This window comes from Pseudoxanthomonas sp. YR558, from assembly GCF_900116385.1.
Taxonomy (GTDB): Bacteria; Pseudomonadota; Gammaproteobacteria; order Xanthomonadales; family Xanthomonadaceae; genus Pseudoxanthomonas_A.
The window spans coordinates 1,071,191-1,126,809 of sequence record NZ_FPCI01000001.1; the positions used below are offsets into that span (position 1 = coordinate 1,071,191).

54 protein-coding genes and 2 pseudogenes (2 of these 56 running past the window's edge) are annotated in these 55,619 nt (G+C 67.8%); 27 read left to right on the plus strand and 29 right to left on the minus strand.

The features are described from left to right. On the plus strand, window positions 1-568 hold the 3' portion of the coding sequence (locus tag BM365_RS05140) for a DUF1615 domain-containing protein (protein WP_093487189.1). 533 nt of this gene lie to the left of the window's left edge; the window shows 568 of its 1,101 coding nt (coding positions 534-1,101); its start codon lies off the left edge, out of view; the stop codon is at window positions 566-568. 7 nt (window positions 569-575) lie between these two features. On the opposite strand, the gene BM365_RS05145 is transcribed toward BM365_RS05140, so the two are convergent. Then, entirely contained in the window at window positions 576-1,307 is a 732-nt protein-coding gene (locus BM365_RS05145) for a hypothetical protein (protein WP_139227334.1), read from the minus strand. A gap of 139 nt (window positions 1,308-1,446) precedes the next feature. Here BM365_RS05145 and BM365_RS18125 point away from each other — a divergent pair. The 3 genes and pseudogenes from BM365_RS18125 to BM365_RS05155 all read left to right on the plus strand — a co-directional run. Next, window positions 1,447-1,800 (plus strand): annotated as a pseudogene (locus BM365_RS18125) (DUF1428 domain-containing protein); the annotation flags it as partial. Then, window positions 1,795-2,184 carry a DUF1428 domain-containing protein gene (locus BM365_RS18070; RefSeq protein WP_233210852.1) on the plus strand — a complete coding sequence of 130 codons (390 nt, stop codon included), beginning with the start codon at window positions 1,795-1,797 and terminating at the stop codon, window positions 2,182-2,184. The pseudogene BM365_RS18125 and the gene BM365_RS18070, both read left to right, overlap by 6 nt. Before the next feature lie 66 nt (window positions 2,185-2,250). Continuing rightward, window positions 2,251-2,652 (plus strand): GFA family protein, encoded by a 402-nt coding sequence (locus tag BM365_RS05155; RefSeq protein WP_093487195.1) that lies wholly within the window; start codon window positions 2,251-2,253, stop codon window positions 2,650-2,652. A gap of 28 nt (window positions 2,653-2,680) precedes the next feature. On the opposite strand, the pseudogene BM365_RS05160 reads toward BM365_RS05155, so the two are convergent. Next, window positions 2,681-3,478, minus strand: a pseudogene (locus tag BM365_RS05160) (TIGR03915 family putative DNA repair protein); the annotation flags it as partial. 8 nt (window positions 3,479-3,486) lie between these two features. Beyond that, on the minus strand, window positions 3,487-4,737 hold the full coding sequence (locus BM365_RS05165; RefSeq protein WP_093487199.1) for a putative DNA modification/repair radical SAM protein: 1,251 nt from the start codon (window positions 4,735-4,737) through the stop codon (window positions 3,487-3,489). 460 nt (window positions 4,738-5,197) lie between these two features. Between BM365_RS05165 and BM365_RS05170 the strand changes: the two genes are divergently transcribed. After that, the gene (locus tag BM365_RS05170; RefSeq protein ID WP_233210763.1) at window positions 5,198-7,768 is read left to right on the plus strand and encodes a TonB-dependent receptor plug domain-containing protein; all 2,571 of its coding nucleotides are present in this window, start codon (window positions 5,198-5,200) and stop codon (window positions 7,766-7,768) included. Between the two features lie 60 nt (window positions 7,769-7,828). On the opposite strand, the gene BM365_RS05175 is transcribed toward BM365_RS05170, so the two are convergent. Next, entirely contained in the window at window positions 7,829-8,746 is a 918-nt protein-coding gene (locus BM365_RS05175) for a LysR family transcriptional regulator (RefSeq protein ID WP_093487203.1), read from the minus strand. 141 nt (window positions 8,747-8,887) lie between these two features. On the opposite strand from BM365_RS05175, the gene BM365_RS05180 reads away from it, so the two are divergent. Both BM365_RS05180 and BM365_RS05185 read left to right on the plus strand, forming a co-directional pair. Beyond that, window positions 8,888-9,997 carry an alkene reductase gene (locus BM365_RS05180; RefSeq protein ID WP_093487205.1) on the plus strand — a complete coding sequence of 370 codons (1,110 nt, stop codon included), beginning with the start codon at window positions 8,888-8,890 and terminating at the stop codon, window positions 9,995-9,997. Between the two features lie 43 nt (window positions 9,998-10,040). Further along, a complete protein-coding gene (locus BM365_RS05185) occupies window positions 10,041-11,054 on the plus strand; it encodes an aldo/keto reductase (RefSeq protein WP_093487207.1) in 1,014 nt (337 codons plus the stop codon). Between the two features lie 96 nt (window positions 11,055-11,150). On the opposite strand, the gene BM365_RS05190 is transcribed toward BM365_RS05185, so the two are convergent. Next, the gene (locus tag BM365_RS05190; protein ID WP_093487209.1) at window positions 11,151-11,822 is read right to left on the minus strand and encodes a ChrR family anti-sigma-E factor; all 672 of its coding nucleotides are present in this window, start codon (window positions 11,820-11,822) and stop codon (window positions 11,151-11,153) included. Next, window positions 11,819-12,343: a sigma-70 family RNA polymerase sigma factor gene (locus BM365_RS05195; RefSeq protein WP_056878909.1), complete on the minus strand. Its 525-nt coding sequence runs from the start codon at window positions 12,341-12,343 to the stop codon at window positions 11,819-11,821. The genes BM365_RS05190 and BM365_RS05195 overlap by 4 nt, the downstream gene beginning before the upstream one ends. Window positions 12,344-12,577: 234 nt before the next feature. Between BM365_RS05195 and BM365_RS05200 the strand changes: the two genes are divergently transcribed. From BM365_RS05200 to BM365_RS05240, 9 genes are all read left to right on the plus strand, one after another. After that, entirely contained in the window at window positions 12,578-13,357 is a 780-nt protein-coding gene (locus tag BM365_RS05200; protein WP_093487214.1) for a hypothetical protein, read from the plus strand. Between the two features lie 64 nt (window positions 13,358-13,421). Beyond that, window positions 13,422-14,372, plus strand: a complete 951-nt coding sequence (locus BM365_RS05205; RefSeq protein ID WP_093489509.1) for an acyl-CoA desaturase — start codon at window positions 13,422-13,424, stop codon at window positions 14,370-14,372. Window positions 14,373-14,374: 2 nt separating this feature from the next. Next, on the plus strand, window positions 14,375-15,658 hold the full coding sequence (locus tag BM365_RS05210; RefSeq protein WP_093489507.1) for an NAD(P)/FAD-dependent oxidoreductase: 1,284 nt from the start codon (window positions 14,375-14,377) through the stop codon (window positions 15,656-15,658). Next, on the plus strand, window positions 15,655-16,431 hold the full coding sequence (locus tag BM365_RS05215) for a DUF1365 domain-containing protein (protein ID WP_093487216.1): 777 nt from the start codon (window positions 15,655-15,657) through the stop codon (window positions 16,429-16,431). The genes BM365_RS05210 and BM365_RS05215 overlap by 4 nt, the downstream gene beginning before the upstream one ends. After that, window positions 16,428-17,678, plus strand: coding sequence for an SAM-dependent methyltransferase (locus tag BM365_RS05220; RefSeq protein ID WP_093487218.1), 1,251 nt, complete (start codon window positions 16,428-16,430; stop codon window positions 17,676-17,678). The genes BM365_RS05215 and BM365_RS05220 overlap by 4 nt, the downstream gene beginning before the upstream one ends. Further along, window positions 17,675-18,472 (plus strand): DUF1295 domain-containing protein, encoded by a 798-nt coding sequence (locus BM365_RS05225; protein WP_093487220.1) that lies wholly within the window; start codon window positions 17,675-17,677, stop codon window positions 18,470-18,472. The genes BM365_RS05220 and BM365_RS05225 overlap by 4 nt, the downstream gene beginning before the upstream one ends. Beyond that, window positions 18,469-19,551, plus strand: a complete 1,083-nt coding sequence (locus BM365_RS05230) for a cyclopropane-fatty-acyl-phospholipid synthase family protein (RefSeq protein ID WP_093487222.1) — start codon at window positions 18,469-18,471, stop codon at window positions 19,549-19,551. Before BM365_RS05225 ends, BM365_RS05230 begins: the two co-directional genes overlap by 4 nt. 1 nt (window position 19,552) lies before the next feature. Further along, entirely contained in the window at window positions 19,553-20,122 is a 570-nt protein-coding gene (locus BM365_RS05235; protein WP_093487224.1) for a lipocalin family protein, read from the plus strand. A 344-nt stretch (window positions 20,123-20,466) separates the two neighbouring features. Further along, window positions 20,467-21,243 (plus strand): hypothetical protein, encoded by a 777-nt coding sequence (locus BM365_RS05240; protein ID WP_139227336.1) that lies wholly within the window; start codon window positions 20,467-20,469, stop codon window positions 21,241-21,243. Between the two features lie 45 nt (window positions 21,244-21,288). Here the strand turns inward: BM365_RS05240 and BM365_RS05245 are convergent, their stop codons facing one another. Further along, a complete protein-coding gene (locus BM365_RS05245) occupies window positions 21,289-22,005 on the minus strand; it encodes a TonB family protein (RefSeq protein ID WP_093487228.1) in 717 nt (238 codons plus the stop codon). A gap of 58 nt (window positions 22,006-22,063) precedes the next feature. Continuing rightward, window positions 22,064-23,731 carry a urocanate hydratase gene (gene hutU / locus BM365_RS05250; RefSeq protein ID WP_093489511.1) on the minus strand — a complete coding sequence of 556 codons (1,668 nt, stop codon included), beginning with the start codon at window positions 23,729-23,731 and terminating at the stop codon, window positions 22,064-22,066. Window positions 23,732-23,838: 107 nt separating this feature from the next. Here hutU and BM365_RS05255 point away from each other — a divergent pair, with 107 nt between their 5' ends. Beyond that, window positions 23,839-24,573 carry a ThuA domain-containing protein gene (locus tag BM365_RS05255; protein ID WP_093487230.1) on the plus strand — a complete coding sequence of 245 codons (735 nt, stop codon included), beginning with the start codon at window positions 23,839-23,841 and terminating at the stop codon, window positions 24,571-24,573. Between the two features lie 41 nt (window positions 24,574-24,614). On the opposite strand, the gene BM365_RS05260 is transcribed toward BM365_RS05255, so the two are convergent. From BM365_RS05260 to BM365_RS05270, 3 genes are all read right to left on the minus strand, one after another. Further along, window positions 24,615-24,953, minus strand: a complete 339-nt coding sequence (locus BM365_RS05260; RefSeq protein ID WP_093487232.1) for a hypothetical protein — start codon at window positions 24,951-24,953, stop codon at window positions 24,615-24,617. Window positions 24,954-25,014: 61 nt separating this feature from the next. After that, complete coding sequence (locus BM365_RS05265; RefSeq protein WP_233210762.1) at window positions 25,015-25,545, minus strand: YybH family protein; 531 nt, start codon at window positions 25,543-25,545, stop codon at window positions 25,015-25,017. 17 nt (window positions 25,546-25,562) lie between these two features. Further along, on the minus strand, window positions 25,563-25,898 hold the full coding sequence (locus BM365_RS05270; protein ID WP_093487236.1) for a hypothetical protein: 336 nt from the start codon (window positions 25,896-25,898) through the stop codon (window positions 25,563-25,565). A gap of 215 nt (window positions 25,899-26,113) precedes the next feature. Between BM365_RS05270 and BM365_RS05275 the strand changes: the two genes are divergently transcribed. The 3 genes from BM365_RS05275 to BM365_RS05285 all read left to right on the plus strand — a co-directional run bounded on the left by BM365_RS05275 (window position 26,114) and on the right by BM365_RS05285 (window position 29,399). Continuing rightward, window positions 26,114-27,268, plus strand: coding sequence for an alkaline phosphatase family protein (locus tag BM365_RS05275; protein ID WP_233210761.1), 1,155 nt, complete (start codon window positions 26,114-26,116; stop codon window positions 27,266-27,268). Between the two features lie 49 nt (window positions 27,269-27,317). Continuing rightward, window positions 27,318-28,817 carry a DNA-3-methyladenine glycosylase 2 gene (locus BM365_RS05280; RefSeq protein ID WP_093487240.1) on the plus strand — a complete coding sequence of 500 codons (1,500 nt, stop codon included), beginning with the start codon at window positions 27,318-27,320 and terminating at the stop codon, window positions 28,815-28,817. 84 nt (window positions 28,818-28,901) lie between these two features. After that, the gene (locus tag BM365_RS05285) at window positions 28,902-29,399 is read left to right on the plus strand and encodes a methylated-DNA--[protein]-cysteine S-methyltransferase (protein WP_093487242.1); all 498 of its coding nucleotides are present in this window, start codon (window positions 28,902-28,904) and stop codon (window positions 29,397-29,399) included. Between the two features lie 6 nt (window positions 29,400-29,405). Here the strand turns inward: BM365_RS05285 and BM365_RS05290 are convergent, their stop codons facing one another. From BM365_RS05290 to BM365_RS05305, 4 genes are all read right to left on the minus strand, one after another. Beyond that, window positions 29,406-30,167: a LytR/AlgR family response regulator transcription factor gene (locus BM365_RS05290; protein WP_093487244.1), complete on the minus strand. Its 762-nt coding sequence runs from the start codon at window positions 30,165-30,167 to the stop codon at window positions 29,406-29,408. Beyond that, a complete protein-coding gene (locus tag BM365_RS05295) occupies window positions 30,164-31,381 on the minus strand; it encodes a sensor histidine kinase (RefSeq protein ID WP_093487246.1) in 1,218 nt (405 codons plus the stop codon). Before BM365_RS05295 ends, BM365_RS05290 begins: the two co-directional genes overlap by 4 nt. 2 nt (window positions 31,382-31,383) lie before the next feature. Continuing rightward, window positions 31,384-33,027 (minus strand): serine hydrolase, encoded by a 1,644-nt coding sequence (locus BM365_RS05300; protein WP_093487248.1) that lies wholly within the window; start codon window positions 33,025-33,027, stop codon window positions 31,384-31,386. A 126-nt stretch (window positions 33,028-33,153) separates the two neighbouring features. Further along, window positions 33,154-34,410: a formimidoylglutamate deiminase gene (locus BM365_RS05305; RefSeq protein ID WP_093487250.1), complete on the minus strand. Its 1,257-nt coding sequence runs from the start codon at window positions 34,408-34,410 to the stop codon at window positions 33,154-33,156. A 72-nt stretch (window positions 34,411-34,482) separates the two neighbouring features. Here BM365_RS05305 and BM365_RS05310 point away from each other — a divergent pair, with 72 nt between their 5' ends. Both BM365_RS05310 and hutI read left to right on the plus strand, forming a co-directional pair. Beyond that, window positions 34,483-34,683 carry a hypothetical protein gene (locus tag BM365_RS05310; RefSeq protein WP_093487252.1) on the plus strand — a complete coding sequence of 67 codons (201 nt, stop codon included), beginning with the start codon at window positions 34,483-34,485 and terminating at the stop codon, window positions 34,681-34,683. Window positions 34,684-34,687: 4 nt separating this feature from the next. After that, window positions 34,688-35,914 carry an imidazolonepropionase gene (gene hutI / locus BM365_RS05315; protein ID WP_093489513.1) on the plus strand — a complete coding sequence of 409 codons (1,227 nt, stop codon included), beginning with the start codon at window positions 34,688-34,690 and terminating at the stop codon, window positions 35,912-35,914. A gap of 64 nt (window positions 35,915-35,978) precedes the next feature. On the opposite strand, the gene BM365_RS05320 is transcribed toward hutI, so the two are convergent. Both BM365_RS05320 and BM365_RS05325 read right to left on the minus strand, forming a co-directional pair. Next, a complete protein-coding gene (locus BM365_RS05320) occupies window positions 35,979-36,152 on the minus strand; it encodes a 30S ribosomal protein THX (RefSeq protein WP_093487254.1) in 174 nt (57 codons plus the stop codon). 143 nt (window positions 36,153-36,295) lie between these two features. Beyond that, window positions 36,296-36,703, minus strand: coding sequence for a MerC domain-containing protein (locus BM365_RS05325; protein ID WP_304485895.1), 408 nt, complete (start codon window positions 36,701-36,703; stop codon window positions 36,296-36,298). Window positions 36,704-36,793: 90 nt separating this feature from the next. Between BM365_RS05325 and BM365_RS05330 the strand changes: the two genes are divergently transcribed. From BM365_RS05330 to BM365_RS05340, 3 genes are all read left to right on the plus strand, one after another. Continuing rightward, the gene (locus BM365_RS05330) at window positions 36,794-38,968 is read left to right on the plus strand and encodes a TonB-dependent receptor (RefSeq protein ID WP_093487258.1); all 2,175 of its coding nucleotides are present in this window, start codon (window positions 36,794-36,796) and stop codon (window positions 38,966-38,968) included. A gap of 110 nt (window positions 38,969-39,078) precedes the next feature. After that, entirely contained in the window at window positions 39,079-39,522 is a 444-nt protein-coding gene (locus BM365_RS05335; protein ID WP_093487260.1) for a MarR family winged helix-turn-helix transcriptional regulator, read from the plus strand. Beyond that, a complete protein-coding gene (locus tag BM365_RS05340) occupies window positions 39,519-40,754 on the plus strand; it encodes an MFS transporter (RefSeq protein WP_093487262.1) in 1,236 nt (411 codons plus the stop codon). Before BM365_RS05335 ends, BM365_RS05340 begins: the two co-directional genes overlap by 4 nt. A gap of 89 nt (window positions 40,755-40,843) precedes the next feature. On the opposite strand, the gene BM365_RS05345 is transcribed toward BM365_RS05340, so the two are convergent. Together BM365_RS05345 and gltX are read right to left on the minus strand one after the other, a co-directional pair. Next, the gene (locus BM365_RS05345; protein WP_093487264.1) at window positions 40,844-41,332 is read right to left on the minus strand and encodes a Fur family transcriptional regulator; all 489 of its coding nucleotides are present in this window, start codon (window positions 41,330-41,332) and stop codon (window positions 40,844-40,846) included. A 13-nt stretch (window positions 41,333-41,345) separates the two neighbouring features. After that, window positions 41,346-42,752 (minus strand): glutamate--tRNA ligase, encoded by a 1,407-nt coding sequence (gene gltX / locus BM365_RS05350; RefSeq protein WP_093487266.1) that lies wholly within the window; start codon window positions 42,750-42,752, stop codon window positions 41,346-41,348. A 91-nt stretch (window positions 42,753-42,843) separates the two neighbouring features. Here gltX and lpxH point away from each other — a divergent pair, with 91 nt between their 5' ends. Further along, on the plus strand, window positions 42,844-43,581 hold the full coding sequence (gene lpxH / locus BM365_RS05355) for a UDP-2,3-diacylglucosamine diphosphatase (protein WP_093487268.1): 738 nt from the start codon (window positions 42,844-42,846) through the stop codon (window positions 43,579-43,581). A 110-nt stretch (window positions 43,582-43,691) separates the two neighbouring features. Here lpxH and BM365_RS05360 read toward each other — a convergent pair whose 3' ends face one another. The 7 genes from BM365_RS05360 to BM365_RS05390 all read right to left on the minus strand — a co-directional run bounded on the left by BM365_RS05360 (window position 43,692) and on the right by BM365_RS05390 (window position 51,903). Next, a complete protein-coding gene (locus BM365_RS05360; protein ID WP_093487270.1) occupies window positions 43,692-44,489 on the minus strand; it encodes a ferritin-like domain-containing protein in 798 nt (265 codons plus the stop codon). A gap of 15 nt (window positions 44,490-44,504) precedes the next feature. Then, complete coding sequence (gene purF, locus BM365_RS05365) at window positions 44,505-45,974, minus strand: amidophosphoribosyltransferase (protein ID WP_093487272.1); 1,470 nt, start codon at window positions 45,972-45,974, stop codon at window positions 44,505-44,507. Between the two features lie 6 nt (window positions 45,975-45,980). Next, window positions 45,981-46,589 carry a CvpA family protein gene (locus BM365_RS05370; RefSeq protein WP_093487274.1) on the minus strand — a complete coding sequence of 203 codons (609 nt, stop codon included), beginning with the start codon at window positions 46,587-46,589 and terminating at the stop codon, window positions 45,981-45,983. Window positions 46,590-46,626: 37 nt separating this feature from the next. Beyond that, a complete protein-coding gene (locus BM365_RS05375; protein ID WP_093487276.1) occupies window positions 46,627-47,628 on the minus strand; it encodes an SPOR domain-containing protein in 1,002 nt (333 codons plus the stop codon). Window positions 47,629-47,695: 67 nt separating this feature from the next. Continuing rightward, a complete protein-coding gene (gene folC, locus BM365_RS05380; RefSeq protein WP_093487278.1) occupies window positions 47,696-48,967 on the minus strand; it encodes a bifunctional tetrahydrofolate synthase/dihydrofolate synthase in 1,272 nt (423 codons plus the stop codon). Window positions 48,968-48,980: 13 nt separating this feature from the next. Beyond that, the gene (locus tag BM365_RS05385; RefSeq protein ID WP_093487280.1) at window positions 48,981-49,625 is read right to left on the minus strand and encodes a histidine phosphatase family protein; all 645 of its coding nucleotides are present in this window, start codon (window positions 49,623-49,625) and stop codon (window positions 48,981-48,983) included. A gap of 109 nt (window positions 49,626-49,734) precedes the next feature. Beyond that, window positions 49,735-51,903, minus strand: coding sequence for a S46 family peptidase (locus BM365_RS05390; protein WP_093487282.1), 2,169 nt, complete (start codon window positions 51,901-51,903; stop codon window positions 49,735-49,737). A 183-nt stretch (window positions 51,904-52,086) separates the two neighbouring features. On the opposite strand from BM365_RS05390, the gene tdh reads away from it, so the two are divergent. Beyond that, window positions 52,087-53,121 (plus strand): L-threonine 3-dehydrogenase, encoded by a 1,035-nt coding sequence (gene tdh, locus BM365_RS05395; protein WP_175502042.1) that lies wholly within the window; start codon window positions 52,087-52,089, stop codon window positions 53,119-53,121. Window positions 53,122-53,190: 69 nt separating this feature from the next. Here the strand turns inward: tdh and BM365_RS05400 are convergent, their stop codons facing one another. The 3 genes from BM365_RS05400 to cysW all read right to left on the minus strand — a co-directional run. Beyond that, on the minus strand, window positions 53,191-53,934 hold the full coding sequence (locus BM365_RS05400; protein WP_093487284.1) for a TorF family putative porin: 744 nt from the start codon (window positions 53,932-53,934) through the stop codon (window positions 53,191-53,193). A gap of 193 nt (window positions 53,935-54,127) precedes the next feature. Then, window positions 54,128-55,186, minus strand: a complete 1,059-nt coding sequence (locus BM365_RS05405) for a sulfate/molybdate ABC transporter ATP-binding protein (RefSeq protein ID WP_093487286.1) — start codon at window positions 55,184-55,186, stop codon at window positions 54,128-54,130. Between the two features lie 9 nt (window positions 55,187-55,195). Beyond that, on the minus strand, window positions 55,196-55,619 hold the 3' portion of the coding sequence (gene cysW, locus BM365_RS05410) for a sulfate ABC transporter permease subunit CysW (protein ID WP_093487288.1). It continues 539 nt past the right edge of the window; 424 of the gene's 963 nt are visible here — the last part of the coding sequence; the start codon falls outside the window, past its right edge — the gene reads right to left on this strand; the stop codon is at window positions 55,196-55,198.

Genomic DNA, 55,619 nt, shown 5'->3' on the forward strand with positions numbered 1-55,619 from the left:
GGTGGGCATTCCGTTCGCCGAAGCCAATGCCTCGCGCTACCCGTACCCGGTCGAAGGCAGCATTCGCGACGAAGTGTTCACGCGACGCGGCGGGATGTACTTCGGCATCGCTCATCTGCTGGGCTACCAGACGCCGTACACGCGCAAGGTGCACCGCTTCGCCGACTACAACGCCGGCTGGTACGCCAGCCGCAATGCGGCGTTCCAGAGTGCGGTAGGCATCGCCGCCGGCACGAAACTGGCGCTCGATGGCGATCTGCTGAACCCGGGCGCCCCGATGGACAAGCCCGGCCAGACCGAACGCGCCGTGCGCCGCCTGGCCGGCGAGCTACGCATGGACGAGCGCGAAATCCGCGAAGCGCTGCAGCGCGGCAGCCGCCTCGATTTCGATGACACCCCGCTGTATGCGCGGGTGTACGCGCTGGCGGAATCCCGCGCCGGCAAACCGCTACCGCGCGCGATGATCCCAGGCATCACGCTGGAGAGCCCGAAGATCACCCGTGAACTGACCACGGCGTGGTTCGCCACCCGCGTGGACGAACGCTACCGCCGTTGCATGCAGCGATAGGCAGGACTCAAGCGCCCAGCGCGGCCCACCAGTGCGCGAACGACTGCCACGCCGCCGTTCCCGGCACCACGTGCATCAGCACGAAGTTCAGCGCGAACACCGCGGCGACGAATCCGAACACGCCGCGTCCGCGCGGCGCCGCGCGATCGAACACGATCAGCACCGCCAGGATCGCGAACGTCAGCGCATAGCCGCCCCATGACGGATTGAAGCGCACACCTTCCGGCAACAACGCCAGCATCAGACGCGCGGCCGCGGGATCGATCATCACCAGCGCCGTGGCGACCATGTAGCGCGCGTGCAGCGCCGGTTCGCGCCGGTGGACGATGGCCAGGCCCCAGAACAGCGCCAGCATCAGCGACGCTGCGGTGCCCAGGTACAGCAGCATCGATTGCAGGCCGAACATCTCCGGCGGGGCGGCCGCGATCCGCAGGTGCGACAGCCACAATGCGGTCAGCAGCACGCCGGGCATCACGCCGTAGGAGAACTGGCCGATCTGCCGATGCAGCGCCGTGCGTCGCGTGCGGATCAGCCAGGGTTGCACCAGCAGCATCGCCACCCAGGCCAGCATCAGGCCGGCGTGCAGGTGGGTGACCACATCGGCCAGGCCGAGGCGGCTGAAATAGGTCTTCCAGAAGCCCATGCCCACCAGGGCCAGCAGGCCCCACATCCATACGCCGCTGCCGATGCCCCAGAGGCCCGGCCGGCGCGGTACCGCGCCCGTTGCAGAAACCGCCATCACGCCACCTTCGTCTTGATCGTGGCAGGTTGAACGCCCGCGTCAGCGGGCACCGGCCAGCCGCCTGTCGAATTCCGTCCCGCCCGCTCGTCGTGTTCAGGAAGGCGTCATCCCGGCGCCCTGTTTCCGGAGGTTTTCCATGCCTTACATCGATGGTTTCGTGGCCGCCGTGCCCACCGCCAACAAACAGAAGTTCATCGACCACGCCAATCTCGGCGACCCGGTGTTCATCGAACAGGGCGCGACACGCGTGGTCGAGTGCTGGGAGGACGACGTGCCGGACGGCAAGGTCACCGACTTCCGCAGGACCGTGCAGGCCAAGCCCGACGAAAGCGTGGTGTTCTCCTGGATCGAATGGCCGGACAAGGCCACGCGCGATGCGGGCATGAAGAAGATGATGGACGACCCGCGCATGTCGCCGGAGAACAACCCGATGCCGTTCGACGGCAAGCGCCTGATCTATGGCGGGTTCGTGCCGACGGTAACGCTGGGGCCCGAGGGCGCGCGGTCGTCGTACGTGGACGGCTTCATCCTGGCCGCGCCGTCGAACGGCAAAGAAGCCTTCACCGATTTCGCCAACACCTTCGACGCGATCTTCATGGAATACGGCGCCGCCCGCATCATCGAGGCGTGGGGCGATGACGTGCCGCACGGCAAGCAGACCGACTTCTTCCGCGCCGTGCAGGCCAAGGACGACGAGAACGTGGCGTTCTCGTGGGTCGAGTGGCCGGACAAGGCGGCGCGCGATGCCGGCACGAAGAAGGTGATGGAAGACCCGCGCATGGATCCGTCGAACAAGGACAATCCGCCGATGCCGTTCGATGGCCAGCGCATGGTCTATGGCGGCTTCACGCCTGTCGTCGAGCTGCGCGGCTGAGCGCGACACGTCCGGTGCGCTACTGTGGTGGCGCGCCGGATCGCGGCGACCCTAGCGGAGAAAAGCATGATCCGGACAGGCGGTTGCCGATGCGGCGCGGTGCGCTACACCCTCGACGCAGCGCCGTTCGCCGTACGGTTGTGTTGGTGCCGCGATTGCCAGTACTGGACCACGGGCAATGCGGCGGTGAACCTCCTCGTCCCGCGCGATGCCGTGCGGGTGGACGGTGAACTGGACGGTTGGGACAGCGTGGCGGACAGCGGCCACCACATGCGCCGCTCGTTCTGCCCGCGTTGCGGCACGCCGATGTTCAGCGAGGCGCGCGAGAACACCGAACGCATGGTGATCCGCGTCGGCACGCTCGACGATGCCAGCGGCATCGTGCCGACCACTGTCATCTGGACCGACTCGGCGCCGGCGTGGGCGACGATCGATCCCACACTGCAGGCGTTCCCGCGGCAACCGTAAGTCACTCGTCCTGCGGACGCGGGCGGCCGGGGATGCGTCGCCGCGGCGCCCGCGCTTCGCGCTCGTCCATCTCGCGCACGCGGCGCCCGGCTTCGCGCACGAGATCGGGTAGCAGGTGGGTTTCCGGCAGGTGCTTCCAGTATTTCTGCGGCATCTCCTGCCGCATCATCCGGGTGTTGAGTCGCGCCGGGTTGAAGATGTTGGCGTAGTACGTGCGCCACAACGCGTCTTCGGCATCGTCGGCCGGGGCATCCGAACGCCGGGCGCCCTCGCCCGCCCACAGCTGCTCGCCATCCCACTGCACGCTGCGATACGGCGTGAGGATGGCCCAGCGCATCCCGGCGAAGCGACGCATGAAGAACGGCGCCACGCGATCGACGATGTACTGGTCCGGCTCGAACCAGGCGATGTAGGCGTTGTCTTCGCCCTCGACTTGGCGGAAGCGCACGAACGCCTTCATCTTGTGGCTGTCCCGGCGCACGGCCTGGGACCAGCGCGTCGCCCGGTGCACGTCGGCATCGGTGGCGCGATCCAGCAGCGCGCGTTCGCCGTTGCCGATGCGCCACAGCAGGCGATACAACAACGCATGCCGGCCAGGATCGCGGTGGCATAGCACCGATGCCGCGAACGCCATGAAATCCGCCGGTACCGACAGACCCTGGCGGCGCACCGGTTGTTCGGTAACCGCAGCGCTGGCGAGCAGTTCGCCTTGCGCATCTGCCTGCCATTCCACGACATCTGGCGGAAGCTCGGCCTCCCATGCGTGGCGCGCCTGTGTTCGCCAGGCACCCAGGTCCCAGGCCGGCATGACGGTGGCGCGGAACATCGCGTGCGTCAGCCGAACAGATCGGCCTGGCGCGGCGCCGGTGCCAGCTCGCGGCGCAGGCGCGCAGGATCGTCCAGCCGCTGGCGCGGATGGTGATCCAGCAGCACGACGAAGGGCAGCAGCTTCTGCAGCGGCGCGCGCAGGCGTGCAAGGTCGGCCACGCGCAGCTTGCCCTGGCGACGCGAATCGACGATGCGCTGCACGTTGCGCGCACCGAGGCCCGGCACGCGCAACAGCATCTCGCGCGGCGCGGCGTTGAGGTCGACCGGGAATCGCTCGGGGTGCCGCAGCGCCCACGCGAGCTTGGGATCGATGTCGAGGTCGAGCATGCCGTCCTGCCCGGCCGTGTCGTCGACGATCTCCTTCACGTCGAACCCGTAGAAGCGCAGCAGCCAGTCGGCCTGGTAGAGGCGGTGCTCGCGCAGCAATGGCGGCGCGCGCAGCGGCAGCTGGGTGGAGGCGTCCGGGATGGGACTGAACGCCGAGTAGTACACCCGACGCATGCGGAACTGCCGGTACAGCGCATCGCTGCTGACCAGGATGGCGCGATCATCGGCAGCATCCGCACCGACGATCATCTGCGTGCTCTGGCCCGCCGGGGCGAATTTCGGTGGCCGACGGCGTTTCGGTTGGGCCTCCTGCTTGCTGGGCTTCGCCGCCAGGATGCGCGTGTGCAGTTCGCCCATGGCGTCGCGGATGCCCTGCGCCTGCTTCTGCGGCGCGAGCTGCTTCAGGCCGGCTTCTGTCGGCAGCTCCACGTTGATGCTCAGGCGGTCGGCGTAGCGACCGGCCGCGGCCAGCAGTTCCGGGGATGCCTCGGGGATGGTCTTGAGGTGGATGTAGCCGGCGAAACGATGGTCCTCGCGCAGGCTGCGTGCGACCTCCACCAACTGCTCCATCGTGTAATCGCCGTTGCGGATGATGCCGCTGGAGAGGAACAGCCCTTCGATGTAATTGCGCTTGTAGAACTCCAGCGTCAGCCGGACGACCTCGGCCGTGGCGAAGCGCGCCCGGGGCACGTTGCTGGACACACGGTTGACGCAGTACGCGCAGTCGTAGATGCAGAAGTTGGTCAGCAGGATCTTGAGCAGCGATACGCACCGCCCATCGGGCGTGTACGAATGGCAGATCCCCATGCCCTCGGTGCTGCCGATGCCGCCCTTGCCCAGCGAGTGCCGCTGGCCGGCGCCGCTGGACGCGCAGGACGCGTCGTACTTGGCCGCATCGGCCAGGATCGCCAGCTTGTCTTTCAATTGCATGCGGCCATTCTAGCCGCCGCCATCTCCACGCATGAGACAGCGCGCCGCCGATGGATATTCATCAACGTGATGGACGCGCTCACGCTGGCGTGAAGACGTCGCCCGCACCGTATGGATGCGCGCGGACAGTCTGGATCGACCATCCGACGGTCGACGCCCTCGTTTGCACGCAGAAGGTTCGCGACGCGCTTGCGGAAACGTAATTCGCACCACGCATGTGCGCTGCGCGCAAAGCGTATGGAAGAACGCAAATTACCTTCGTGTCACCGCGTGTCGTCGTGTGACATGAGCCACACTTCGGCCGGTTTGCCCGCGCCTAAGGTTCAAGGCGGCATCGCGTGCACGCATCCGCATGCCGAACAAGAGCCACCTTTTCCACCACACTTTGTTAGGGGCGCTACACATGGGCAAGAGAGCGGAACCGTACGCACGAATTACCAGGGCGCCGCTGGCGTCCGCCGTGACATGGGCCTTGGCTGCCGCGACGTTGGTCGGCAGCAGTACCGCCGCCGCGCAGACCGCGGAGACACCGCCCGAACCGACGCCTGCGTCCGCCACCGCCGAAGCCACCACGCTGGACACCGTGTCCGTCCTCGGCAGTCGCGGCCAACCGCGCACCGTGTCCTCGTCCGCCGTGCCGATCGACATCATCAGCGCCGAAGAATTCCGCAACCAGGGCTCGACCGACGCGCTCGATCAGCTGCGCGTGCTGGTGCCCTCGTTCAACGTCAGCACGATTCCGATCGATGACGCCGCCAGTCTTGTCCGCCCCGCCAACCTGCGCGGCCTGCCGCCCGACAACACGCTGGTGCTGGTGAACGGCAAGCGCTTCCATCGCTCCGCTGTCATCACCTTCCTTGGCCACGGCCTGTCCGATGGCTCGCAAGGCCCCGACCTTTCCGTCTTCCCGTCGCTCGCGCTGGAACAGGTGGAAGTGCTGCGCGATGGCGCGGCCGCGCAGTACGGCTCCGATGCGATCGCCGGCGTCGTCAATTTCGGCTTGAAGAAGATCAGCGAGGGCGGCGCATTCGAAGCCTTCGCCGGTCAGTACTACGAAGGCGACGGTTTCACCACGCAGTACTCCGCGCAGATCGGCCTGCCGCTGACCGCGCGCGGCTACGCGACGCTGACCGCCGAGTGGCGCCAGGCCGACGACACCTCGCGCAGCGTGCAGCGCAACGACGCCGCGGCGGCGATCGCCGCGGGCTATCCCGGCGTACCGGTGCCGGCGCAGATCTGGGGTTCGCCGAAGGTGGATGACGACCTGAAGTTCGTCGCCAACCTCGGCATCACCGGCGATAGCGTGGACGTGTACCTGTTCGGCAACTATGCGCAACGCGAAGTCGATGGCGGCTTCTACTTCCGCGACCCGACCGCGCGTTCCGGCGTGTACTCCAACGACGGCGGCGATACGCTGCTGATCGGCGACACCACCGGCGCCGGCGGCTGCCCGACCATCGCCCTGCGCGACGGCGCCGGCAACCTGATTCCGTACAGCACCGTCAGTGCCGCAGTCGCGGCGCTGCCGTCCAACTGCTTCACTTTCCTGTCGACACTGCCCGGTGGTTTCACGCCCCGCTTCGGCGGCAGCCTGGAAGACATGTCCGTGGTCGGCGGCGTCAAGGGCACGTGGGGCAACGCGTGGCACTGGGATGCCAGCGTGACCTACGGTCGCAACGACATCGACTTCACCATCTACAACACCGTCAACGCTTCGCTGGGCGCGGCGCAGCCCGAGGGCCTGCGCTTCCATCCGGGTGGCAATACGCAGACGGAGAAAGGCGTCAACTTCGATGTCGGCACCGATATCGAGACGTCGTTCACCGCCCAGCCGCTGCGCCTGTCGGCCGGTGCGGAATGGCGCGAGGAAAGCTTCGAGGTCAAGCAAGGCGACGGACCGTCCACCGCGATCGGGCCGCTGACGCAGCAGGGCTTCGCGCTGGGCTCGAACGGCTTCAATGGCTTCAACCCCCGCACCGCGGGCGAATGGGACCGTCGCAACTGGGCGGTCTACCTGGATCTGGAGGCGCAGTTCACCGAACAGTTCATGCTCGCAGCGGCCGTACGCCGCGAGGACTTCGACGACTTCGGCAGCACCACCAACGGCAAGCTGACCGGTCGTTTCGACGTCAGCGATACCTTCGCCCTGCGCGGTGCCATCAACACCGGCTTCCGCGCACCCACGCCGGGCCAGGCGAACATCAGCCAGATCACCACCGCCTTCGAAGGCAATGCGCTGATCGACATCGCCACGTTGCCGCCGACCAATCCCATCGCCCAGCTGAAGGGTTCGCGCGCACTGACGCCGGAAGAGTCCAAGAGCGCGTCGCTGGGCCTGGTATGGAACAGCGGCGACTGGCTGGTGACGGTGGACGGTTACCACATCGAAGTCCAGGACCGCATCGCCCTCAGCACCAGCTTCGAACTGACCGACGCCGAGCGTGCGGCGCTGGTGGCGTCGGGGAACCCCGAGGCGGCCTCGCTCAACTCGGTGACCTACTTCGGCAACGCGTTCGACACCACCACGACCGGTGTCGACCTGGTGACCAGCGTGGAGACGGACCACTTCGGCGGTACGACCACCTATTCGCTCGCGGTGAACTGGAACAAGACCAAGGTGGACCGCTACGACCCGAACTTCATCAACGAAGCCCGCGTCTACAAGATCGAGGAATCGCTGCCGAAGACCAAGGGCTACTTCAGCGTCAACCACAAGCGCGAGGTCTTCCACGCCAACCTCCGCCTGGGCTACTACGGCTCGTGGTACGAGGATCACCTGGACAGCGGCGTGATCCTCGCCGAGGACGGTGGCCTGCCGATCTACGAGGACAGCAAGGTGATCGTGGACGCCGAGGTGGGCTGGACGTTCGCCTCCGGCCTGTACGTCAACGTCGGCGCGCAGAACCTGTTCGACGAGACCCCGGACGACAATCCGTGGGGCGCGGCGGTCGCCGGTGCGGCCTATCCCGTGCATTCGCCGTACGGCTTCAACGGCGGGTTCTACTACGCCCGCGTGGGCTGGAAGTTCTGATCCACCCCGACCGGTCCGCCGGTCTCCAAGCCGGTGCCCATTGCGGGCACCGGCTTTTTTTCAGCGTGACGATGCACCGCGCACGACCTCGGCGGCTACATCGGCGACCAGGCCACGCAACCACTGGTGCGCCGGATCGTGGCGATACCGCACGTGCCATGCCATCTCCAGCGGGAACGTACCCAGGTCGACCGGCGCGGGTAGCACCTTCAGGCGCGGATCGCGCGCCAGGTGCGCACAGATCAGTTTCGGCAGCGTTGCGCAGTAGTCGGTGGCGGCCACCAATTCGGGGATCGACAGGAAGTGGGTCACCGACACGACCACGTCGCGGCGCAGCCCCTGCTTCTCCAACGCCTGGAACAGGCCCGCACGCAGTTTCCCGGGCGGCAGCACGTTGACGTGCTTGAGCTGTTCGTACTGCGACTTGGATAGCCGCTTGTTGACCACGGGATGGTCCGCGCGCACCACGCAGGCCAGTCCGTCGTCCATCAGGTGCTGCACCACCAGATTGTCGGGGGGCGCCACGATGCGCCCCAGCACCATCGCGGTCTCGCCGGAGATCGCACCGGTCTCGGCCAAGTCTGTGCCGTAGGGTGTCAGCCGCAGCCGGATGCCGGGGGCGCGTTCGCGCAGCCGCGCGACGATGGCGGGCACGAGTACGAACTCGACATAGCTGTTCGGCGCCAGCGTGAAGAGGCGCTCCGCCTTCGCCGGATCGAATTGCTGCTGCCCCAGCACCAGCGCATCCACCTGTGACAGCGCGGCGGCGATACCGGGTGCGAGTTCGACCGCCTTCTGCGTCGGCTGCATGCCGTACCGCTCGCGAATGAACAACGGGTCCTGCAGCGTGTCGCGCAGGCGTGCCAATGCATTCGACAGCGCCGGCTGGGTGATGCCCAGTCGCTCGGCCGCGCGGGTGACGTTGCGCTCTTCCATCAGCGCGAGGAACACCGGCAGGAGGTTGAGGTCGTAGCGCACCCAGTCATATTGAATTTTATATATCTGAAATTCAATTAATAAATTGGATGAATGCTTTGCAGACGCGCATCCTGCCTTCCAACCGGCGGGGCGCCGGCACGCGAAGGCGCCCCTCCCCGTCCTCTCCCCAGGAGTATCGCCATGTCATCCGCCGCCCCGCTTCCCGCCTTGTTCTCTCCCACCCGCCTCGGTGCCATCGAGGTCCGCAACCGCATTGCGATGGCGCCGCTCACCCGTTCGCGCGCCGGCATGGATGGTGTGCAGACGCCGCTGGCCATCGAGTACTACCGCCAGCGCGCATCGGCCGGCCTGATCGTCACCGAAGCCACCAACATCTCCCGCCAGGGCCGCGGCTATGCGTACACGCCGGGCCTCTACTCCGATGCGCATGTCGCCGCATGGAAGTCGGTGACCGACGCCGTGCATGCCGAAGGCGGGCGCATCGTCGTGCAGCTGTGGCACGTGGGCCGCATGTCGCACAGCAGCCTGCAGGAAGGCGGGGCGGCGCCGGTGGCGCCTTCCGCGATCCAGGCGGGCGGTAGCGTGTTCACCGAAGCCGGCCATCAGCCGCCGACGATGCCGCGCGCCCTCGCCACCGATGAGATCGCCGCCATCATCGAGGACTACCGGCAGGCGGCGATCCGCGCCAAGGCGGCCGGATTCGACGGCGTGGAAGTGCACGCCGCCAACGGCTACCTGCTGGAGCAGTTCCTGCGCGACAGCACCAACCATCGCGACGACCGCTACGGCGGCTCGCTGGAGAACCGTGCGCGCCTGCGGCTGGAAGTCACCGCTGCGGTGGCCGACGTGTGGGGTGCCGACCGTGTGGGCCTGCGGCTGTCGCCGCTGTCCACCGCCGTGGGCGACACGCCGCTGGACAGCCGCACGATGGAGACGCACCTGTATGTCGCCCGCCGCCTGGGCGAGATGGGACTGGCCTACCTGCATGTGGTCGAGGGCCAGCTGCACGCCGGCAACGGCGCCGACGCCTTCGACGTGCAGGCCTTGCGCGCCGCTTTCGGAGGCGCGTACATCGGCAACAACGGCTACGACCGGCAGCGCGCGCTCGACGCCACCGCCAACGGTCACGCCGACATGATCGCCTTCGGCAAGCCTTTCATCGGAAACCCCGATCTGGTCGAACGCCTGCGCACCGATGCGCCGCTGTTCGATGCACCCTTGTCCGCCTACTTCGGGGGTAGTGCCGAAGGCTATACGCACTTCACCCTGCCCGAGGCCGTCGCGGCCTGACCGCAAGCACCTTCATTCACGCTCACGCATCCAGGAGTCCACCATGTCCCTCCACGACCTGCTCCCCGGCAAGCTCGGCTTCGGTACCGCCCCGCTCGGCAACATGTTCCGCGACATCCCGGAGGCGGAAGCGCGCGCCACCGTCGACGCGGCCTGGAACGACGGCATCCGCTACTTCGACAACGCCCCGTTCTACGGCGCCGGCCTGGCCGAACTGCGCATGGGCGAAGCGCTGGCCGACAAGCCACGCGATGCCTACGTCATCAGCACCAAAGTCGGGCGCCTGATCCTGGACGAGGTGGAAGACGTCAGCGCGCGCGACCTCGGCGAGAAGGGCGACGTCTTCAAGTACGGCCGCCCCAACAAGATCGTCAACGACTACTCCTACGACGCCACCTTGCGCTCGATCGACGACAGCCTCGCCCGCCTGAAGACCGACCGCATCGAGATCGCCTGGGTCCACGATATCGCGCAGGACTTTTACGGCGACGACTGGCTGGCGATGTTCGAAAGCGCGCGTACCGGCGCCTTCCGCGCGTTGGACCGCCTGCGCGACGAGGGCGTCATCCAGGCGTGGGGCCTGGGCGTGAACCGGGTAGAGCCGATCGAACTGCTGCTGGACCTGGAAGGCCCGCGTCCGGATGGCTTCCTGTTGGCGGGCCGTTACACGCTGCTGGACCACGGCCGCGCCCTGCAGCGGGTGATGCCGAAGGTCGCCGAACGCGGTCTCGGCATCGTCGTCGGCGGACCCTACAGCTCGGGTGCGCTAGTCGGTGGACCGAACTTCGAATACGCGCCGGCCACGCCGCAGATCCTCGACAAGGTGGCGCGCATCAAGGCGCTGGCCGACCGCCACGGCATCAGCATGAAAGCGGCGGGTCTGCAGTTCGTGCTGGCCAATCCCGCCGTTGCCGCCGTCATCCCCGGTGCGAGCAAACCCGGTCGCATCGCCGAGGACCGCGCCGCGCTGCGGGAAGTCGTCCCCGTGCAGTTCTGGCGCGACTTGCGCAGCGCCGGCCTGGTTTCCGCGGACGCGCCGCTACCGGGTATCGGCTGATCGCACGCCCGCTCTGCCAGACAAGAAGTCGTTTGAGGCCGCACGACGCTGAGGCGATCCGCGACCGCCTCCGCGAGGTCCCGGACGAGGACGCCGCTACAACTTGAACAACGGCTGCAAGCGCCGCGCCAGCCAGCCGGGGAAGCGCAACGGCGCATCGAGGGCGGACACGCAGATGCACGCCGTACCGGGCACGGTGACCGGCTGGTGTTCGACATCGCTGTCGAGGTCGGCCACATCGCCGGGCGCGAAGTGGCCCAGCGCATCGTGGTACGCCCCGCGCAGGATCTGGGTCAGCTCGGTGCCGCCGTGGCTGTGCACCGGCATGCTGCGGCCAGGACCGATCTTCAGCATGAGCAGCGTGCCGGTCTTCGTGTCGGCCGCGCGTATGCAATGCACGCCGGGCGCCATCCAGCGCCACTTCAGCGCGCGATACGACGTGCCGAAGTACGGCTGCAACGGCGCAGGCAGTCGATCGTCGTCTTCGTACGGCGCCGCCTTCGGTGCGGGCGGGGCGGGCTCGGGCAGCGGTGCATCGAGCTGCTCCAGCATGGCGGCGCGCAGGCCGGCCAGGCGCGACGTGGACGCCGCGACCGGCTGCTGGTGCTCGACCAGCTGGCCACCGATGCGTTCTGCCTCCTGCACGCGCGCGCGACAGTGCGCGCAGGTTTCCAGGTGGGTGGCGGCGACGACCGCCACTTCCACCGCCAGCGCGCCGGCGGCGTAGCTGACCACGGTGGAAGGATCGAGATGGTGGTGCGGATTCACGGCTGCCCCCTTACCTGGCCCTGCAGGCGCAGGAACGCGCGCCGCAGGTGCGACTTCACCGTGCCCAGCGGCATGTCGAGTTCATCGGAAATTTCCTGGTGGCTCTTGGCTTCGAAATACGACATGCGCATCAGGCGCGCCTGGATCGCCGGCAATTCGTCGATGCGACGCCGCAGGTCCACGTGCTCGGCATAGTCCTCGGCGGTGGAGAACGGCCGCGCGAGATCCTCGTCGCTCACCGCGTCCCCTTCCTCCAGCACCTGCACCCAGCCGGGCTCGCGCCGCACGCGGTCGATATGCAGGTTGCGGCCGATGCGGAACAGCCAGGTCGACACCGCGCCCTGGTGCGGGTCGTACATCGCGGCGCGCTGCCACAACCGCAGCAACGCTTCCTGCGCGAGATCCTCGGCGACCGTCTCGGCGTTGCCCAGGCCGCGCAAGTACAGGCACAGCCGCGGCATGAAGTGATCGTACAGCCGCAGGAAGCTTGCACGGTCGCGCAGCCGCGCGACGGCGACCATGTCGCCGGCCCAGTCATGGGCATCCCGCGATGAAGGCGTGGGCGTGGACACCGGCCGGGTCGTCCCGGGGGACGACGGTCTCCTTGTGAAGTCGGACGGCATGGTAAGCCAGGGATCCCGATGTGGCATGTGATGGCGGCGTCTACGCGGGACGGGGCGACTTGGATGCACCCCGCCCTGCATCCGTCCCGACGCCCCGCACGTATAGCCGCCGTGCCCCTGGAAGGATGACCGATGCGTGCATGCCGTGCCCTGCTGGGTCTTGCCCTCGCCTGCCTGGCGATCCCTGCTGGCGCCAGCGCGGACATCCTGCGTCAGGAGGCCCGGGCTTATGCGCGCAAGAGCGATACGCTGCTGTACCGCGAATCGCACTGGCGCTACCGGCAGGACGGGCTCGCCCACCGGCTGGTGCTCTACCGCTGCCCCGACGGCCGCGCCTTCGCGCGCAAGACCGTGGTGGAGCGCGCGTCGGCGCAGGCGCCGGACTTCGATTTCGAGGATGCCCGCGACGGCTACCGCGAAGGCGTGCGCACCGGCCCGCGGGGTCGCACCGTCTATGTACGCCCCTCGGCCGACGCGACCGCGCGCGAACGCGCGATCACGCTGCCTGCCGGCGGCGTGATCGACGCCGGCTTCGACGCGAGCGTCCGCCTGCACTGGGATGCGCTGCGCGCCGGCCGCGAAGTCGACCAACCTTTCCTGCTGCCCAGCCGCATGGCCTTCGTCCCGATCAGCCTGCGCCCGGGCACGGCGCTGCGCTGGCAGGGCATCCCTGCGCAACGCCTGACGATGCGGCTGGACCGTTGGTACGGCTTCATCGCGCCGACGATGCAACTGACCTATGCCGATGCGGACCAACGCCTGCTCGAATTCGCCGGCATCGCGACCATTCGCGACGCCGCGGGCAATCACCAGGATGTGCGCATCGTCTTTCCCGATCCGGCCGCACCCGCCGACGCCGATGCGCTCGGCCGCGCGCGCGCGACACCGCTGGTGCGCACCTGCGGGCAATGAGCCCATCGCCTGCATCCGATTGCGTCTGTCCTGCGTAAGCCCCTCCAACGCAGCGGAGAACGTCATGCCGGCCAGTGCTTCCCCCACCCGCACGACGGCAACGCGCCTGTCCACGCTGTCGCGCTGGTTCGACACCGAGGCGCGCGCGGACGATGACGCCGCGCAGGCGGGGCGCATCGACTGGCTGCGCGCGATCCCCTTCCTCGGCATGCATCTGGCCTGCGTGGCGGTGCTGTGGGTCGGTGTGTCACCCATCGCCGTGATCGTGGCCGTGGCGCTGTACGCCGTGCGCATGTTCGCGATCACCGCGTTCTATCACCGCTACTTCTCGCACCGCACGTTCCGCACCTCGCGCGTGCTGCAGTTCGTGTTCGCGCTGATCGGCGCGTCCAGCGTGCAGCGTGGGCCGCTCTGGTGGGCGGCGCACCATCGCAATCACCACCGGCACGCCGATACCGCGGCCGATCCGCATTCGCCGAACCAGCACGGCTTCTGGTGGAGCCACGCGGGCTGGTTCCTGACCCGGGGCGGCTTCCGTACCGACTGGTCGCGCATCCCCGACCTGGCCGGCTATCCGGAACTGCGCTGGCTGGACCGCTACGACACCGTCGTGCCCGTAGTGTTGGCGGCCGCGCTGTTCGGCATCGGCATGTTGCTGGAGCGCCTGGCGCCGGGCCTCGGCACGAATGGCCCGCAGTTGCTGGTGTGGGGGTTCTTCATCTCCACGGTGGCGCTCTTCCATGCCACCGTCACCATCAACTCGCTGGCGCACCGCTTCGGCCGTCGCCGCTTCGACACCCGCGACGACAGCCGCAACAACCTCTGGCTGGCGCTGCTGACCTTCGGCGAAGGCTGGCACAACAACCACCACTTCTTCCCCGGCACCGCGCGCCAGGGCTTCCGCTGGTGGGAAATCGACCTGACCTGGTACGGCCTGCGCACGCTCGCGCTGCTGGGGCTGGTGCGCGATCTGAAGCCCGTGCCCGCGTGGGTGCTGGCCAAGGCGAGGCGCTGAGCATGCGCATCGCCGTCATCGGCTCCGGGATCGCCGGCCTGGCCTCGGCCTGGTGGCTGTCGCAACGGCACGAGGTCGTGCTGTTCGAAGCCAACGACTACCTGGGCGGCCACACCCACACGCACACCGTCGAACAGGCCGGGCGCGGGTACCGCATCGACAGCGGCTTCATCGTGTTCAACCCCGAGCACTATCCGCTGCTGTGCGGCCTGTTCGACGAACTCGGCGTGGCCTCGCAGCCGACCACGATGAGCTTCTCGGTGCACAGCGAACGCAGCGGCGTGGAGTACAACGCCACCTCGCTGGCCACGCTGTTCTGCCAGCGCCGCAACCTGGTGTCGCCGCGCTTCTGGGGCATGCTGCGCGACCTCGCGCGCTTCTATCGCGAAGCGCCTGCCTTGCTGGACGGCGACGAAGCGGGGCCGACCCTGGGCGAGTACCTGCAACGCGGCGGCTACGGCGCTGCGTTCCGCGACGAGCACCTGGTGCCGATGGCGTCGGCACTGTGGTCGTCGCCGCCGCAGGGCATCCTCGCGTTCCCGGCGCGCTACCTGGTCCAGTTCATGGCCAATCACCACATGCTGACGCTGGGCGAGCGTTCGCCCTGGCGCGTGGTGACCGGCGGCTCGGCGACGTATGTGGACGCGCTGCGGGCCCGCTGGCGCGTGCAGGAGCGCGTGTCCTGCCCCGTGCTCGCGGTGCGGCGCGACGCAGAGGGCGTGGATGTCGATACCCTTCAGGGCCGCGAACGCTTCGACCATGTCGTGATGGCCGGCCACAGCGACGACATGCTCGCGCTGCTGCACGATGCCGATGCGCGCGAACGCGACGTGCTGGGCGCCATCCGCTACCAGTCCAACGACACGGTGCTGCACACGGACGCACGCCTGCTGCCGCGCAACCGCAAGGCGTGGGCCGCCTGGAACGCGCATGTGCCGCGCGACCCGTCGGCGCCCTGCACCGTCAGCTACTGCATGAACCTGCTGCAGGACGTGCCCTCGCCGGCGCCGTTCGTGGTCACGCTCAACCGCAGCGAGGCCATCGATCCGGCCCGTATCCTGCGCCGCATGCACTACCGTCACCCGGTCTACGACCAGGCGATGGTCGCGGCGCAGGCCCGCAAGGCGGAGATCCAGGGGCATCGCCGTACCTGGTTCGCGGGCGCGTACTGGGGATGGGGCTTCCACGAAGACGGCATCCGCAGCGCGCGCGCGTTGGTGGATGCGTTCGAGGCGCAGCCGCCGACGACAACGGCGCTGCGGCACGCCGAGGCCGTGCCGGCATGAACGCGCCGCTCGCCAGTGCCGTTTACGAAGGCTGGGTGCGGCATCGCCGGCATGCGCCGCGGCCGCACGCCTTCCGCTATCGGATGGCGCAGCTCTACCTGGACCTGGACGAACTCGATCGCGTGTTCGACGGACGCTGGCTGTGGTCGGTCGAACGCCGCAACCTGGCCGCGTTCCATCGCAGCGACTACCTGGCACCGCACGACCAGCCACTCGCCGAGGCGGTGCGCGACCGCGTGGCACGGCAGCTGGGATACCGTCCGACGGGTCCGGTGCGGTTGCTCACCCACCTGCGCTATGCGGGCTACGTCTTCAATCCAGTGAGCTTCTACTACTGCTTCCAGCCCGATGGCACCACGCTGGATGCCGTGCTCGCGGAGATCACCAACACGCCCTGGCGCGAGCGGCACAGTTACGTGTTGCCGGTGCGCGACGGTGCGCCTTATGGCGATGGCTGGGAATGGGGGTTCGACAAGGCCTTCCATGTCTCGCCGTTCCTGCCGATGGAGTGCGACTACCGCTGGCGCTTCACCCTGCCGGACGACGCCTTGCGCGTGCACATGCAGGTGGACCGCGAGGGCCAGCGCGCTTTCGACGCCACCCTCACCCTGCTGCGCCGACCCTTGGACGGCGCCTCGCTGGCGCGCGTGCTGTGGCGCTACCCGCTGATGACCACCCAGGTGATGACCGGCATCCACTGGCAGGCCCTGCGCCTGTGGCTCAAGCGCACGCCGGTGCACGACCACCCTTCCCTCGCCCGCGAGACCCCATGAACGAGATCGCCGCTTCCTCCGCCACGCCGACCTACGGCGCACTCGACCGCCTGCTGCGTTCGCAGCTGCTGGCCCGCCTCGATGCGCTGGACCATGGGGTGCTGGTCGTGCGCGACGCGCTGGGCGAGCATCGCTTCGGCAACGCCGGGCCGGGTGCGCTGTCCACCGTGCACCTGTGGATCGATGATCCGGCGTTCTACCGCGCCGTCGCCGCACAGGGCAGCGTGGGCGCCGGCGAGGCGTACATCGCCGGCCAGTGGCGCTGCGACGATCTCGTCGGCCTGGTGCGGCTGCTGGTGCGCAACCGCGCCCTGCTCGACGGCATGGAAACCGGCATGGCGCGGCTGGGCGGCTGGGCGTTGCGCAGCTGGCATGCGCTCCGGCGCAACACGCGCGAAGGCAGCCGCCGCAACATCGCGGCGCACTACGACCTGGGCAACGATTTCTTCGCCCTGTTCCTGTCGCCGGACCTGATGTACTCGTCGGCGATGTTCGCCTCGCCCGACGATGATCTGGACACCGCGTCCTACCGCAAGCTCGATGCCGTGTGCCGCAAGCTGGCGCTGACGCCGCAGGACCGGGTGATCGAGATCGGCACCGGCTGGGGCGGCTTCGCCCTGCATGCGGCCCGCCACTATGGCGCCCACGTCACCACCACCACGATCTCGCGCGAGCAGCACGCGCTCGCCAGCCAGCGCGTGGCCGACGCCGGCCTGCAGGACCGGGTGACACTGCTGCTGCAGGACTACCGCGACCTGCAGGGCGAGTACGACAAGCTGGTCTCCATCGAAATGATCGAAGCGATCGGCGCGCCGTACCTGGAGACGTTCTTCGGCAAGCTGGGCGCGCTGCTGCGGCCGGGCGGCCAGGCGCTGTTGCAGGCCATCACCATCGAGGACCATCGTTACGTGCAGGCGCGCGATTCGGTGGATTACATCAAGCGCTTCGTCTTCCCCGGCAGCTTCATCCCGTCGCTCAGCGCGATGTATGTCGCGAAGACGCGCGCCAGCGACCTGCAGGTGGTGCACCAGGAAGACTTCGGCCTGTCGTACGCCTATACGCTGCGCGCGTGGCGCCGCCGCTTCATGACGCGGCTGCACGAGGTGCGCGCGCAGGGCTTCGACGAGCGCTTCATCCGCTTGTGGGAGTTCTACCTGGCCTACTGCGAAGGCGGCTTCCTGGAACGCTCCATCGGCGTGTCGCACCTGCTGATGGCGCGCCCCGGCCACGGGTCGGGGGCCGCATGAACCCGCTGCATGCCCTCGCGCTGGTCGCGCTGCTGGCCGCGGTCGTGATGACGCTGGGCTGGGGCTGGCAGCGGCGCCGCGAGAATGCCGGCATCGTCGACGTGCTGTGGTCGGCCTGCGTCGGTGGCAGTGCCGTAGTGCTCGCGGCCATCGGTGATGGCGCCTGGCAGGCCCGCGTCACCCTGGCCGTGCTTGGCGGAGTGTGGGGTGCGCGGCTGGCGCTGCACCTGTGGCATCGCGTGCGCCATGAACCCGAAGACGGCCGCTACCGCCACCTGCGCGCGCACTGGCAGGGACACCAGGGCAAGTTCTTCCTGTTCTTCATGGCGCAGGCCCTGCTGGTGGTGCTGTTCGCCCTGCCCTTCGTTGCAGCCGCGCGCAGCCCGCAGCACACCGCATGGCCGTGGCTCGTGCTCGCGGTGGCGATCTGGATCGCCAGCGTCGCCGGCGAGGCCATCGCCGATCGCCAGCTCGCCCGCTTCCGTGCCGATCCCGCGAACCGTGGCCGCACCTGCCGCGAGGGCCTGTGGCGCTACTCGCGCCATCCCAACTATTTCTTCGAATGGCTGCACTGGTTCGCCTACATCGCACTGGCGGTCGGCTCGCCGTGGGCGTGGCTGTCGTGGTGCGGACCGGTGGTGATGTACGTGTTCCTGCGCTTCATCAGCGGCATTCCCTACACCGAGGCGCAGGCCCTGCGCACGCGCGGCGAGGACTACCGCGACTACCAGCGCACCACGCCGATGCTGTTTCCGTGGTTCCCCAAACCCGCCGCCAAGGAGGCGACACGATGAACGCAATGGTGGATGAACTTGCCGCCGACCGCGCCGCCCCCGGCCTGCTGGGCCTGGCCGAACGTGGCCTGTTGCCGGATGCGCTGGTCCGCGCCGGCATCCGCCAGCTGTGCGCGCAACGGCTGCGCGATGAAGCCGGAGGCGGGCAGGAAGCACAGTCGGCGTTGCTCGCGCATCGGCTGCGCGCGTTGCGCCAGGGCGCGCTGGCGGTGCACACCGATGCCGCCAATCGCCAGCATTACGAACTGCCGGCGGACTTCTTCCGCCATTGCCTGGGCGATCGGCTGAAGTACAGCAGCTGCTACTACCCCACCGGCACCGAAACCCTGGAGCAGGCCGAGGACGCGATGCTCGCGCTGTACGGCGAACGCGCGGCGTTGGCCGATGGCCAGGACATCCTCGAACTCGGCTGCGGCTGGGGTTCGCTGACCCTGTGGATGGCGGCGCGCTACCCGAACGCGCGCATCACGGCCGTGTCCAATTCGCACTCGCAGCGCCGCTTCATCGAAGCGCGCTGCGTCGAGCGCGGGCTGGACAACGTGCGCGTCATCACCTGCGACGTGAACCAGCTGCAGCTCGACGCAGGGACCTTCGACCGCTGCGTCTCGGTGGAGATGTTCGAACACGTCAGCAACCACGCCGCGCTGATGCAGCGCATCCACGACGCCTTGCGGCCCGGCGGGCTGCTGTTCGTGCACATCTTCGTGCACCGCCACCTGATGTATCCGTTCGAGACGCAGGGCGAGGACAACTGGATGGGCCGGCACTTCTTCACCGGCGGCATGATGCCGTCGGCGGACCTGCTGCTGTTCTTCCAGCAGCATCTGAAGCTGCAGGAACGCTGGTTGCTGGACGGCACCCACTACCAGCGCACCGCCAACCACTGGCTCGCCCGGCACGATGCGCATCGCGACGAGGTGATGGCGGTGCTGCGCGAGGCCTATGGCGATGCCGCCGCCCTCTGGAACCAGCGCTGGCGCATGTTCTGGATGGCGTGCGCGGAACTGTTCGGCTATCGCGACGGCCAGGAATGGCTGGTCGCGCACTACCGCTTCCAACGGCCCTCGACGGAGCGCTGACATGCGCACCCTGCCCTTCGCCCTGCTCGCCCTGATGATCGCGACCTCGACCACCGCCTGCCGGTCCGGCACCGTCAAACCCACGGTCACCACCGCCGCGCCGGTCGATGTGGACCGCTTCATGGGCGACTGGTACGTGATCGCGCACATCCCTTCGTTTCCGGAGCGCGACGCCTACGCCGCGGTGGAGTCGTATGCGCGCCTGCCGGATGGCCGCATCCAGACCACCTTCCGCTTCCGCAAGGGCGCGCTCGACGGTCCCGAGAAGACGATGCACCCGATCGGCAAGGTCGAACCGGACAGCGGCGGTGCGGTGTGGGGCATGCAGTTCGTCTGGCCGATCCAGGCCGAGTACGTCATCTCGTTCGTCGATGCCGACTACCAGCAGACGATCGTCGCGCGCAGCAAGCGCGACTACGTCTGGCTGATGGCGCGCACGCCCACGATCTCTGACGCCGATTACCAGACCCGCCTGCGCCAGATCGAGGCGCTGGGCTACGACATGTCGAAGATCCGGCGTGTGCCGCAGCAGACGTCGGCCCCTCCAGGATCCAACGGCGGACCTAAGTGAGAGAAGAGACGCCCGAAAAGGTCAAACGTTGGGCCTTAGTGAGAGAAGAAACACCGAAATACATCCAACGTTCGACTTTGTTGTGAGAAGAAACACCGAAGTACATCCAACGTTCGATCTTAGTGAGAGAAGAAACACCGAAATACATCCAACGTTCGACCTTAGTGAGAGAAGAAACACCGGAAAGCATCCGACGATGGACCTTGGTGTGAGGAGAGATGGCCGCATCGCCAGGACGGGCGGCGGTCGAGTCGGCACCCATTCCCCCCTGTCACGGGGATCCCATGTCATGTCACTCTAGTGACAGGGACGGCGCCACCACGGCGACCGAGGAACAGGCCTCCATGCATCTCATATCGCGGGGCGCCCGTATCGGGCGCACGCTGGGCGTACTTCTGTGTGTGGCGTGGCTTGCCGGCTGTGGCGGCGGTGGCCCGGAGGGCAATGCGTACGTGGAGTACGACGGGACGACGCTGATCGTCGAAGGCACGCCCTACCCGCGGGAGGCGACGATGGACCCGCCGGGTACGTTCCTCGCCGCGCGCATCGTGGTACAGCCGGAGCAGGGCAAGCACGACGCCGCCGCCGCGCTCATCGAACGCTACGGGCTGACCCTGGAGGGTCGCAGCGCCGAAGGCTGGTTACTGGTGAAGGGGCCCGACGGTTTCGAGATGCAATGGGCGTCGGCGATCCAACGGCAACTGGGTGGACGGAGCTTCGCGACCAACGATCCCGCCGGCGCGCCCACGCCGATCGCGGTGGCGGCCGACGCCGCACCGGCCGCCGGGGTCCCGGCGCCAGAGCGCGAGCCCTCCGCCGAAGAGGTGCGTCGCGCGTTCTTCGACCTGTACGAAAAGCTCGACGACGCCGGCGGCCTGCCCGTCACCCTGACAGCCTCGGGTCAATCGACGGTGCTTCGGGCCAAGCTGTTCGACGCACGCAAGCAGTCCTGCCGCACGTTGCCCCACGCCAAACCGGGCGAATGGGAGTGCGAGGCCGAGCTGATGATGAGCCTGTGCTCCGGCGACTGCGATCCCGCCGACGAGGAACCTTCATCGAAGGGCGAGCGCATCTACCTGCGGTGGGATGCCGACGCGGAGCGCTACGCGCACGACGGTTGATGAGGTCCCGGGTGTCGCTTCGCGCTACCCGGGCCGCGGGGCTCGCTACTTCGCTTTCGCGAAAGGCAGGCCTTTCATCACCAGACGTCGATCCTGCGCGCATTGCCGCCGGGGACCTTCGCAGAGGAAGGCCACCCGCACCATCGGTTCGCCGTTCTCGGTCACCAGACGGTAGCGGGCCGCCACCCTCGCCTTGCCTTCCATGTACATGAAGAGCCAGTACTCGACCGGGTCGTCGCCCTGCTGCCGGAGCAGCATGTTGCGTACATACGGATACGGCGGCGTCAGTGCGGCCTGGGGCCGCAAGTCGTACCGTTCGAGCACCTGCTCGGGCGTCGTGTAGCCGTACAGGTTGTCGGGCAGATAGCGGACGCGGCGGTGGGTGGCGGGCCAGTCGTCGTTGCCCACGTGCGGATAGGACGCGAGCCGCGGCAGCCTGAAATCGAGCGGCACCCGCAAGTTTCCGCCACCCGCGGCGACGTCCTTCCCCAGCACCCACCCGCGCGATGCCGCCAACGCCGCTGCGTCGAAAGAAGCGTGGCCGCTGGTCTGCGCAATCCCGGCGTCCAGCACCCGCCCGCACCCGTCCACGCGCAGATCGAGGATGACGCTGGCCTCGAGATGGGCCTTGCGCATGTCGTCCGGATATTCGGGCGCGCCGCGGACCAGGTCAGGACACGCTGTGGAACTGGAACCACTGCCACCGTCGGCAGCCAGTACAGCCACCGGACACAACAACGCAACAAGCAGCATCCACCGCATCGATTCCCCCTGGTTTGAATGTCCTGATCCATCGCCGGCACCCCGCCGGCGATGAAGATCACACCATCGGCAATTTCAGGCCTTGTTCCTTCGCGCACTGCTGCGCGATCTCGTAGCCCGCATCCGCATGCCGCATCACGCCGGTGCCGGGATCATTCCACAGCACGCGCGCGATGCGCTTGTCGGCCTCTTCCGTGCCGTCGCAGACGATGACCACGCCCGAGTGCTGCGAGTAGCCCATGCCCACGCCGCCGCCATGGTGCAGCGACACCCAGGTGGCGCCACCGGCGACGTTGAGCATCGCGTTGAGCAGCGGCCAGTCGCTGACGGCATCGGAGCCGTCCTTCATCGCTTCGGTCTCGCGGTTCGGCGAGGCCACGCTGCCGGAGTCGAGGTGGTCGCGACCGATCACGACCGGCGCTTTCAGTTCGCCGTTGCGCACCATCTCGTTGAACGCCAGGCCCAACTTGTGGCGCAGGCCCAGGCCGACCCAGCAGATGCGCGCCGGCAGGCCCTGGAAGCTGATGCGCTCGCGCGCCATGTCCAGCCAGCGATGCAGGTGCGCATCGTCGGGAATCAGCTCCTTCACCTTGGCATCGGTCTTGTAGATGTCTTCCGGATCGCCGCTGAGCGCGACCCAGCGGAACGGGCCCACGCCGCGGCAGAACAGGGGACGCACGTAGGCCGGCACGAAGCCCGGGAAGTCGAACGCGTTCTTCAATCCCTGGTCGAACGCCATCTGCCGGATGTTGTTGCCGTAGTCGAACGTGGGCACGCCCATCTGCTGGAATGCGAGCATCGCCTCGACGTGCACGCGCATGGCCTGCTTGGCGGCATCGCGCACGCGTTCGGGTTCGGCCTTCTGTTCGGCCAGCCACTGCTCCACAGTCCAGCCGATCGGCAGGTAGCCGTGCACGGGATCGTGCGCACTGGTCTGGTCGGTGACGGCATCCGGACGCACGCCACGCTTCACCAGCTCCGGCAGGATCTCCGCCGCATTGCCGAGCAGCGCGATCGACTTCGCCACGCCGGCCGCCGTGTATTTCGCGATCCGCGCGAGCGCGTCATCGAGGTCGGTGGCCTGTTCGTCCACGTAGCGCGTGCGCAGGCGCATGTCGATGCTGGACTGACGGCATTCGATGTTGAGCGAGCTCGCGCCCGCCAGCGCCGCGGCCAGCGGCTGCGCGCCACCCATGCCGCCGAGGCCCGCGGTGAGGATCCACTTGCCGGTCAGGTCGCCACCGTAGTGCTGGCGCCCCATCTCGACGAAGGTTTCGTACGTGCCCTGCACGATGCCCTGGCTGCCGATGTAGATCCACGAGCCGGCCGTCATCTGGCCGTACATCGCCAGACCCTTCTTGTCGAGTTCGTTGAAGTGCTCCCACGTGGCCCAGTGCGGCACCAGGTTGGAGTTGGCGATCAGCACACGCGGCGCATCGGGATGCGTGGGGAAGATGCCGACCGGCTTGCCCGACTGCACCAGCAACGTCTCGTTGTCGTCGAGTTCGCGCAGCGACGTCAGGATGGCGTCGTAGCAGGCCCAGTCGCGCGCGGCACGGCCGATGCCGCCGTAGACGACCAGCGACGTGGGATCTTCCGCAACGTCCGCGTCCAGGTTGTTCTGCAGCATCCGGTACGGCGCTTCGCTGAGCCAGGACTTGCAGGTGAGCGTGGCACCGCGCGGCGCGCGGATGACGCGGGACGGGTCGTGGCGGGGATCGGACATGGCGGGTTCCAGATGCAGGTATCCGCCCATTATCGGCGGGAGGCCCCATCCTGCGCGAGCCGTACCAATGCTGCAGTGCGCGATGGCGTGCGTGGCAGAATCGGGCCATGAACGTCTTTCGCTCTGCACTATCCGCCTTCCTGCTGGCCGGGCTGTTGGTGGCCGCGCCCGTGGCCGCCGCACCGCCCGAGCGCGTGCTGGTCTTCACGAAGACGGCGAAATTCCGCCACGAGGCGATTCCGGTGGCGGCGGCGACGCTGCAGCGCCTGGTGGTGGACGAAGGCATGGCGGCGGACCACACCGAGGATGCCGGCGCCTTCACGCCGGAGAACCTGGCGCGTTATCGCGTGGTGGTATTCGCCAGCACGACCGGCGATGTACTGGATGACGCGCAACAAGCGGCGCTCGAAGCGTTCGTGCGGAAGGGCGGCGGCTTCATCGGCGTGCATGCGGCCGCCGATACGGAATACGACTGGCCCTGGTACGGCCAACTGGTGGGCGCGTACTTCCAGAACCACCCGCCGGGCCTGCAATCCACGCAGGTGCAACCCGAGAAGGATGGCAAACCGGTAGGACCGCGCTGGCCGATCACCGACGAGCTGTACAACTACCGCGCCAATCCGCGCGAGCGGGTGCAGGTCATCGCCACGGTGGACGAGGGGGAATACGACGGCGGCACGATGGGCGCGGACCATCCCATCGCCTGGTGCCACGCCTTCGACGGTGGCCGCAGCTGGTATACCGGGCTCGGCCACGAGGCGGCGGTCTACACCAACACGCACTTCATCGCGCAGCTCGTGCGCGGTCTGCATTACGCGTCGGGGCGTTCCGACGACTGCTGACCCCTTCGCGGCTGGGCGGTGAAGGGGTCAGGCAAGCTGCGTCAGCGGACCGCCGGATCCAGCGTACGCAAGGCATCGGCCAGGTCGGTGTGACCGGTGCGATCCAGCTCATCCTTGGAATACGAACGCCCGGGCTGGCCGTTGCACACCGTCTTCGCATCGCGCTGGCGGATGCGACTGCCGGTCTGGCGGACGCAGTTGGCTTCGGACAGGCGCGGCTTGTCTTCAGCCTTGGTGGGCGTGGAGGCGGGCGCAGCCGTTTCAACGAGAGGCGCGGCGGTCGGTGCGGGCGCCGGTTCCGGCGTCGATGCCGGGGATTGGGCCTGCGCGGTGGCCGCCATCAGGCAGGCGGCCAGGGCCAGGAGGGGGAGGTGCTTCATAGGGGGCTCCGGAGGGGCTTGGTCTACACGGTACGCCCCGGCGTGCCGTCGCGTCGCAGGGTCAGCCGACCGGGTTCAGCCGCACCTCAGGCGCCGGACACGCGGCCTTGCGGCCGTCGTGGAAGCGTTGGACCGCCGCCGCGTCGGCCTTCTGGGGCGTCACGCCGTCATCGAACAGCACCTGCCAGACGCCCTCGTCGTTGCGGTGCCAGACCGAGCCGAAGCGACCGAGCCGGGTGTCGCCGGTCTTCGGATCTTCATACAGCGCAGGACCGCTGGAATACGCCGTGCGGCCGTCGCCGCCCAGGGTCACCACCGACGGATACCAGCTCAGCTTCAGCGCCGTGCCCTCGATCAGCGGCCTCCATTCGCGGGTGATGGCCTCGCGCCCACGGGTGGGTTTCTGGCTCACGCCGAAGGCCGCCTCGGGGTGCAGATGCTCGGCGAAGGCGGCCGCGTCATGGTCGGCGACGGATTTCGCGAAGCTCAGTTCGCGCTGCCAGACCTGGCAGTGTGCGTCGGCATCGCCAGCCTGCGCCAATGCAGTATGCGACGCCGCACTCAACAACATGAGAAGAATAAAGCGCGACATGGCAGCGCTCCGTCGACTCAACGGATCGGGACGAAGACTTGTCCCGGTCCACTGTTGGCGCAGCGTTGTTCCGACTTGTCACGCCGGATCAGCCGCGATCCGGTGTGCTGCATGCAATCGTCACGCTGAGCGCGTCGGTCGTCGGTGCTGGGTGTTCCGTTGACGTAGACGATCCTGGCGGGCCGCCGCTTCTCCGGCTCCAGGTCGTTGACCACGATCTCGATGCGTGGACGAGGCTTGTCGCCCGCCCCATCCGTCGTGGCGGGCGGCTTCGCCTCACCCAGTGAATAGGCCATCGCCACGAACGGCGACAGCAATGCGACAGCCACCAGCGCTTGCCATGTCCTGCTCATGCCGCCTCCTCATGGGGTCCCTACCCGCAGCTTCCGACCCGGCAGGAAGGGTGTCAACGTCCGAAGCCGTCACATGCCCGTGCGATACTCGCGTCTGACCCACGATTCCCGCCCCCGCCTTGCGATCGACGCTCACGTTGCTGGCATTCGCGCTGTTCCTGAGCGGATGCGTCTCCCCTCCTGATGTGCGGCCGTCCCACACGCCCCACAGCGTCGTGCTCATCTCCATCGACGGCCTGCCCGCCAGCGCGCTGGGACAGGGCAACACGCCCCATCTGGATGCCCTCGCTGCCGCCGGCACGCACGCGGCGTGGATGAACCCGTCCTACCCCGTGCTGACGTTCCCCAACCATTTCACCCTGGTCACCGGGCTGCGGCCGGACCGGCACGGCATCATCCACAACAGCATGCGCGACGAATCCGTCGGCGGCTTCAAGGTCGCGGACAAGACTGCGGGCGCCGATGCGCGCTGGTGGCAGGGCGAGCCGATCTGGAACACCGCCGAGAAGGCCGGCCTGCGCACCGCGATCTGGGCCTGGCCGGGCAGTGCGGCGCCCATCGACGGTCGCCGGCCGACCCGCTGGGTGCCCTACTCGCCCGAGATCAGCGCGGCCGACCGCGCCGACCAGGTCGCGGGCTGGATGACCGAACCGGTGGCCACGCGCCCGCGCCTGGCCGCGCTGTATTTCGAGCGCGTCGACAACGTGGGGCACGAGAAAGGGCCGGGTGCGCCCGAAACGCTGGCGGCGATCCGCGAAGTCGACGCCGCGGTGGGCCGCGTCGTGCAGGCGCTGGACGCCCACGGCCTGCGCGCAACGACCGACGTGGTGGTGGTGTCCGACCACGGCATGGCACCGGTACGGCCGGACCAGTACATCGCACTGGAGGACATGGCGACGATCGAACAGGCTGAAGCCGTGAGCACGGGCCAGGTGATCGGCTTCAACCCGCGCGCCGGCCACAAGGCCGATACGGAGCAACGGCTGCTCGGGCGCCACGACCACTACGAATGCTGGCGCAAGCAGGACCTGCCGGCGCGCTGGCATTACGGTACGCATCCGCGCGTGCCGGCAGTCGTCTGCCAGTTCGATGAGGGCTGGAACGGATTGCCGGCAGCGCAGCTGCGCCGCGCACCGCAGGAGAAGTTGAACCGCGGTTCGCACGGCTACGACAACGCATTGCCGTCGATGCGCGCGGTATTCATCGCCGCCGGCCCCAGCTTCCGTCGCGGCACGACGCTGCCGGCCTTCGACAACGTCGACGTGTATCCGTTGCTGGCGGAATTGCTGGGTCTCGCACCCGCGAGGAACGATGGCGACGCGGCCACCTTCGCGCCGGTGCTGACGCCGCGGGCAGCGCCCGCGCATTGATGTCCGGAAACGGTGAGTCGGTGCCGGGATGCGGTGCTAGCCTGCGTCCATGGTCCCGCCCGATGCCACCGCCCTGCCCGACCGCCACGTCTGCGAACAGGCGCGGCTGAGCCGCGACGCGCGCTTCGACGGCCTGTTCTTCACGGCCGTCATCAGCACGCGGATCTACTGCCGGCCGGTGTGCCCGGCGCCCGCACCGAAACCGCAGAACATCGTCTATTACCGGAACGCGGCCGCCGCAGAAGCCGCGGGCTTCCGCCCCTGCCTGCGCTGCCGGCCGGAACTGGCGCCCGGCGATGGCACGTGGCGGCGTGGCGATGAAGTGGTGGCGCGCGCATTGAAGCTGATCGACCAGGGTGCACTGGTCGACGCGCCCGTGGCGAACCTCGCCGAACGCGTGGGCCTGGGCGAACGGCAACTGCGGCGGCTATTCACCGATCGCCTCGGTGCCACGCCGGTGGACGTGCACGGCACGCGCCGCCTGTTGTTCGCCAAACAGCTGCTGACCGAAACCACCCTGCCGATCACGCAGGTGGCGCTGGCCGCCGGCTTCGGCAGCCTGACCCGGTTCAACACGGCGTTCCGCGAGGAATACCGGATGGCGCCACGCGATCTGCGCAAGCGCGAGCTGCCGCCGACGCACGAGGTGATGACGTTGCGGCTCGGTTACCGTCCGCCGTACGACCTCACTGCGATGCTCGATTTCCTGCGCGGCCGTGCGTTGCCGGGCGTGGAAGTCGTCGATGGGCGCAGCTACCTGCGCGTGATCGGCACGCCGGACGCACCCGGCTGGCTCCGCGTCAGCGCGTGGGATGCAAGCTCGCACGCGCTGCGGCTCGAACTGCATGGCAGCACACCGAGCGACCTGTTGCAGATCGTCAGCCGCCTTCGCCGCATGTTCGACCTCGACGCGGACCCCGCCGCGATCGCCGACGCACTCGGCGACGATCCGCGCTTGCGGCCGTTGCTCGCGGCGCGTCCCGGCCTGCGCCTGCCCAGCGGCTGGGATGGCTTCGAGATCGCGGTGCGCGCGGTGATCGGCCAGCAGGTCAGCGTGGCCGCCGCACGCACGTTGACCGCGCGCCTCGCACAACGGCACGGCACGCCGCTCGCGATCCCGTTCGACGGACTGACGCACCTGTTCCCCACACCGGATCTTCTGGCCGATGTGGACCTGACGGAGATCGGCCTGACCCGCGCACGCGCCGACACGATCCGCGGGTTGTCGCGCGCGTTGCTGGATGGGCGGGTGGATTTCCGGCCTGAGCGCACGCTGGAGGATTTCACGTCGCGCTGGGTCGCTCTGCCCGGCATCGGTCCGTGGACGGCGCACTACATGGCGCTGCGCGCGCTCGGTCACCCGGACGCGTTTCCCGCCGACGATCTGGTGCTGCAGAAGGCCGTGCCGACCGACGGCACGCGGATGACCGCCAAAGCGCTGACGGCGCGTGCCGGCGCGTGGCGGCCTTGGCGCGGCTATGCGGTGATCCATGTATGGAAGGGCAGCATGCCTGCGCCCAAAGCGTCTGCTGTTGTAGGAGCGACGTAAGTCGCGACCGGGATGCTGCCATCGACCAGAATGTTCCATTCATGCGGTCGCGACTTACGTCGCTCCTACCTTGAGCTTCCCGACATGATCCTGTTCCGCCATCTCGACAGCCCCGTGGGCACGCTCACCCTCGCCGCGAACGAGGAAGGCCTGCATGCGATCGAGTTCCCACGCAACCGGCATCCGGCGGACCGGGAAGGTTGGACACCGGGGGATCATCGCGTGCTCGATCTGGCGGCACGCCAGCTGGACGCCTATTTCGCCGCGAAGCGACGCGATTTCGATCTTCCGCTGGCGCCGCGCGGCACCGACTTCCAGCGCGCCGTGTGGATGACGCTCGCGGGGATCGGCTATGGCGAGACGATCAGCTACGCGCAATTGGCGCAGCGAGTGGGGAAGCCCACCGCGATGCGTGCGGTGGGCGCGGCGAACGGACGCAATCCGCTGCCCATCGTGCTGCCTTGCCACCGCGTGATCGGTGCGGACGGTGCGCTCACCGGTTTCGGCGGCGGCCTGCCGACCAAGCAGTTCCTGCTGGAACTGGAAGGCGCGCTGCCCAGGTCACGCGACCTGTTCGGCTGAGCCGGGTCACATCCCGCGGAAGCGCTGCTGGAAGGCGCCGCTGACCGGCAGCACGTCGTCGCGCCCCTTGACGCTCAACAGGTGCCGGCCGAGTTCGTCCTTGCGCACGCGGTCGATGGCCTGCACGCGTACCAGCACGCCGCGGTGCACCTGCCAGAATACGTCCGGATCGAGTCCGCCGAGCAAATCCTTCAATGGCATGCGGATGATGGCTTCGTCATCGGTGGTCACCACGCGCACGTACTTGTCCTGTGCCTGGAAAAACAGCACCTCGTCGATCGCAATCATGCGCACGCTGTCGCCGACGCTCGCGGTGATCCAGCGGATCAGACGATCGCCCTGCGGCCGCAGGCGCGCTTCCAGATCGTCGATCAGCGTGCGCATGTCCGGCGCGCGCGCTTCGGCCAGGCGTGCCTGCATGCGCTCCACCGCCTGTGCCAAGCGCGCGTCCTGCACCGGTTTCAACAGGTAGTCTGCCGCACCGGCCTCGAACGCACGGATGGCGTAATCCTCGTACGCAGTGGTGAACACCACCAGCCCGCCTTGCGCCACTACTTGCCGCGCGACGTCCAGGCCGCTGACGCCCGGCATGCGGATGTCGAGGAAAGCGACCTGCGGGCGGTGTTGCGCGACGGCATCCAGTGCCGACAGCCCATCCTCGCAGACGGCCACGATCTCGAGGTCCGGCCACGCCGCGCGCAGCTGTTGCTGCAGCGCGCGACGCTGCGGCGCTTCGTCTTCGGCGATCAGAGCGGTGACGGCCTTCATGCCGACGACCCTAGCGGCACGCGGATCTCCGCGCAAACACCGCGACCTCCCATGGCTGGCGCCAGAGCGAAAGCGGCACGCGTGCCGTAACGCGCCGACAGTTGTTCGCGCACGTTCGCCAGGCCCACGCCGGTGCTCAGGCCGGGTTGCAGGCCGGCGCCATCGTCGCGCACCTGCACACGCAGCATGCCGTCCTCGCGGACCGCCTCGATGTCGATGCGGCCCGGGCCGGGTCTGGGTTCGATGCCGTGTTTGATCGCGTTCTCCACCAGCGTGATCAGCAGCGAGGGCGGAAACGGCGACGCACGCAACGCATCGTCGGCGCGCACGGCGTAGGCCAGCCGGCCGCCCATGCGCACCTGCATCAGCGCGAGATAACTGCTGCAGATATCGAGCTGCTGCCCGAGCGTGGCATGCAGGCCGCGGTCGTCGCGCAGTTTCGGAATGGTGGCGCGAAGGAAATCGACCAGCGCGTCCAGCGTGGCTTCGGCCTGCGCGGGATCCTGCCGCACCAGCGCGCGCACCGAGGCCAGGGTGTTGAACAGGAAGTGGGGTTCCACCTGCGCCTGCAGCACGCCCAGGCGCAGGTCGGCTTCATGCACGCGTCCTTCCAGCGCGCTGAGTTCGCGGCCATGGTGGTGCTCGTCCCAGCGGCGGTGCTCGCTGAAGTACGCCCGCAGCGCTAGCCCGCCGCCGAACAGGCCATAGATGACCACCAAGGCCGCAACGTTGATCGCCAGCCCGATCGCTTTCACCAGCGGTGCCGGTGTCGAGGGCGTCATGTTCAATCCCGCAGCTTCCAGGCCCGGCTTGATCAGCTGCTCGATGTAGGACGATCCGACGCGGTCGATGAAGAAGCTGAGCACCATGCCGACCAGCACGGCGATCACGACGGCCTTGCGCTCGCGCGCCACGGGCCATGCACGGTGCCGCACGGCGGTGGCCAAGGCGGGCCCCAGCGTGGCCATGAGGCTGAAGACGACGAACTGCGTGATCGCGACCTTGATCGCGACGCCAAGGTCCTGCACCGCCACGCCGGTGCCCGTGCCGATGAAGGCGGCGACCACCGCGATTACGCTGCAGAACAGCAGGCTGCGACCGAGCAGCCAACGCAGGCCGAACACCGGGTACTGGCGATAACGGCTCCAGACCGCATCGCCACCCACCAGCACTTCGGCGGGCAGCTTCTGTCGCAGCGGATAGGTCCGCTCCATGCTTACTTCCTTTCGCCGCGCAGTTGTTGGCCGGCCTGCTTCAGCGTCAGCGCAACCACCTTGCCGGCCGCATCGCGTTCGAAGCGGATCTCCGCGCCGACGGCGTCCATGACGAACACATCGCGCTCGACCGCCTGCACCGGCAACGCTGGCTGGCCCGTACCCTGGATGGTCAGCGTCTCGCCCTGCGCTTTCACCGTGAGCGCGAACGCGGGCACCAGCGGGTACTCGCCTTCGTATTCGCGCAATGCGGCCGCATCGATCTTCAACACGGGCTTCGCCGCGGCGGCATCGATCCGCTTGGCCGGCATCACGCCGCCCATCTGCATCCACGTGAACGACTGGCCCGCCGCCGTGCGCTGCGGCCGCAATACCGCGTCGAAATCACGCGGATAGAAATCGCCTGCGCTGTCGTAACCCATCGCATACGCGCCCTGGCCGGCGGCCTGGATCTCCAGCGCATCGCCCTTGCGGCGCAGGGTCATCTTCATGCCACCGGCAAGTTCGTATTCGCCGGCGAGTGCGTCGAGCAACGTGCCGTCCGGCGTGGCTTCGCGGCGCGGCGTGCCGAGCGGAAAGCTGGCATCGACCAGATGCAGACCCAGCGAGCCCAGGCTGCCGATCGAGTTCCACGTCGTGTCGGACAGGATCACCACGCCGCGCTGCTTGTCCTTGTCGAACGACACGAATGACGAGAAACCACCGGTGCCGCCTTCGTGCACGTGCACGGTGCGACCGCCAACGGGCATCAGCATCCAGTTCATCGCCATCGGCGGCGCGTCCGACACCTTCTGCTGCGAACGCTGCAAAGCGGCCGAGATCGCGGTGGATTCGGTTCCCAACTGGCCTTGCACGTAGCGCACCATGTCATCCAGCGTGGCGCGCACGCCGCCGACACCGGCGAGGTTGGTCTGGAAATGCCAGGCCGACGTGGCCCGTGCGTTCGGCGTATGGCCCACGGCTGCGCGCACACCGGCGGGCGCCGCATTGACATAGGCATGCTGCATGCCGAGCGGCGCGAACAGGCGCTGCTTCAGCAGCGTTTCCATATCCGTGCCCGCACGACGCGCGACGGCGTACGAGAGCACCATCGAGGCGAAGTTGGAATATTCGAACTTGGTGCCGGGCGCTGCGGTGAGGGTGACGTCGCCCAACGACGCGAGCAGTGCGGCTTCGTCCAGCTTCGCGTAGGGGTCCGTCATGTCGGGCGCCCCCATGCGCGAAGGCAGCGCCGGCAGTCCGGAGGTGTGGGTCACGACGTGGCGCAGCAGGATCGGCTTGCCCTGGAACTGCGGCAGCTTCGTGCCTTCGGGCAACCAGGCGGAGAGCGGATCGTCCAGCGAACCTTTCCCCTGCCCGATCAGATCGGCGAGCAAGGCCGCGGTCATGGTTTTGCTGACCGAGCCGATCTCGAAGGCGGCATCGGGCCCGATGCGCGACGCATCCTTCGCATCCGCGCACTGGTACGTGCGGGCGACGGTGCCGGCTTCGACGACCGCGGCCGCCATGCAGGCCCCGGTGCGATCGCCCTGCAGGCGCTGCTGGACCTTGCCGGCCAGCGCCTGGTCGGTCATGGCATGGGCGGGCGTGACGGCGGCGAAGCCGGCGGCGGCAACGGCGAGGGCGATCGAATGAGCGTAGGCCATGGCGGTTCTCCTGACGGGATGGTGGCCATGCTGGCGGACGCCTTCGCCATGCGTGCGGGTCTGCGATGGGCGACCCGGTGGCCGCGATGAACGCCGCGATCCCGCGGATGGCCGACGCGCCAAGCCCTAGTCGCCCAGCAACTGGCGCACGGTGGCGCCGTAACGACGCGCGATGGCATCGCCGTCCACGTGGCGGCCTTCGGTGACCATCTCGCGGCCACCGACACGGACCGAGCGGACCAGCGGCCGGTTGCCTGCGAACAGCCAGCGGTCCACCACGTCGTCGGTCGTCGCAGCTGCCAGCGCGGGGGCATCCGCATCCAGCCAGACGGCGTCCTGTGGATCCGGCGCAAGGCCCGTGGCATCCGCCTCGCTGTCCAGTACTCCCGCCAGCAGGGTACGGCCGACACTCGGCGAACCCGGCAGCACCGCGATGTTGCGATGGCGCGTGATGAGTCGCTGGCCGTACTCCAGCCAGCGCAGCTCTTCCACCGGCGATACCGAGACGTGCGAATCCGAACCGATGCCCCAGCGGCCGCCGGCCTGCAGGAACTCGCGCAGCGGGAACAGGCCATCGCCGAGGTTCGCTTCCGTCGTGGGACAGATCGCGACGGTGGCGCCGCTGTCGGCGATGCCACATGTTTCTTCCGGGGTCAGGTGCGTGGCGTGCACCAGTGTCCAGCGCCGATCGACCGGGAATTCGCGCAGCAACCATTCCACCGGCCGCGCGTCGCGCAGCGCCAAGCAGTCCTGTACTTCGCCCACCTGCTCGGCAATGTGGATGTGCACCGGTGCATCGGCAGGCAGTGCCGACAGCACCTCGCGCATGGCGGCTTCCGGCACCGCACGCAGGCTGTGGAACGCACAGCCGACGCGCAACCGCGCGTCCTGCAGCGGACGCAAGGCTTCGAGCAGACGGAGGAAACCATCCACGTCGTGCCCGAACCTTCGCTGGCGCGCCGACAGTTCACGGCCGTCGAAGCCGCCCGTCATGTACAGCACCGGCAACAGGGTCATGCCGATGCCGGTGTCGCGCGCAGCGGCGATCAAGGCGTTCGACATCGCCGCGGGGTCGTCGTAGGGCGCGCCGTCGGGCTGGTGATGCACGTAATGGAATTCGCACACGCGGGTGTAGCCGGCTTCCAGCATCTCGGCGTACAGCTGCGTCGCCACCGCGTAGGTGCTCTCCGGCGTCATCCGCGCGGCGAAGCGGTACATGATTTCCCGCCAGGTCCAGAAACTGTCTTCCGGATTCGTCTGGTGCTCGGCCATCCCCGCCATCGCCCGCTGGAAGGCGTGCGAATGCAGGTCGGCGATGCCGGGAACACGCCATCCTGCGTCGGTCAGGACGGGCAGGCCTGCGGGAGAATCGGGATTCGACATGGCGGTGCTTACGGCCGGCGACAGGGGTGCGTTAGGCTACCGCGTCGCCCACGCCAAGACACGCCCGCCGCCATGCTTGCCATTGCCCTCTCGCTGGTTGCCGTCGCCCTCGCGCTGATGGCGGTCTTCATCGCCGTGCAGGCGCAGAAGAAGAAAGGTGGCGCCGGCAACGGCGCCGGCGAAAGCGCCACCGAGCCCGGGCTTTCCACGCACACCGACACGGCGTGCGCATCCGATGGCGGCGGCTGCGATGGTGGCGGTGGAGGCGACTGACGACATGGAGACGCGCTGGGATGGCCTGCTGGTCAACGTCCGACTGGTCACGCTGGCCGGGGATGCCGGCTATGGCGTGGTGGAGAACGGTGCGCTGGGCTGGCGCGATGGCACGCTCGTGTTTGCGGGCAGTCTCGTGGATCTGCCGGCTCCACTGGCGTCACTGGCCGATCAGGTCGTGGACGCGCAGGGCGATTGGGTGACGCCTGGCCTGGTGGATTGCCACACGCATGTGGTGTTCGCCGGCGACCGGGCCGGTGAGTTCGAACAGCGCCTGCAGGGCGCCAGCTACGAAGACATCGCGCGCGCCGGCGGCGGCATCGTGTCCACCGTGCGGGCCACGCGGGCCGCCAGCGAGGACGCCCTGCTCGACGCCTCACTGCCGCGCGCACGCGCCTTGCGCGACGACGGCGTGACGACGCTGGAGATCAAGTCCGGTTACGGCCTCGACTTCGACAATGAACGCAAGATGTTGCGTGTGGCGCGCCGCATCGGCGACCTCCTGGGCATCACGGTGCGCGCCACCTTCCTTGGCGCGCATGCGCTACCGCCCGAGTTCGCCGGTCGCGAGGACCACTACATCGACGCCGTGTGCACGTGGCTGCCGACGCTGCACGAGGAAGGTCTGGTGGACGCGGTGGATGCCTTCTGCGAGCGCATCGGCTTCACGGCGGCGCAGACGCAGCGCGTGTTCGAAGCGGCGCGCGCATTGGGCATCCCGGTGAAGCTGCATGCCGACCAGCTCAGCGATGGGGGCGGCGCGGCGTTGGTCGCGGCGTTCGATGGCCTGTCGGCCGACCACGTGGAATACACGTCCGAGGCCGGCGTTGCGGCGATGGCGCGCGCGGGCAGCGTGGCCGTCCTGCTACCGGGTGCCTTCCACGTGCTGCGCGAAACGAAACTGCCGCCGCTGGACGCTTTCCGCGCCCACGGCGTGCCGATGGCGGTGGCGACGGACTGCAACCCGGGCACCTCGCCCCTGCAGTCGCTGCGCCTGGCCATGTCGCTGGCTTGCACGCATTTCCGCCTGACCCCGGAAGAAGCGTTGCGCGGCGCCACCGTGCATGCAGCGCAGGCGCTGGGCCTCAAGGATCGCGGCCGCCTGATGGTGGGACAGCGCGCGGACTTCGTGCGCTGGCGCATCGGCCGGCCAGCGCAACTGGCGTATTGGCTGGGCGGCGATCTGGTCTCGGCCGTGCATGTGGGCGGTCGGGTCGTGAGTCCCCCCTGAAAAACAAAAACCCCGGCGAGAGCCGGGGTCTTGCGTTCGCGACCGGCGTACCGGCGCGGCGGGCTTACTTGGCGACAGCCTTCTTGGTCACGGCCTTCTTCGCCGGCGCCTTCACCACCGCCTTCTTCGCGGTTGCGGTCGCCGCGATGCCCGCCTTGGCCACCGTACGCTTGCGCGCGTTGCCGTAGCTGGACGAATAGCGCTTGCCCTTGGCCGTCTTGCGATCACCCTTGCCCATCGTAGTTCTCCTGATTCATTGAAAAGTCCGCCCGGGGGTAAGGGCGGTAGCAGGGGCGCCGACCGTTCCGGGGCACCCGCGCAGGGCCGCAAAGCCTACCACAGCGGGGCCTCCGGCTCCTTGCCCGACTTCGCCACCCGGCGTCAGTGGGCGCAGCTGGCGTCGTGGATGTGCCAGTGGTTCAGGCGCAGGTTGAGCAGGTGGGCCAGGCCGACCAGCATGCCGCCCACCGTCATCACGATCGCGTGGGGGACGACGGATTCGTGCAGCGGTGCGTACAACACGCCCGCCCACAGCGCCGCCAGTCCGAACAACAACATGCCCAGTGCACGGAAGGCGCGGTGGCGGCGGTAGCCCCAGATCAGGCTGAAGAGCCCCAGCACCGTCACGAAGGTCACGAAGGCTCGCTCGAAGCCATCACCCAGCCACACCGACAACCCCAGCGAGGGGATGGCCGCCAGCAGCAGCGGGGTGATCGCGCAATGCAGGGCGCAGACCAGCGATCCCGCGGCGGCGAACCGGTCGATGAAGGAGCGGAGGGAGGACTTCATGGCCACAAGTATGACTTCCGGGGGGGTTATATTGTCACTACTGGTATATTATAACATCATTCGTAACCCCACCTGAGTGATCCCCATCCCATGCCATCCCCACGCCGTATCGCCCTTCCCGCCCCTCGCTTGCTCGTGACCGCCCTTGCCCTAGCGCTGGCCTCACCCGTCGCTTTCGCCAACGACGCCGGCGCTCCCCAGGCCAAGGACCTGGACGCGGTAGTCGTCACGGCATCGCCGTTGAAGGGCAATGCGGAGTCCGTCGCCACCCCGGTCGATGTGCTCTACGGCGAGGAGCTCGACAAGGCCAAGGCCGGCACCCTCGGCGAGACCGTCGCCAAGTTGCCCGGCGTGCAGACCACCTACTTCGGCACCGGCGTCGGCCGCCCGATCATCCGTGGCCAGGAAGGTCCGCGCGTGCAGGTACTGTCGGGTGGCATCGGTTCGATGGACGCCTCCACCGTCAGCGCCGACCATGCGGTCAGCATCGAGCCGTTCCTGGCCGACCAGGTCGAAGTGCTGAAGGGCCCGGCCACGCTGCTATTCGGCAGCGGCGCGATCGGCGGCGCGGTGAACGTCGTCGACGGTCGGCTGGCCGAATCGATTCCCGACGAACCCTTGAGCGGCCGTGCGGAAGTGCGCGGCAATACGGTGAACGACGAGCGCACCGGCATGTTCCGCCTCGATGGCGTCAGCGGGAAGTGGGTGCTGCACGTGGATGGCCTGGTACGCGACACCGACGACTACGACATCCCCGGCGTGGCGATCCTGCACGACCACGACGAAGGCGAAGAACATGAGGAAGCGCCCCAGCCGAACGGCACGCTGCCCAACAGTTCGGTGAAGACGCGCGCGGGTGCCGTTGGCGCGACCTACCTGGGCGACCGCGGCTACTTCGGCCTGGCCGCCAGCACGTATCGCACCAACTACGGCATCCCCGCCGGCGCGCACGTGCATGGCGAGGACGACCATGACCACGATCATGACGGCGAGGCCGACCATGAGGACGAAGCGCACGAGGAAGGTCCGGTGCGCATCGACATGACCCAGAACCGGTTCGACCTTAAGGCCGGCATCTACGAGCCCGTCTCGTTCCTGCAGAGCGTCAACCTGCGCGCCGCATGGAACGACTACGAGCACGTCGAGCTGGAAGGCGACGAGATCGGTACGCGCTTCACCAACGAAGGTTACGACGCGCGCCTGGAAGCCGTGCAGAAGAGCTGGAACGGCTGGCGCGGGGCCTTCGGCCTGCAGTTTGGCAGCACCGATTTCAACGCCGTCGGTGCCGAAGCCTTCGTTCCTGCCACCACCACCGACAGCCTGGGCGTGTTCGTGGTGCAGGAAAAGGATTTCGGCCCGTGGAAGCTCGAACTGGGCGGTCGCTACGACCAGGTCAAGCTGAAGCCCGACGATCGCGCATCCCGCGACTTCGATGCGGTCAACCTGTCTGCCGCGGCCATCTGGCGCTTGAGCGACGGCTTCGACCTGCGCTTCGGCCTCGATCGCTCGGAACGCGCGCCGACCAACGAGGAGCTGTTCGCGGGCGGCACGCACGTGGCCACACAGTCCATCGAAATCGGCGATGCCGCGCTTGAAACGGAAAAGGGCGTGCGGGCCGAGGTCGGTGCGCACTGGCATACCGATCGCATGGAACTGAAGCTGGCCGTCTACCAGACGAAGTTCAAGGACTTCATCTACCTCACCGATACCGGCGTGGAGGAAGAAGGCTATCCGGTGCGCCTGTGGGCACAGGACGACGCTACCTTCACCGGTGCCGAAGCCGAAGCGAAGATCCAGTTGGCCGACACGTCTGCCGGCGCGTGGGACCTGCGCCTGTATGGCGACTACGTGCGCGCGAAGCTGGATGGCAACGGGACGCGTACCGTGGCGTTCGAGGTGCCGCATGGCGACCACACGCATGCCTACGAAGTCGATATCGCGCAGGGCGGCTACCTGCCCCGCATTTCACCGATGCGATTCGGTGCCGACCTTGGCTGGTCGCTCGGCGGCTGGCGTGCGTCGCTGGGCGCGGTGCGTTACAGCAAGCAGGACGACGTGGCGCAGAACGAGGCACCCAGCGACGGCTATACGCTGGTCGACGCTCACTTGGCCTACCGCTGGGATCGCACCGCCTCCAGCTGGGAGGTCTTCCTGGATGGCAGCAACCTGACCGACGAAGAAGCCCGCCCGCATACCTCGATGCTGCGCGACTACGCGCCGCTGCCGGGCCGCGGTGTGGCGTTCGGCCTGCGCGCGTACTTCTGATCGACGCCTGACGGTCCTCCCCCGGCGGCTGGCCTCCATGGCAGCCGCCCTTCTTGACATCAATTATGTGCATATACACATAATTGGCATCCTCTCGTGCGAGTCCGTGCATGCCCACTCCAACGCCCAGCGTCTGCACTTGCTTCCGGTTGAGACGGGCCAGCCGGCGCGTCACCCAGGTGTACGACCACGAACTGGCAGCCGTCGGCCTGAGCCTCAACCAGTATTCGATCCTCCGCCGCACGGAACGCGAGCCTCGCGCGCTCGGCGGACTCGCGGACGAACTCGGCATGGATCGCACCACGCTGACCCGCAACCTCTCACCGTTGGTGGACGCCGGATTGCTGGAAACCGTCCGCGGCGAAGACGCGCGCCAACGGCTGGTCGCACTGACGACCGAAGGACGGGCGCGGCTCACCCGCGCGAAACCCCGTTGGCAGCGCGCGCAAGCGGTCATCGACAACCTGGTGGGCGACACCGCCGTCAAACGGCTGCACGACGACCTCGACCGTCTCGACAGCCTGCTGCGCCAGCACCTCGGAGAAGCCGCATGAACACCGCCATGCCATCGCCCGCACCGCGCATGCATTGGGGTCTGCTGCTCGCCGCATCCGCCACCCTGATGATCACGATGGGGGCGCGGCAGACGACCGGACTGTTCGTCGCCCCGATCCACCAGGAAACCGGCATCGGCATCGCCGCGATCAGCTTCGCCCTCGCCATCGGCCAATTCACCTGGGGCGCGGTGCAGCCCGTGTTCGGCGCGGTGGCGGACAAGCGCGGTTCGACCGGCGTGCTGGTACTCGGCGCCGTCCTTCTCTCGCTGGGCCTCGCGCTCACGCCCCACCTGACCTCGCCATGGGGATTGATGTTTACGTTGGGCGTACTGACAGCGGCCGGCGCCGGCGCCGGCAGCTTCTCGATCCTGATCGGTGCGACCGCGCAACAACTGGCGCCCGAGAAGCGCTCCTTCGCCGCCGGCTTCATCAACGCAGGCGGTTCGCTGGGCCAATTCGTGTTCGCGCCGCTGGTGCAGGCCGTCATTGCCTTCGCCGGATGGGCCAGTGCGATGTACACGCTCGCGGTCGCGTCGCTGCTCGCGATCCCGCTGGCCTTCCCGCTGCGCAAGAAGGCCGTGACGACGACGGGCGCAACCACGGCCACCGCGATCGGCGACATCAGCCTGAAGCAGCAGATCGCGATCGCCCTGCGCGACCGTAGTTACTGGATGCTGCACCTTGGCTTCTTCACCTGCGGCGTGCACATCGCCTTCCTGGTGACGCACCTTCCGGGCGAAGTGGCGCTATGCGGCCTGCCCGCCAGCGTGTCGGCCGTGGCGCTGATGCTGATCGGCCTGTTCAACGTGGCGGGCAGCCTGATCGCCGGTGCACTGGGCCAGCGCGTGCGGATGAAATGGATCCTCGCGGTGATGTACGCCAGCCGCGCGGTGATGATCGCGCTCTACCTGGTATCGCCACCTACCCCGCTGACGTTCTACATCTTCGCGGCCGCGCTCGGCTTCACCTGGCTGGCCACGGTGCCGCCGACCGCCGGACTGGTCGGCAAGCTGTTCGGCCCGCGCTACCTGGGCACGCTGTTCGGGCTGACCCTGTTGTCGCACCAGATCGGCGGTTTCTTTGGCGCATGGCTCGGCGGCCTGGCGCTGGAGCGCTTCGGCGACTACACCTGGATGTGGTACGCGGACATGGTGCTGGCGCTGATCGCCGCGGCGGCGAACCTGCCGATCCGGGAAGCGTCGCCTAAAGCAGTGCCGGCAGCGGCGTAGAGCGTTGCCTTGTGGGAGCGACGTAAGTCGCGATGACATGCCAAAGGTGGTTCATCGCGACTTACGTCGCTCCCACAGCAACCTGAGGCCTAAGCCTCAGCGCAGCGCGCACACAGCCCGTGCACTTCCAGCGTCTGCGCCTGCGGCTGGAAGCCGAGCGCCTTCGCGCGTGCGTCCAAGGCGGCGACCACCTCGCGGTCCTCGAGCTCCACGGCGCTGTGGCAGCGGTCGCAGATGAGGAACGGCACCGAGTGCTGTGCGCTGTTTGGGTGATGGCAGGCGACGAACGCATTCATCGATTCGAGCTTGTGCACGAAACCGTTCGCCATCAGGAAATCCAGCGCGCGATACACCGTCGGCGGCGCATCCGCCCCCACGCCCTTCGTCGCCCTGACCCACTCCAGCAGCTCGTACGCCTTCACCGGCTTGCCGGCTTCGGCGATCAGCTCCAGCACGCGGGCACGGATCGGCGTCAGCCGCAGGCCGCGCTCCTGGCACGCGCGCTCCACTGCCGCCACGAACGCGCGGGCGTCGTGGACGTGGTGCTTCGGGTCGGTGCAAGCGTGGGCGTGCGGCATGGGCGGTCCTGGATCAGGCGGTCACACCGGTCTTGATGAGTGCGGCATCGATGCGTTTCAAGGCTTCGTCGCGGCCGGCCAGGTAAACCGTGTGGGAAATATCGGGGCTCACCTGGGTACCGGTGATGGCCACGCGCAGCGGCTGGGCGACCTTGCCCATGCCGATGCCGAGCGCGGCCGCGGCATCGTGCAGCGCCACGCCCACCGCTTCGGCGGTCCAGTCGCCCAACGCGGCCAGGGACTCACGCGCCTTGGACAACGGCGCATGCGCGGCCGCCACCAGGTGCTTGGCCACCGCGGCATCGTCGTAGTTCTCCAGCGGCTGGTACCAGACCAGCGCCTTCTCGGCCATTTCCTTCAGCGTCTGCACGCGGTCGCGCAGGGCGACGATCACGTCGGCCGGCGCCGGGCCCGTGGAAGGATCCACGCCCAGCTTCTCCAACTGGTAGACGAAGTGCGGTGCGATGTCCGCCGGCGCGTCCGTCTTCAGGTAGTGCTGGTTCACCCAGCCGAGCTTGGCCATGTCCAGGCGCGCGGCCTTCGAGTTCACGTCCTTCACGTCGAACAGCGCGATCAGCTCCTGCCTCGAGAACAGTTCCTGGTCGCCATGCGACCAGCCCAGTCGCGCCAGATAGTTGATCAGCGCGTGCGGCAGGTAGCCGGCGTCCTTGTACTGCATCACGTCGGCCGCGCCGGTGCGCTTGGACAGCTTGGCGCCCTGCTCGTCCAGGATCATCGGCATGTGCGCGAACTTCGGCACCGGCGCGCCCAGCGCTTCGTAGATGTTGATCTGGCGCGGCGTGTTGTTGATGTGGTCGTCGCCGCGGATCACTTCGGTGATGCCCATGTCCCAGTCGTCCACGACCACGGCGAAGTTGTACGTGGGGTAGCCGTCGGGACGGAAGATCACCATGTCGTCGAGCTCGCTGTTGGCGATCTCGATGCGGCCCTTGATCAGGTCGTCGAAGGCGACCACGCCGTCGAGCGGATTCTTGAAGCGGATGACGCGGTTCGGGTCGTCGCGGTGCGGCAGGCCCTGCTCGCGCGCGGCGCCGTTGTAGCGCGGCTTCTCCTGCTTCGCCATCGCGGCCTCGCGCATGGCGTCGAGTTCTTCGCGCGTCTCGTAGGCGTAGTACGCCTTGCCGGCCGACACCAGCTGCTCGGCGACTTCGCGGTAACGGTCGATGCGGTGGGTCTGGTAGATCGGGCCTTCGTCGTAGCCCAGGCCCAGCCAGTCCATCGCATCCAGGATCGCGTCGATCGCGGCCTGCGTGCTGCGCTCGCGGTCGGTGTCTTCGATGCGCAGGATGAAATCGCCGCCGCGATGACGCGCTTCCAGCCAGCAGTACAGCGCCGTGCGGGCGCCACCGATGTGGAGGTAGCCGGTGGGACTGGGGGCGAAGCGGGTACGGCAGGCCATGGGCAACTCGATGGACGGAATACGGCGATTTTAACCCGCGCGCACCTCGTTTCCCCCCTGCTCGTTCAGGGGGAGGGCTTAGAATCCCCGCATGACCACGCTCTTCATCTCCGATCTGCACCTGGACGCCGAACGCCCCGCCGTGACTGAGCTGTTCGGGGCCTTCATGCAGGGGGAGGCCCGCCGCGCCGATGCGCTGTACATCCTGGGCGACCTGTTCGAGGCCTGGGTGGGCGATGACGACCCGTCGGAGACCGGCGCCTACGTGGCCGCCCGGATCCGCGAGGTGGCCGACGCCGGGGTGCCGGTGTCCTTCATCCGTGGCAACCGCGATTTCCTCGTCGGCGATGCGTTCGCACGCCGGGCCGGCATGCGCATCCTGCCCGACCCCGCCGTCGTCATGCTGTACGGCGAGCCGGCGATCCTGATGCACGGCGACCTGCTCTGCACCGGTGATGTCGCGTATCAAGCGTTCCGCGCGCAGACACGCAATCCGGCCTGGCAGGCGCAGTTCCTGGCGCAGCCGCTGGCCGCACGGCTGGCCTTCGCGGCGCAGGCACGCGCCGCCAGCGCCGCGCACCAGGGCGGTATGAAGCAGAACGACAAGGCGCAGTTCGAAACCTTGACCGACGTGACGCCGGCGACGGTGGACGCCACGCTGGCCCAGTTCGGCATCGACACGCTGATCCACGGCCATACGCACCGCCCAGCGATCCACGATCTCGCGATCGGTGATATCGCCTGCCGCCACATCGTGCTGGGCGACTGGTACGAACAGGGATCCGTACTGCGCGTCGAGCCTGACGGGATGGCGCTGGATTCGCTCTAAGCGCTGCGTGCCATGAGATGCAGTCCATGGGAGCGACGTAAGTCGCGATGAACTACTGCGGTGCCGTCATCGCGACTTACGTCGCTCCCACCGCTGTTCCACCCTCGACGTTACGGCGCTTCCAGCGCCGCCAGCTCATCCTCGTCGAAACCAGCCAGCAGCCGCGCCTCGATATTGAAGGGGCCGTGCAGGTAGCCGCCCGCGTATTCCCTGAGCAGTTCGCGGAAGCGCGCGCGCGGTTCGATGCCGCGCTGTTCGCAGTACCAGCGGAACCAGCGCGACCCCGCGGCGACGTGCGCGACTTCCTCGCGCAGGATGACGTCGAGGATCGCGACGGTCTGCTCATCGCCGAGGTCGCGCAGCTTCACGATCATGCCGGGCGTCACGTCCAGGCCGCGCGCTTCCAATACGCGCGGCACCAGTGCCATCCGCGCGAGCCCGTCGTGGGCGGTCTTCTCGGTCATCTCCCACAGGCCATTGTGGGCATCGAAGTCGCCGTAGGCATACCCGAGTTCGCGCAACCGATCCTGCAACAGCACGAAATGGCGCGATTCGTCGTGCGCCACCTGCACCCAATCGGCATAGAACGCCTGGGGAAGACCACGGAAGCGGTACACCGCATCCCAGGCCAGATCGATCGCGTTGAGTTCGATGTGCGCGATGGCATGGATGAAGGCCGCGCGCCCCTGCACGCTGCCGAGACCGCGCCGTGGCAGGTCGCGCGGATGCACCAGACGCGGCTTCGACGGACGACCGGGCATCCGGATCGGCTCGGGCTCGGGTGCGTCTTCGGGCAGGTCGAGCTCACCACGCCGGAACGCATCGGCGTAGCGCTGCGTCAGGCCCACCTTCTCGTCGACATCGGCCGCTGCCAGACAGGCGTGCGCGGCCTCGAACAGCGTGGCCATGCCGCGGGCGCCGGCTTAGCCGACGCGGCGCTTGCGCTTGGCTTCGTCCGAACGCATCTGCTCGATGCGCTCGAAGTAACCGGTCTCGATGCCGGTGACGTAGTTGCCGTCGAAGCAGGAGGAGTCGAAACGCGGCAGGTTCGGATTGCCCTCGCGTACGGCGGCTTCGAGATCGTCCAGATCCTGGTAGATCAGCCAGTCGCAGCCGAGCAGCTTCTCGATTTCCTCGACGCTGCGGCCGTGCGCGACGAGTTCGTCCGCGGCCGGCATGTCGATGCCGTAGATGTTCGGGTGGCGCACCGGCGGCGCGGCGCTGGCCAGGTAGACCTTGCGCGCGCCGGCATCGCGCGCCATCTGCACGATCTGCTTGGACGTGGTGCCGCGCACGATGGAGTCGTCGACCAGCAGCACGACGCGGTTGCGGAATTCCAGGTTGATCGGGTTGAGCTTGCGGCGCACCGACTTCACCCGCTCGCCCTGCCCCGGCATGATGAACGTGCGGCCCACGTAGCGGTTCTTGATGAACCCCTCGCGGTATTTCACACCCAGCACGTTGGAGATCTCCAGCGCGGCGTCGCGCGAGGTATCCGGGATCGGGATGATGGTGTCGATGTCGTGGTCCGGACGCAGGCGCAGGATCTTCTCGCCCAGCTTCACGCCCATGCGCATGCGGGCCTTGTGCACCGACACATTGTCGATCATCGAGTCCGGGCGCGCGAAGTACACGTACTCGAAGATGCAGGGCGCGTGCTCCTGCGGTTCGGCGACGATCTCGCTGAACATCTCGCCGCGCGCGGTGATGACGATGGCCTCGCCCGGCTGCACGTCGCGCACGCGGACGAACCCCAGGATGTCCAGCGCCGCCGATTCGGAGGCGATGATGTATTCGGTGCCTTCGTTGTGCTCGCGCTTGCCGAGCACCAGCGGACGGATGCCGTGAGGGTCGCGGAAGGCCACCAGGCCCAGGCCCAGCACCACGCTGACGACCGCGTAGCCGCCCTTCACGCGACGGTGCACGCCGGCTACGGCGCGGATCGCGGCTTCCGGGGTGAGCGTGCGCTGCAGGTCCAGCTCGTGCGCGAACACGTTCAGCAGCACTTCGCTGTCCGAATCGGTGTTGATGTTGCGGCGGTCCTGCGCGAACACGTCCTGGCGCAGGCTGTCGGTGTTGATCAGGTTGCCGTTGTGCGCCAGCGCGATGCCATACGGCGAATTCACGTAGAACGGCTGCGCTTCGTCCATGCCCTCAGAGCCGGCGGTGGGATAGCGGCAGTGGGCGATGCCCACGCGCCCTTCCAGCACGCTCATCGCCTTGGCGTTGAACACGTCCCGCACCAGCCCGTTGTCCTTGTGCACGCGCAGCCGCGTGCCGTCGGCCGTGGCGATGCCGGCCGCATCCTGGCCGCGATGCTGGAGGACGGTCAGCCCGTCATAAAGCTGGCCGGCAACGTTCTGGTTGCCGACGATTCCGACGATGCCGCACATGGTGACCTACTCCGGTTTCGACTCGGGCGAAGCTGGCGGGGGGGCGCGCTCCTGCGATGCGCCGGAGTCGTCCAGCGGCAGGGGCAAGGGTTGCAGGCGCGCATTATCGCCCGCCGGAACGCCGTTGCCAAAGTCCAGTTCCTGCACGGTCCATTCCGGCAACCAGCGTGAAAGCCATTGCGCGCCCGGCAGCAGGACCGGCACGACGGATGAACGCTTCCATTCAGGTTCACGCGGCATGTCGGTGAAAGCCACCAGCAGCAACACGATGCAGGCGATCAGGGCGCCGCGCAGGAAGCCCAACACCAGGCCCAGCGCACGGTCGACGCCCGAAAGCCCGACGGACTTGACCATTTTCCGGACCAACCACCCGGTCACGCCCACCACCACCATGACGCCGACGAACGCGAGCGCATAGCCACCGAGCAGATCCGCCGATCCCGGTGGACCGTCATCGGACAACCAGGCCGCGACCTCGGCGCCGTAGTGGAACGCCACCCAGCCCGCCAGCAGCCATGCCAGGACAGAGGCGAGCGCGCCGATGAAGCCGCGCATCAGCCCGAACAGCGTCGAGACGCCGATGATGGCCAGCAGGGTGAGGTCGAGCGCGCTCACGCGGCGCGCCCGTCGGCCACGGCGACGAGGATCGGCATCAGGGGTGCGGACGCACCATGCCGTCGATGCCGACCTTCGAGGCGACCTGCGCCTTCAAGCGGTCCGCTTCGGCGCGATCGGCCACGGGCCCCACGCGCACGCGACTGAGCGTGCCCTTATCGGTGCGCACCTGTTCGACGAACGCGCTGAAGCCCGCCGCCCGCGCGCGATCGCGCAGCTTGGTTGCATCGGCCGGATTGGAGAACGCGCCCAACTGCACGGCGTAGCCGACGCCGGCCGCCGCGGGCTTGGCAGGCTCTGCCGGCTTGGGTGCCGGCGCCGCGGGCTTGATGACCGGCGTGGGGGCCGGCTTCGTCTCGCTGGCGACCGGCTTGGTTTCCGTGGGGGCGGGCTTCGCCACCGGCTTGGCCGGTTCGGGCGGGAGCGCCTGCGTGGTCACCGCCGGCGTCGAGGGTGCGGCGGTCGCGACGGACGGCGCCGGTGCAGGCGCGGGCGTGCTGCCCGGCACGGCCGCGTCCAGCGTGACGACCTGCGCGTTGACGTCGCCGCGCACCTTGATCGCATCCAGCCGCGCCGCTTCCGCCTGCGCGCGATCCGCGTAGGGACCCACACGCACGCGGAACGCCTGTTTGCCATTGATGGTGGCCGGCTCGACGAAACCGGGCAGCTTGGCCTGCTTCACGCGGGTCAGCACGGCGTCGGCATCGGCCTGGGTGGCATAAGCACCGAAACTGACCGCGAAATCGCCGCCCGCGGTCGCCGGCGGCTGTAACGCACCCTCGGCGGGCGCCGGTTCGGCGGCGGGCGCTGACACTTGCCCGTCCAGTCCAACCGCGCCATTGGCCGGTGCATTGCCGGGCGTAACCAGGGGCAGCTCGCGTGTTTCGTACTCGCCATCCGGTGCGGCGGGCACCTCGAGCGGCACGTCGGACACGCCGCTGTCGGGCGCCGGTCCCTTGACCAGCATGGGAAGGAAGATGACGGCCAGTGCGACCAGCACGACGGCGCCGATCAGGCGCTGTTTCAGGGCGGTATCCATCCAGGTCCAGGGCAGCAGCGGCGGGAATGCCGCCGCGATTATACGGCGCCGTTCCGGCCGCTCCCCGTCATCGACCTGAATGCAGCGCCTGCATCGCCTCGGCGACGGTGTGGAACGAGCCGAACACCAGCACGCGGTCTCCGGGGCGCGCTGCCGCCGATGCAGCCTGCAATGCGTCGACGACCCGGTGATGGCGATTCGCCTCTGCCGCTGCGGTTTCGACGAGCCGTGCCGCCAGTTGGTCGGCCGACTGCGCACGCGGCCCTGCATCGAGTCCGGCCAGGTACCACTGCAGCGGCAGGCCCGCGAACGACGCCACGACCGACGCCACGTCCTTGTCGGCGAGTGCGGCGAACACCGCATGGGTCTGGCCTGGAATCGGATGCGTCTGCAGCCACGCTGCCAGTTCGCGCGCGGCTTGAGGGTTGTGACCGACGTCGAGCACCACGTCTACGTCATCGTGCGATACGTGTTGCAGGCGTCCCGGCAGCGCAGCATTGGCGATGCCCTGTGCGAACGCCTCGTCGGGCAGCGCATCGCCCGGCAATGCGCGCAACGCGGCGATCGCGCTGGCGGCGTTCGCCCGCTGTGCCGGCGCCGAGAGCGCCGGCACCGGCAGCACCAGTTCGGCGCCGACTTCCCGCCAGCGCCACCGCTGGCTGTCGATGGGTTCGTGGAAGAAGTCGCTGCCCAGCCGCAATGCGTTCGCGCCGATGGCATAGGCATGGCGAAGCACGCTGGAGGGCGAATCCACTTCGCCGAGCACCAGCGGCTTCCAAGCGCGCGCGATGCCGGCCTTCTCGGCACCGATGGCTTCGCGGTCGTTGCCGAGCCAATCGGTGTGGTCGATGTCCACCGTGGTGATGACGGCGACGTCAGGATCGACGATGTTCACGGCATCCAGCCGACCACCCAATCCGACTTCGAGCACCGCCAGGTCCAGGCCCGCACGCTCGAACAACCACAACGCCGCCAGCGTGCCGAATTCGAAATACGTCAGCGAGATGTCGCCGCGCGCGGCTTCGACCGCTTCGAATGCCTCGATCAGCGATGCATCAACGGCGTCGACGCCGTTGATGCGCACGCGTTCGTTGTAGCGCAGTAGGTGGGGCGAGGTGTAGGCGCCCACCTTCCAGCCCGCGGCGCGCGCGATGGCCTCGATGAAGGCAACGGTGGAGCCCTTGCCGTTGGTGCCGCCGACGATGATGACGCGCACGGCCGGCTTTCCCAGCGCCAGCCGCACCGCGACATCGCGCACACGCTCCAGCCCCATGTCGATGGACGTGGGGTGCTGTTGCTCGATGTAGGCGAGCCACTGCGGGAGATCGGTAGGCGCCATGTTGGCCGGGGTGTTACAGCGCGCGATGCTTCGCTTCGCCGAAGAACGGTGTGTGGTGCGCGCAGTCATTGAGGCGCACGACTTCAAGCTGCTCGACCGAGGGACCTTCCAGCAGGTTGAGCGTGGTCGGTGCCTGGCGGAAGGTCCATAGCTTGGCGATCGGCAGGCCGAGGATGCGGCACAGCAGGACACGGTTGACGGCGTCGTGCGCCACGATCAGCAGGGTATCGTCGTCACCCAGGCCCTCCGCGGCGCGCGTCAGCCCGCGCCATGAGCGATCCAGCACCTGGCGCAGCGATTCGCCGCCCGGCATCAGCACCGTATCAGGCTCCTCGCGCCAAGCCAGCAGACGCGCCGGGTCCTTGTCCTGGATTTCGCTGGCCAGCAGACCTTCCCACTCGCCGTGCGCGATTTCCTGCAAGTCGGCATCGGTCTGCAGCATGTCGGCACGCGCTTCTCCCAGGGCAAGGCGCGCGGTCAGTTGCGCGCGCGCCAGCGGCGATGCCACGGCGCGGTCGATGCGGATGTCCTTAAGGCGCAGGCCCAATGCGTTCGCCTGCCCTTCGCCGACCGGCGAGAGCGGGATGTCGATCTGGCCCTGATAGCGGCCTTCGGCGTTCCACGGCGTTTCGCCGTGGCGGGCAAGCAGGATGCGCATGCGTCGATGTGTCCATTCGGGAGAAACGGCATCGTTTCCTTGGGCTAGAAACGAAGACGGGAGCGGATGATACCCGCTCCCGTCCCGTGTCTGGCGACCGTTGCAGGTGTTACTTGCCGACGTTCATTTCCTTCAGCAACTGCGGTGCCGGATAGACCTCCTGCATGATCCAGCGCAGGTAGCGTCCATCGACGGCGATCATGCGGGTCATCTTGGGGTCGAACACCCAGTTGGAGCTCACCGACTCCCAGTTGCCGTCGAACGCCAGGCCCACCAGCTTGCCGTGCGCGTCCAGCACCGGCGAACCGGAATTGCCGCCGGTGATGTCCAGGTCGGACAGGTAGTTCACCGGCACCGACCCGATGCGCTTGTCCTCGAGTCCACCGTAGCGCTTGGCGGCCACGGCATCGAGCAGCGCCTTCGGCGAGTCGAACGGATCCTGCCCCGTTTCCTTCGCCACCACGCCTTCCAGCGTGGTGAACGGGGTGTACGCCACGCCGTCCTTCGGCGTGTAACCCATCACATTGCCGAAGGTGATGCGCAGCGACAGGTTGGCGTCCGGATAGACGAACTCGCCCTGGCTCTTCTTGTAGTCCGCCAGCGCCTGCAGATAGACCGGACGCGCGGCCAGGTTCTCGCCGGTGCGCGTCTTGCGCTCCTGCTCGAGCTTGAGCAGCGTCGGCATCACCGCCACCGCGTACTGAATCGCCGGATCCTTGCTGGTCTCGAATGCCTTGCGGTCGGCGGCGAACCACGTCAGCCGCTCCTCGGTGGTGCCCAGCTTGGTGCCGGCCAGCCGATCGAGCGCACGCTTGACGGCCGCGGCGTCGTTGCCGCCCAGCCAGGTATCCACCGCGGCGACGCGCTGGTCGGCCGGCAGCTTCAGGTACTCGCCCAGCCAGTACTCCTGCAGCTGACGGTCCATTGCGGGCACGTAACGGCGTTCCAGCTGCTTCAGGCCGCCCTCGATGGCCGGCAGGTCGCGGTCCTGGTAACCGGACTCACGCTCCGCATTCGGCTTCTCCCGTTCGATCGACAGGCGATACAGCTGCGTGGCGGAACCGACCATCGCGGTGTTGTTGAACATCGCCAGGGTCAGGTCGCGCTCGCGCGTGGCCTTGTTCTGCTCCAGCAGGGTCAGCAACTTGGCGTGTGCATCCAGTGCCGGCTCGCCCTTCACTCCCTGCCCCTTCAGCCAAGCGAGCACTGCTGCTTCTTCGCGCTGCTTCTGGCCAGCGGCATCGATGCGCTTGAAGCCTTCAAGTTGGCCGTCGTAGTTCTTGCTGGTGTTGTTCCAGCCGGCCATCGTGTTGGCGTACTTCACCTGGATGTCGGCGTTCTTCTTGCCGGCCTCCTGCACCATCGCGATCTGGTTCTTGTAATGGCGCGCGATGGTCGGGTAAGTCCATTGCGCGGTGTTGTCGAACTCGGCTGCCAGCGCGTAACGATTCGTCGAGCCGGGATAGCCGGCCACCATCACGAAATCGCCCGCACCCAGCGGCTGGTCGGCGAACTTCAGCCAATGCTTCGGCCGGTACGGCACGTTGTCCTTGGAGAACGCGGCCGGCTTGCCGTCCTTGCCCACGTACGCGCGGTAGAACGCGAAGTCGCCGGTGTGGCGCGGCCACATCCAGTTGTCGATGTCGCCACCGTACTTGCCCACGCTGCCCGGGGGCGCGTATGCCAGGCGCACGTCCTTGATTTCCATGTTCTTGAACAGGCGATACGTGTTGCCGCCGGAGAAGCTGTAGAGGCGGCAGCGGAAGCCTGCGTCGGCTTCGCAATCGGCGATCAGCTTCTTTTCGAACGTCTCCAGCGCCTTGGTACGCGCCAGTGCATCGTTGCCTGCGGAGGCGATGGCGGCCTTCGCGTCCTTCGTCACGTCGGTGATTTCGTCCAGCACGAACACGCGCGCATTCGGACCCGCGCTGACTTCATCGCCGGTCGTGGGCGCGTTGAAGCCGTTCTTGATCAGGTTGTTCTCGGCGGTGGAATTCAGCTGGATGGCGCCGTAAGCACAATGGTGGTTGGTCACCACCAGGCCGTTCGGCGACACGAAGCTGGCGGTGCAGCCGCCCAGCGCGACCACGGCACCCATCGGGTCGCCGGTCAGGTTCGAGATCTGCTGCGGCGATAGCTTCAGGCCGGCCTTCTTCAGCGGCCCGGCGATCTCGGGCAGTTGCTGAGGCACCCACATGCCCTCGCCCGCCTGGGCGATCTGGGCGGCAAGCAGGGACAGGGGGACCGCGATGGCGGCGGCGAGCAGATTCGGACGCATGGAAACCCCGGGACTGACAGGAAAGTTCCGATTGTAATGAACCTGTCACCACGGCCGACCCATGACTTTCGCCCTACGGCACCCGGTTTCCCGCCCCTCCGGCCCTGTCAAGGCGCCCTGCAACAGGGCGCCCCATGGCCGGGGCGTATAATCCGCGCCCTCATTTCCCTGGATCCACGTCCGATGACGCAGACGATGAAGGCGCTGGTGAAGCGCGAGGCCGGCAAGGGCATCTGGATGGAAGAACTTCCCGTCCCACAGCCCGGCCCCAACGAGGTGCTGATCAAGCTGGAGAAGACCGCCATCTGCGGCACCGACCTGCACATCTACCTGTGGGACGAGTGGAGCCAGCGCACCATCAAGCCCGGCCTGACCATCGGCCACGAGTTCGTCGGCCGCATCGCCCAGCTCGGCTCCGCGGTGACCGGCTACGAAGTCGGCCAACGCGTGTCGGCCGAGGGCCACATCGTCTGCGGCCATTGCCGCAACTGCCGCGGCGGTCGCCAGCACCTGTGTCCCAACACCGTCGGCATCGGCGTGAACCGCAATGGCGCCTTCGCCGAATACATGGTGATGCCCGCCAGCAACCTGTGGCCGATCCCGGACCAGATCCCCAGCGAGCTGGCCGCGTTCTTCGACCCTTACGGCAATGCCGCGCACTGCGCGCTTGAATTCGACGTGGTCGGCGAGGACGTGCTGATCACCGGCGCCGGCCCCATCGGCATCATCGCGGCGGGCATCTGCAAGCATATCGGCGCACGCAACGTGGTGGTCACCGACGTCAACGATTTCCGCCTGAAGCTGGCCGCCGACATGGGCGCCACCCGCGTGGTCAACGTGGCCAACCAGTCGCTCAAGGACGTGATGGCCGACCTGCACATGGAAGGCTTCGACGTGGGCCTGGAGATGAGCGGCAACCCGCGCGCCTTCAACGACATGCTCGACTGCATGTACCACGGCGGCAAGATCGCCCTGCTCGGCATCCTGCCCAAGGGCGCCGGCGTGGACTGGGACCGCATCATCTTCAAGGGCCTCACCGTGCAGGGCATCTACGGCCGCAAGATGTACGAGACCTGGTACAAGATGACGCAACTCGTGCTGAGCGGCTTCCCGCTGGGCAAAGTGCTGACCCACCAGTTGCCGATCGACGATTTCCAGAAGGGCTTCGACCTGATGGAACAGGGCAAGGCCGGCAAGGTGGTATTGAGCTGGAACTGAGGCAGCGCCTGCACCGGAACAAAGAAAAAGGGCGCCAGAAGGCGCCCTTTTTCATGCGTCCCGAAAAACTCAGGGAACGGCGATGCCGATCGTGAACACCAGGCCCGGCTTGTAGATGTCCGACGCGCTGCGCAGCTCGGACGCATCCGAACCGAACGTGTCGTAGTACCCCAGGGTCGCGGTCGCCGGGCCGAATGCCTTGGACACGGTGATGGAGCCGTCGTAGTAGTCGGCGCGGCCTTCGCTACCCGCATCGATCGCGGTGTAACCGGTGCTCGCACCCACCGAGAAGCCGCTGTCGCCGATGTCGTAGCTGGCGGAAACGCCGGCATAGATTTCCTCGGCGCCGGTGTTGCTGTAGTCATCCGCGTAAGCCAGGATGCCGCCGACCGTAACCGGGCCGCTCCAGGTCACCTTCGCGAGGTACTCGTTGTAGTCGATGTCGCCATAGTCGCTGGAAGCGCGTTCGTACGTGTAACGGTTCACGCCCAGGTCGATGTTCCAGGAATCGTTGAGATCCTTGTTCCAGCCGACGAAATAATCCACTTCGATGTCAGGGCCACCCCGGCCGAAATCGACGTTCGACGCCCAGGCACCGGCATACAGACCAAACGGAGCGGAGTACGTCGCGCCGACCTGGAAGGCGGGCTTGTTGTCCGTCTGGGACACGCCACGGAACACGTAGTCCGACGTCGCGGTGAAGGTTGCGCTGAACGGGGATTCTTCTTCCTCTGCGTCCTGGGCGAAGGCGGACATCGGCAACGCCAACAGCAGGGCGGTGGCGAGGGCGGTGCAGAGCTTGACGGGCTTCATCCGGGTTCTCCTGTGGCGATGTGGATCGTGCGTTGGGCAAGCGGGCCGTGGAACGTCGTACAACCGTCATCACGACTTCACTATTTTTTAACTGCGCCTTGATAGTGCGCCGCAACAATCACTCACGTCAAGTGCCCGCCAGACGAGCGGAGAATTGGTTTCTTTTCTAATTAATTCAGTGGTTTACGCTGCATCACGCTGGTGCCTTTGCACCATCGCGGGGAAACCATCCGTACCGTTTTGGTGCCAAGTGGATCGCCTGTCCCGTGTGGGTGGCCGGACCGTGAAAGTCCGACGGCAGCTCGATCTCCATCTGGTCGCCAGCGTCCAAGCGCGCGCGGATCCGCAATCTCGGCCCGTTGCGCTGGACCCCGACGATGGTCGCCGGCCAGCCCGCACCGTCATCGACCAGGCGGAGGTCTTCCGGCCGCACGAAAACCTCCGCGTCGCCCTGCCCGCGCGCACCCTTCGCCGTCAGCGGCAACCCCGCTGCATGCAGCTCTCCGGACTCCCAGCGCGCGGGCAGGCGGTTCACGGCACCGACGAAGGAATAGACGAAGGGCGATGCAGGCGCATCGTAGGCGTCCGCCGGGCTCCCCAGTTGCTCGATCCGTCCACGATTGAGGATGGCGACACGGTCGGCCAGTTCCAGGGCTTCCTCCTGGTCGTGGGTCACGAAGACGGTGGTGAGCCCGGTGCGGTCGTGCAACTCGCGTAGCCAACGGCGCAGATCGCGACGTACCTGCGCATCGAGCGCGCCGAAAGGTTCGTCCAGCAGCAGCACGCGCGGCTCGATGGCGAGCGCACGGGCCAGTGCGACGCGCTGGCGCTGTCCGCCCGACAACTGCGCCGGGTAGCGGCCGTCGAGGCCATCGAGCTGCACCAGGGACAACAGTTCAGCGACGCGCGCACGCACGGCGGCTTCGGCGACGCGGGCCTTGCCGCGACGCACGCGCAGACCGAAGCCGATGTTCTCTTCCACCGTCAGGTGGCGGAACAGCGCGTAATGCTGGAAGACGAAGCCCGCACGCCGCGCCTGCACGCTGAGCGTGGCAGCATCCTCGCCATCGAACAGCACGCGACCACTGTCGGCTTGCTCGAGCCCCGCGATTACGCGCAGCAGCGTGGTCTTTCCAGAGCCGGAAGGGCCGAGCAAGGCCAACAACTCGCCCTGACGGATATCGAGGGAAACGTCATCCAACGCCGTGAAGTTGCCGAACGTCTTCTGCAGGTGCTCGATCTTGATGCTCATGTCGTCGTCTCAATGCCGGTGGTTGGCGGCCAGGGCTTCGCCGTGACGCCATTCGAGCCAGGTCTTCAGTGCCAGCGTCAGCAACGCGGTGAGCGCGAGCAATGACGCTGCCGCGAACGCCGCGCTGTAGGCGTACTCGTTGTAGAGGATCTCCACGTGCAGCGGCAGCGTGTTGGTGCGGCCGCGGATATGGCCCGACACCACGGAGACCGCACCGAATTCGCCGAGCGCACGCGCACTGCACAGCAGCACGCCGTACAGCAGCGCCCAGCGGATGTTCGGCAAGGTGACCCGCCAGAACGTCTGCCAGCCGGTGGCGCCCAGGCTGAGCGCGGCGAGCTCTTCGTCGGTGCCTTGCTGCTCCATCAGCGGCATCAACTCGCGCGCGATGAAAGGGAACGTAACGAAGATCGTCGCCAGTACGATGCCGGGC

Excerpts from the sequence above, each read along its gene's own strand:
- BM365_RS05145 (WP_139227334.1), bottom strand. The coding sequence starts at position 1,307 with ATGGCGGTTTCTGCAACGGGCGCGGTACCGCGCCGGCCGGGCCTCTGG.
- BM365_RS05155 (WP_093487195.1), top strand. The coding sequence starts at position 2,251 with ATGATCCGGACAGGCGGTTGCCGATGCGGCGCGGTGCGCTACACCCTC.
- BM365_RS05165 (WP_093487199.1), bottom strand. The coding sequence starts at position 4,737 with ATGCAATTGAAAGACAAGCTGGCGATCCTGGCCGATGCGGCCAAGTAC.
- BM365_RS05180 (WP_093487205.1), top strand. The coding sequence starts at position 8,888 with ATGTCATCCGCCGCCCCGCTTCCCGCCTTGTTCTCTCCCACCCGCCTC.
- BM365_RS05185 (WP_093487207.1), top strand. The coding sequence starts at position 10,041 with ATGTCCCTCCACGACCTGCTCCCCGGCAAGCTCGGCTTCGGTACCGCC.
- BM365_RS05195 (WP_056878909.1), bottom strand. The coding sequence starts at position 12,343 with ATGGTCGCCGTCGCGCGGCTGCGCGACCGTGCAAGCTTCCTGCGGCTG.
- BM365_RS05200 (WP_093487214.1), top strand. The coding sequence starts at position 12,578 with ATGCGTGCATGCCGTGCCCTGCTGGGTCTTGCCCTCGCCTGCCTGGCG.
- BM365_RS05205 (WP_093489509.1), top strand. The coding sequence starts at position 13,422 with ATGCCGGCCAGTGCTTCCCCCACCCGCACGACGGCAACGCGCCTGTCC.
- BM365_RS05210 (WP_093489507.1), top strand. The coding sequence starts at position 14,375 with ATGCGCATCGCCGTCATCGGCTCCGGGATCGCCGGCCTGGCCTCGGCC.
- BM365_RS05215 (WP_093487216.1), top strand. The coding sequence starts at position 15,655 with ATGAACGCGCCGCTCGCCAGTGCCGTTTACGAAGGCTGGGTGCGGCAT.
- BM365_RS05220 (WP_093487218.1), top strand. The coding sequence starts at position 16,428 with ATGAACGAGATCGCCGCTTCCTCCGCCACGCCGACCTACGGCGCACTC.
- BM365_RS05225 (WP_093487220.1), top strand. The coding sequence starts at position 17,675 with ATGAACCCGCTGCATGCCCTCGCGCTGGTCGCGCTGCTGGCCGCGGTC.
- BM365_RS05230 (WP_093487222.1), top strand. The coding sequence starts at position 18,469 with ATGAACGCAATGGTGGATGAACTTGCCGCCGACCGCGCCGCCCCCGGC.
- BM365_RS05235 (WP_093487224.1), top strand. The coding sequence starts at position 19,553 with ATGCGCACCCTGCCCTTCGCCCTGCTCGCCCTGATGATCGCGACCTCG.
- BM365_RS05240 (WP_139227336.1), top strand. The coding sequence starts at position 20,467 with ATGCATCTCATATCGCGGGGCGCCCGTATCGGGCGCACGCTGGGCGTA.
- BM365_RS05245 (WP_093487228.1), bottom strand. The coding sequence starts at position 22,005 with ATGCGGTGGATGCTGCTTGTTGCGTTGTTGTGTCCGGTGGCTGTACTG.
- hutU (WP_093489511.1), bottom strand. The coding sequence starts at position 23,731 with ATGTCCGATCCCCGCCACGACCCGTCCCGCGTCATCCGCGCGCCGCGC.
- BM365_RS05255 (WP_093487230.1), top strand. The coding sequence starts at position 23,839 with ATGAACGTCTTTCGCTCTGCACTATCCGCCTTCCTGCTGGCCGGGCTG.
- BM365_RS05260 (WP_093487232.1), bottom strand. The coding sequence starts at position 24,953 with ATGAAGCACCTCCCCCTCCTGGCCCTGGCCGCCTGCCTGATGGCGGCC.
- BM365_RS05265 (WP_233210762.1), bottom strand. The coding sequence starts at position 25,545 with ATGTCGCGCTTTATTCTTCTCATGTTGTTGAGTGCGGCGTCGCATACT.
- BM365_RS05270 (WP_093487236.1), bottom strand. The coding sequence starts at position 25,898 with ATGAGCAGGACATGGCAAGCGCTGGTGGCTGTCGCATTGCTGTCGCCG.
- BM365_RS05280 (WP_093487240.1), top strand. The coding sequence starts at position 27,318 with ATGGTCCCGCCCGATGCCACCGCCCTGCCCGACCGCCACGTCTGCGAA.
- BM365_RS05285 (WP_093487242.1), top strand. The coding sequence starts at position 28,902 with ATGATCCTGTTCCGCCATCTCGACAGCCCCGTGGGCACGCTCACCCTC.
- BM365_RS05290 (WP_093487244.1), bottom strand. The coding sequence starts at position 30,167 with ATGAAGGCCGTCACCGCTCTGATCGCCGAAGACGAAGCGCCGCAGCGT.
- BM365_RS05295 (WP_093487246.1), bottom strand. The coding sequence starts at position 31,381 with ATGGAGCGGACCTATCCGCTGCGACAGAAGCTGCCCGCCGAAGTGCTG.
- BM365_RS05300 (WP_093487248.1), bottom strand. The coding sequence starts at position 33,027 with ATGGCCTACGCTCATTCGATCGCCCTCGCCGTTGCCGCCGCCGGCTTC.
- BM365_RS05305 (WP_093487250.1), bottom strand. The coding sequence starts at position 34,410 with ATGTCGAATCCCGATTCTCCCGCAGGCCTGCCCGTCCTGACCGACGCA.
- BM365_RS05310 (WP_093487252.1), top strand. The coding sequence starts at position 34,483 with ATGCTTGCCATTGCCCTCTCGCTGGTTGCCGTCGCCCTCGCGCTGATG.
- hutI (WP_093489513.1), top strand. The coding sequence starts at position 34,688 with ATGGAGACGCGCTGGGATGGCCTGCTGGTCAACGTCCGACTGGTCACG.
- BM365_RS05320 (WP_093487254.1), bottom strand. The coding sequence starts at position 36,152 with ATGGGCAAGGGTGATCGCAAGACGGCCAAGGGCAAGCGCTATTCGTCC.
- BM365_RS05325 (WP_304485895.1), bottom strand. The coding sequence starts at position 36,703 with ATGAAGTCCTCCCTCCGCTCCTTCATCGACCGGTTCGCCGCCGCGGGA.
- BM365_RS05330 (WP_093487258.1), top strand. The coding sequence starts at position 36,794 with ATGCCATCCCCACGCCGTATCGCCCTTCCCGCCCCTCGCTTGCTCGTG.
- BM365_RS05335 (WP_093487260.1), top strand. The coding sequence starts at position 39,079 with ATGCCCACTCCAACGCCCAGCGTCTGCACTTGCTTCCGGTTGAGACGG.
- BM365_RS05340 (WP_093487262.1), top strand. The coding sequence starts at position 39,519 with ATGAACACCGCCATGCCATCGCCCGCACCGCGCATGCATTGGGGTCTG.
- BM365_RS05345 (WP_093487264.1), bottom strand. The coding sequence starts at position 41,332 with ATGCCGCACGCCCACGCTTGCACCGACCCGAAGCACCACGTCCACGAC.
- gltX (WP_093487266.1), bottom strand. The coding sequence starts at position 42,752 with ATGGCCTGCCGTACCCGCTTCGCCCCCAGTCCCACCGGCTACCTCCAC.
- lpxH (WP_093487268.1), top strand. The coding sequence starts at position 42,844 with ATGACCACGCTCTTCATCTCCGATCTGCACCTGGACGCCGAACGCCCC.
- BM365_RS05360 (WP_093487270.1), bottom strand. The coding sequence starts at position 44,489 with ATGGCCACGCTGTTCGAGGCCGCGCACGCCTGTCTGGCAGCGGCCGAT.
- purF (WP_093487272.1), bottom strand. The coding sequence starts at position 45,974 with ATGTGCGGCATCGTCGGAATCGTCGGCAACCAGAACGTTGCCGGCCAG.
- BM365_RS05375 (WP_093487276.1), bottom strand. The coding sequence starts at position 47,628 with ATGGATACCGCCCTGAAACAGCGCCTGATCGGCGCCGTCGTGCTGGTC.
- folC (WP_093487278.1), bottom strand. The coding sequence starts at position 48,967 with ATGGCGCCTACCGATCTCCCGCAGTGGCTCGCCTACATCGAGCAACAG.
- BM365_RS05385 (WP_093487280.1), bottom strand. The coding sequence starts at position 49,625 with ATGCGCATCCTGCTTGCCCGCCACGGCGAAACGCCGTGGAACGCCGAA.
- BM365_RS05390 (WP_093487282.1), bottom strand. The coding sequence starts at position 51,903 with ATGCGTCCGAATCTGCTCGCCGCCGCCATCGCGGTCCCCCTGTCCCTG.
- tdh (WP_175502042.1), top strand. The coding sequence starts at position 52,087 with ATGACGCAGACGATGAAGGCGCTGGTGAAGCGCGAGGCCGGCAAGGGC.
- BM365_RS05400 (WP_093487284.1), bottom strand. The coding sequence starts at position 53,934 with ATGAAGCCCGTCAAGCTCTGCACCGCCCTCGCCACCGCCCTGCTGTTG.
- BM365_RS05405 (WP_093487286.1), bottom strand. The coding sequence starts at position 55,186 with ATGAGCATCAAGATCGAGCACCTGCAGAAGACGTTCGGCAACTTCACG.